This is a genomic window from Salinimicrobium oceani (assembly GCF_012037645.1).
The window spans coordinates 1-57671 of record NZ_JAAVJR010000002.1; the positions used below are offsets into that span (position 1 = coordinate 1).

At 42.0% G+C, this 57671-nt stretch carries 57 protein-coding genes and 1 pseudogene (1 of these 58 running past the window's edge); 43 read left to right on the forward strand and 15 right to left on the reverse strand.

Annotation, left to right across the window (positions count from 1 at the left end; all coding sequences use genetic code 11):
* Window positions 1-138, reverse strand: a pseudogene (locus HC175_RS03510) (IS3 family transposase); the annotation flags it as partial.
* A 101-nt stretch (window positions 139-239) separates the two neighbouring features.
* Entirely contained in the window at window positions 240-1763 is a 1524-nt protein-coding gene (gltX, locus tag HC175_RS03515; RefSeq protein ID WP_168137145.1) for a glutamate--tRNA ligase, read from the reverse strand.
* A 128-nt stretch (window positions 1764-1891) separates the two neighbouring features.
* On the opposite strand from gltX, the gene HC175_RS03520 reads away from it, so the two are divergent.
* From HC175_RS03520 to HC175_RS03540, 5 genes are all read left to right on the forward strand, one after another.
* Window positions 1892-5173 (forward strand): hypothetical protein, encoded by a 3282-nt coding sequence (locus HC175_RS03520; protein WP_168137146.1) that lies wholly within the window; start codon window positions 1892-1894, stop codon window positions 5171-5173.
* Entirely contained in the window at window positions 5166-5585 is a 420-nt protein-coding gene (gene ybeY / locus HC175_RS03525; RefSeq protein WP_168137531.1) for an rRNA maturation RNase YbeY, read from the forward strand. The genes HC175_RS03520 and ybeY overlap by 8 nt, the downstream gene beginning before the upstream one ends.
* An 11-nt stretch (window positions 5586-5596) precedes the next feature.
* The gene (mnmG, locus tag HC175_RS03530) at window positions 5597-7468 is read left to right on the forward strand and encodes a tRNA uridine-5-carboxymethylaminomethyl(34) synthesis enzyme MnmG (protein WP_168137147.1); all 1872 of its coding nucleotides are present in this window, start codon (window positions 5597-5599) and stop codon (window positions 7466-7468) included.
* Window positions 7469-7509: 41 nt separating this feature from the next.
* Entirely contained in the window at window positions 7510-8379 is an 870-nt protein-coding gene (locus HC175_RS03535) for a class I SAM-dependent methyltransferase (protein ID WP_168137148.1), read from the forward strand.
* Window positions 8380-8593: 214 nt separating this feature from the next.
* A complete protein-coding gene (locus HC175_RS03540) occupies window positions 8594-9127 on the forward strand; it encodes an OmpH/Skp family outer membrane protein (protein ID WP_168137149.1) in 534 nt (177 codons plus the stop codon).
* A 47-nt stretch (window positions 9128-9174) separates the two neighbouring features.
* On the opposite strand, the gene HC175_RS03545 is transcribed toward HC175_RS03540, so the two are convergent.
* Window positions 9175-9561: a DoxX family protein gene (locus tag HC175_RS03545; RefSeq protein ID WP_235942515.1), complete on the reverse strand. Its 387-nt coding sequence runs from the start codon at window positions 9559-9561 to the stop codon at window positions 9175-9177.
* 20 nt (window positions 9562-9581) lie between these two features.
* Complete coding sequence (locus HC175_RS03550) at window positions 9582-10730, reverse strand: DNA polymerase III subunit (RefSeq protein ID WP_168137151.1); 1149 nt, start codon at window positions 10728-10730, stop codon at window positions 9582-9584.
* A 70-nt stretch (window positions 10731-10800) separates the two neighbouring features.
* Here HC175_RS03550 and HC175_RS03555 point away from each other — a divergent pair, with 70 nt between their 5' ends.
* Genes HC175_RS03555 through HC175_RS03565 form a run of 3 tightly spaced genes read left to right on the forward strand, consistent with a single transcriptional unit; the run spans window position 10801 to window position 14607 of the window.
* The gene (locus HC175_RS03555) at window positions 10801-11982 is read left to right on the forward strand and encodes a phosphoglycerate kinase (RefSeq protein ID WP_168137152.1); all 1182 of its coding nucleotides are present in this window, start codon (window positions 10801-10803) and stop codon (window positions 11980-11982) included.
* A 57-nt stretch (window positions 11983-12039) separates the two neighbouring features.
* Complete coding sequence (locus tag HC175_RS03560) at window positions 12040-13611, forward strand: lytic transglycosylase domain-containing protein (protein WP_168137532.1); 1572 nt, start codon at window positions 12040-12042, stop codon at window positions 13609-13611.
* 21 nt (window positions 13612-13632) lie between these two features.
* Window positions 13633-14607, forward strand: coding sequence for a DUF4837 family protein (locus tag HC175_RS03565; protein WP_168137153.1), 975 nt, complete (start codon window positions 13633-13635; stop codon window positions 14605-14607).
* A gap of 55 nt (window positions 14608-14662) precedes the next feature.
* On the opposite strand, the gene tatA is transcribed toward HC175_RS03565, so the two are convergent.
* Entirely contained in the window at window positions 14663-14860 is a 198-nt protein-coding gene (gene tatA / locus HC175_RS03570; protein WP_168137154.1) for a twin-arginine translocase TatA/TatE family subunit, read from the reverse strand.
* A gap of 110 nt (window positions 14861-14970) precedes the next feature.
* Between tatA and HC175_RS03575 the strand changes: the two genes are divergently transcribed.
* Genes HC175_RS03575 through rfbD form a run of 7 tightly spaced genes read left to right on the forward strand, consistent with a single transcriptional unit; the run spans window position 14971 to window position 22342 of the window.
* Window positions 14971-15840 carry a M23 family metallopeptidase gene (locus HC175_RS03575; protein WP_168137155.1) on the forward strand — a complete coding sequence of 290 codons (870 nt, stop codon included), beginning with the start codon at window positions 14971-14973 and terminating at the stop codon, window positions 15838-15840.
* Between the two features lie 5 nt (window positions 15841-15845).
* Window positions 15846-17345, forward strand: coding sequence for a GH3 auxin-responsive promoter family protein (locus HC175_RS03580; RefSeq protein ID WP_168137156.1), 1500 nt, complete (start codon window positions 15846-15848; stop codon window positions 17343-17345).
* A 5-nt stretch (window positions 17346-17350) separates the two neighbouring features.
* Window positions 17351-19099, forward strand: coding sequence for a DUF6909 family protein (locus HC175_RS03585; protein ID WP_168137157.1), 1749 nt, complete (start codon window positions 17351-17353; stop codon window positions 19097-19099).
* Window positions 19089-20108, forward strand: a complete 1020-nt coding sequence (gene rfbB / locus HC175_RS03590) for a dTDP-glucose 4,6-dehydratase (RefSeq protein WP_168137158.1) — start codon at window positions 19089-19091, stop codon at window positions 20106-20108. Before HC175_RS03585 ends, rfbB begins: the two co-directional genes overlap by 11 nt.
* On the forward strand, window positions 20105-20962 hold the full coding sequence (gene rfbA / locus HC175_RS03595; protein ID WP_168137159.1) for a glucose-1-phosphate thymidylyltransferase RfbA: 858 nt from the start codon (window positions 20105-20107) through the stop codon (window positions 20960-20962). The genes rfbB and rfbA overlap by 4 nt, the downstream gene beginning before the upstream one ends.
* Before the next feature lies 1 nt (window position 20963).
* Window positions 20964-21512, forward strand: coding sequence for a dTDP-4-dehydrorhamnose 3,5-epimerase (rfbC, locus tag HC175_RS03600; protein WP_317172074.1), 549 nt, complete (start codon window positions 20964-20966; stop codon window positions 21510-21512).
* Window positions 21509-22342 carry a dTDP-4-dehydrorhamnose reductase gene (rfbD, locus tag HC175_RS03605; RefSeq protein WP_168137160.1) on the forward strand — a complete coding sequence of 278 codons (834 nt, stop codon included), beginning with the start codon at window positions 21509-21511 and terminating at the stop codon, window positions 22340-22342. Before rfbC ends, rfbD begins: the two co-directional genes overlap by 4 nt.
* Here rfbD and HC175_RS03610 read toward each other — a convergent pair.
* Window positions 22339-22998: an SRPBCC family protein gene (locus HC175_RS03610; RefSeq protein WP_168137161.1), complete on the reverse strand. Its 660-nt coding sequence runs from the start codon at window positions 22996-22998 to the stop codon at window positions 22339-22341. The genes rfbD and HC175_RS03610 overlap by 4 nt on opposite strands.
* A gap of 173 nt (window positions 22999-23171) precedes the next feature.
* On the opposite strand from HC175_RS03610, the gene HC175_RS03615 reads away from it, so the two are divergent.
* Window positions 23172-24161 (forward strand): UDP-glucuronic acid decarboxylase family protein, encoded by a 990-nt coding sequence (locus HC175_RS03615; protein ID WP_168137162.1) that lies wholly within the window; start codon window positions 23172-23174, stop codon window positions 24159-24161.
* Between the two features lie 52 nt (window positions 24162-24213).
* Entirely contained in the window at window positions 24214-24993 is a 780-nt protein-coding gene (locus HC175_RS03620) for a glycosyltransferase family 2 protein (RefSeq protein WP_168137163.1), read from the forward strand.
* Here the strand turns inward: HC175_RS03620 and HC175_RS03625 are convergent.
* The gene (locus HC175_RS03625; RefSeq protein ID WP_317172075.1) at window positions 24982-26334 is read right to left on the reverse strand and encodes a phenylacetate--CoA ligase family protein; all 1353 of its coding nucleotides are present in this window, start codon (window positions 26332-26334) and stop codon (window positions 24982-24984) included. The two genes, HC175_RS03620 and HC175_RS03625, sit on opposite strands and share 12 nt — an antisense overlap.
* A gap of 43 nt (window positions 26335-26377) precedes the next feature.
* Between HC175_RS03625 and purD the strand changes: the two genes are divergently transcribed.
* A complete protein-coding gene (purD, locus tag HC175_RS03630) occupies window positions 26378-27649 on the forward strand; it encodes a phosphoribosylamine--glycine ligase (protein ID WP_168137164.1) in 1272 nt (423 codons plus the stop codon).
* On the opposite strand, the gene HC175_RS03635 is transcribed toward purD, so the two are convergent.
* Window positions 27646-27876, reverse strand: coding sequence for a DUF6341 family protein (locus HC175_RS03635; RefSeq protein ID WP_168137165.1), 231 nt, complete (start codon window positions 27874-27876; stop codon window positions 27646-27648). The two genes, purD and HC175_RS03635, sit on opposite strands and share 4 nt — an antisense overlap.
* Before the next feature lie 40 nt (window positions 27877-27916).
* Between HC175_RS03635 and HC175_RS03640 the strand changes: the two genes are divergently transcribed.
* The 3 genes from HC175_RS03640 (at window position 27917) to HC175_RS03650 (ending at window position 30621) form a co-directional block, all read left to right on the forward strand.
* A complete protein-coding gene (locus HC175_RS03640) occupies window positions 27917-28840 on the forward strand; it encodes a DUF6427 family protein (protein WP_168137166.1) in 924 nt (307 codons plus the stop codon).
* A 110-nt stretch (window positions 28841-28950) separates the two neighbouring features.
* Entirely contained in the window at window positions 28951-29562 is a 612-nt protein-coding gene (locus HC175_RS03645; protein WP_168137167.1) for a DUF4254 domain-containing protein, read from the forward strand.
* 9 nt (window positions 29563-29571) lie between these two features.
* The gene (locus HC175_RS03650; RefSeq protein WP_168137168.1) at window positions 29572-30621 is read left to right on the forward strand and encodes a glycosyltransferase family 9 protein; all 1050 of its coding nucleotides are present in this window, start codon (window positions 29572-29574) and stop codon (window positions 30619-30621) included.
* Window positions 30622-30732: 111 nt separating this feature from the next.
* Here the strand turns inward: HC175_RS03650 and HC175_RS03655 are convergent, their stop codons facing one another.
* Complete coding sequence (locus tag HC175_RS03655; protein WP_168137169.1) at window positions 30733-31785, reverse strand: ferredoxin--NADP reductase; 1053 nt, start codon at window positions 31783-31785, stop codon at window positions 30733-30735.
* A gap of 92 nt (window positions 31786-31877) precedes the next feature.
* Here HC175_RS03655 and HC175_RS03660 point away from each other — a divergent pair, with 92 nt between their 5' ends.
* The 20 genes from HC175_RS03660 (at window position 31878) to HC175_RS03755 (ending at window position 50506) form a co-directional block, all read left to right on the forward strand.
* Complete coding sequence (locus HC175_RS03660) at window positions 31878-33362, forward strand: DUF5687 family protein (protein WP_168137170.1); 1485 nt, start codon at window positions 31878-31880, stop codon at window positions 33360-33362.
* Window position 33363: 1 nt separating this feature from the next.
* Complete coding sequence (locus HC175_RS03665; RefSeq protein WP_168137535.1) at window positions 33364-34104, forward strand: ABC transporter ATP-binding protein; 741 nt, start codon at window positions 33364-33366, stop codon at window positions 34102-34104.
* On the forward strand, window positions 34104-34421 hold the full coding sequence (locus tag HC175_RS03670; protein ID WP_168137171.1) for an antibiotic biosynthesis monooxygenase: 318 nt from the start codon (window positions 34104-34106) through the stop codon (window positions 34419-34421). Before HC175_RS03665 ends, HC175_RS03670 begins: the two co-directional genes overlap by 1 nt.
* A 224-nt stretch (window positions 34422-34645) precedes the next feature.
* Window positions 34646-37177 (forward strand): type IX secretion system periplasmic lipoprotein PorW/SprE, encoded by a 2532-nt coding sequence (gene porW / locus HC175_RS03675; protein ID WP_168137172.1) that lies wholly within the window; start codon window positions 34646-34648, stop codon window positions 37175-37177.
* Window positions 37177-37599, forward strand: a complete 423-nt coding sequence (locus HC175_RS03680; RefSeq protein WP_168137173.1) for a bactofilin family protein — start codon at window positions 37177-37179, stop codon at window positions 37597-37599. Before porW ends, HC175_RS03680 begins: the two co-directional genes overlap by 1 nt.
* Window positions 37553-37789 (forward strand): AtpZ/AtpI family protein, encoded by a 237-nt coding sequence (locus tag HC175_RS03685; RefSeq protein ID WP_317172076.1) that lies wholly within the window; start codon window positions 37553-37555, stop codon window positions 37787-37789. Before HC175_RS03680 ends, HC175_RS03685 begins: the two co-directional genes overlap by 47 nt.
* A gap of 23 nt (window positions 37790-37812) precedes the next feature.
* Window positions 37813-38190 (forward strand): hypothetical protein, encoded by a 378-nt coding sequence (locus HC175_RS03690; RefSeq protein ID WP_168137174.1) that lies wholly within the window; start codon window positions 37813-37815, stop codon window positions 38188-38190.
* 107 nt (window positions 38191-38297) lie between these two features.
* The gene (gene atpB / locus HC175_RS03695; protein ID WP_168137175.1) at window positions 38298-39410 is read left to right on the forward strand and encodes a F0F1 ATP synthase subunit A; all 1113 of its coding nucleotides are present in this window, start codon (window positions 38298-38300) and stop codon (window positions 39408-39410) included.
* Between the two features lie 43 nt (window positions 39411-39453).
* A complete protein-coding gene (gene atpE, locus HC175_RS03700; RefSeq protein ID WP_029036344.1) occupies window positions 39454-39651 on the forward strand; it encodes an ATP synthase F0 subunit C in 198 nt (65 codons plus the stop codon).
* 89 nt (window positions 39652-39740) lie between these two features.
* Window positions 39741-40241: a F0F1 ATP synthase subunit B gene (locus HC175_RS03705; RefSeq protein ID WP_168137176.1), complete on the forward strand. Its 501-nt coding sequence runs from the start codon at window positions 39741-39743 to the stop codon at window positions 40239-40241.
* Window positions 40242-40245: 4 nt separating this feature from the next.
* A complete protein-coding gene (atpH, locus tag HC175_RS03710) occupies window positions 40246-40800 on the forward strand; it encodes an ATP synthase F1 subunit delta (protein ID WP_168137177.1) in 555 nt (184 codons plus the stop codon).
* A gap of 44 nt (window positions 40801-40844) precedes the next feature.
* The gene (gene atpA / locus HC175_RS03715; protein WP_168137178.1) at window positions 40845-42425 is read left to right on the forward strand and encodes a F0F1 ATP synthase subunit alpha; all 1581 of its coding nucleotides are present in this window, start codon (window positions 40845-40847) and stop codon (window positions 42423-42425) included.
* Window positions 42426-42542: 117 nt separating this feature from the next.
* Window positions 42543-43403: an ATP synthase F1 subunit gamma gene (atpG, locus tag HC175_RS03720; protein WP_168137179.1), complete on the forward strand. Its 861-nt coding sequence runs from the start codon at window positions 42543-42545 to the stop codon at window positions 43401-43403.
* A gap of 117 nt (window positions 43404-43520) precedes the next feature.
* Window positions 43521-44033, forward strand: coding sequence for a hypothetical protein (locus HC175_RS03725; protein ID WP_168137180.1), 513 nt, complete (start codon window positions 43521-43523; stop codon window positions 44031-44033).
* 35 nt (window positions 44034-44068) lie between these two features.
* Window positions 44069-45523 carry an oligosaccharide flippase family protein gene (locus tag HC175_RS03730; protein WP_168137181.1) on the forward strand — a complete coding sequence of 485 codons (1455 nt, stop codon included), beginning with the start codon at window positions 44069-44071 and terminating at the stop codon, window positions 45521-45523.
* Between the two features lie 31 nt (window positions 45524-45554).
* The gene (dut, locus tag HC175_RS03735; RefSeq protein ID WP_168137182.1) at window positions 45555-45986 is read left to right on the forward strand and encodes a dUTP diphosphatase; all 432 of its coding nucleotides are present in this window, start codon (window positions 45555-45557) and stop codon (window positions 45984-45986) included.
* Between the two features lie 114 nt (window positions 45987-46100).
* Window positions 46101-47111, forward strand: a complete 1011-nt coding sequence (locus HC175_RS03740; protein ID WP_168137183.1) for a sugar phosphate nucleotidyltransferase — start codon at window positions 46101-46103, stop codon at window positions 47109-47111.
* Window positions 47112-47154: 43 nt separating this feature from the next.
* Window positions 47155-48498, forward strand: coding sequence for a tetratricopeptide repeat protein (locus HC175_RS03745; RefSeq protein ID WP_168137184.1), 1344 nt, complete (start codon window positions 47155-47157; stop codon window positions 48496-48498).
* Between the two features lie 5 nt (window positions 48499-48503).
* Window positions 48504-49286 (forward strand): lipoprotein insertase outer membrane protein LolB1, encoded by a 783-nt coding sequence (gene lolB1 / locus HC175_RS03750; RefSeq protein WP_168137185.1) that lies wholly within the window; start codon window positions 48504-48506, stop codon window positions 49284-49286.
* 44 nt (window positions 49287-49330) lie between these two features.
* Entirely contained in the window at window positions 49331-50506 is a 1176-nt protein-coding gene (locus tag HC175_RS03755) for a murein hydrolase activator EnvC family protein (RefSeq protein ID WP_317172078.1), read from the forward strand.
* Window positions 50507-50728: 222 nt separating this feature from the next.
* On the opposite strand, the gene HC175_RS03760 is transcribed toward HC175_RS03755, so the two are convergent.
* Window positions 50729-51241 (reverse strand): acyl-CoA thioesterase, encoded by a 513-nt coding sequence (locus tag HC175_RS03760; RefSeq protein WP_168137187.1) that lies wholly within the window; start codon window positions 51239-51241, stop codon window positions 50729-50731.
* Between the two features lie 184 nt (window positions 51242-51425).
* Window positions 51426-52358 (reverse strand): HU domain-containing protein, encoded by a 933-nt coding sequence (locus HC175_RS03765; protein ID WP_168137188.1) that lies wholly within the window; start codon window positions 52356-52358, stop codon window positions 51426-51428.
* Window positions 52359-52453: 95 nt separating this feature from the next.
* Here HC175_RS03765 and dprA point away from each other — a divergent pair, with 95 nt between their 5' ends.
* Window positions 52454-53554 (forward strand): DNA-processing protein DprA, encoded by a 1101-nt coding sequence (dprA, locus tag HC175_RS03770; protein ID WP_168137189.1) that lies wholly within the window; start codon window positions 52454-52456, stop codon window positions 53552-53554.
* On the opposite strand, the gene trpS is transcribed toward dprA, so the two are convergent.
* On the reverse strand, window positions 53551-54519 hold the full coding sequence (gene trpS, locus HC175_RS03775) for a tryptophan--tRNA ligase (RefSeq protein WP_168137190.1): 969 nt from the start codon (window positions 54517-54519) through the stop codon (window positions 53551-53553). The two genes, dprA and trpS, sit on opposite strands and share 4 nt — an antisense overlap.
* 75 nt (window positions 54520-54594) lie before the next feature.
* Between trpS and HC175_RS03780 the strand changes: the two genes are divergently transcribed.
* On the forward strand, window positions 54595-55338 hold the full coding sequence (locus HC175_RS03780) for a lysophospholipid acyltransferase family protein (RefSeq protein WP_168137191.1): 744 nt from the start codon (window positions 54595-54597) through the stop codon (window positions 55336-55338).
* Here the strand turns inward: HC175_RS03780 and HC175_RS03785 are convergent.
* From HC175_RS03785 to recA, 3 genes are all read right to left on the reverse strand, one after another.
* Window positions 55335-56615, reverse strand: coding sequence for a hypothetical protein (locus HC175_RS03785; RefSeq protein WP_168137192.1), 1281 nt, complete (start codon window positions 56613-56615; stop codon window positions 55335-55337). The genes HC175_RS03780 and HC175_RS03785 overlap by 4 nt on opposite strands.
* Window positions 56615-57157 (reverse strand): RNA polymerase sigma factor, encoded by a 543-nt coding sequence (locus HC175_RS03790; protein WP_168137193.1) that lies wholly within the window; start codon window positions 57155-57157, stop codon window positions 56615-56617. The genes HC175_RS03785 and HC175_RS03790 overlap by 1 nt, the downstream gene beginning before the upstream one ends.
* 410 nt (window positions 57158-57567) lie before the next feature.
* Window positions 57568-57671: the 3' portion of a recombinase RecA gene (recA, locus tag HC175_RS03795; protein ID WP_168137194.1), read on the reverse strand. Its footprint extends 910 nt past the window's final position; 104 of the gene's 1014 nt are visible here — the last part of the coding sequence; its start codon lies off the right edge, out of view; its stop codon occupies window positions 57568-57570.

Sequence of the window (57671 nt, forward strand, 5' to 3'; positions counted from 1 at the left end):
TCCTTGGATGCCATAGGTCTTCTGAGCTTGTTTATATGTCAACTCACCTTTTTCTACCTGGGATACTACTGCCAATTTAAAGCCTAAGTTGTAATCCTTCTGTGTCCGTTTAACTGCTTTGTTTGTTGATGATTTCATAAATAAGTCGATTTGTTGTCAACTTATTTCAGGACGGGTCAATCTGAATAAAAAAAGCCATTTTTGAGACCCTTCAAAAATGGCTTTTTTTATGACTGGTTTTATATAGAAGATTGAGCTGTTCTAATCCTTCTAATAGTCTCTTCTTTTCCAATTGCAGCCGCAATCTCAAAGACATCGGGACCCTGCATTGCACCTACCAGCGAAAGCCTGAAAGGTTGCATCACATTTCCAAACCCAATACCTTCAGAAGTGATCCAGGATTTCACCTGCTCCTGAACATTCTCGGCTGTAAATTCTTCTGTCTCCTGTAGTTTTGAGATCAAAGTGTTCATTAAGTCCGGAGTATCTTCTTTCCATGCCTTTTTTACTGCCTTCTCATCAAAGTTTTCGGGTGCCTTGAAGAAGTAGCTACCCATTTCCCAGAAGTCCTTTAAAAAGGTCGCCCTTTCCTTAAGCATGCTTATGATCTTTTCCACGTAAGAGGCTGGAAACTCCAGACCTTTTTGTTTAAGAAGCTGCTGAAAATCTGAAGCTAATTTGTCATTTTTCGCACCCTGCATGTAGTGATGCTGAAACCATTTAGTTTTCTCAGGATCGAATTTCGATCCCCCTTTGGAAACATGTTCCAGGCTAAATGCAGCCGTTAGTTCCTCCAGGGAATATATTTCCTTTTCAGTACCGCCACCGGCATTCCAGCCAAGTAAGGCCAGCATATTTACAACTGCTTCCGGAAAATAACCCTCTTCGCGATATCCCGTAGAGACATCGCCGGTTTTTGGATCCTTCCACTCCATAGGAAAGACCGGAAAGCCCATTTTATCGCCATCGCGCTTACTTAATTTCCCTTTTCCCTGGGGCTTAAGTATAAGCGGAAGGTGAGCAAATTTTGGCGCTTTCCAATCAAATGCACGATACAACAACACGTGAAGGGCCAATGATGGAAGCCATTCTTCCCCACGAATCACGTGTGTAATTTTCATAAGATGGTCGTCAACAATGTTAGCAAGATGATAAGTTGGCATTCCATCGCTCTTGAAAAGGACTTTGTCATCGAGAATTTTTGTTTCTATTGTCATCTCTCCGCGAATCTCATCCTTTAGTTGAAGGGATTCATCTTCGGGAGTTTTAAAACGGATCACATATGGTTCTCCCGCTTCAATTTTCTGCTTTACTTCGGCTTCTGGCAGGGCAAGGGAGTTTTTCAGCTTTTGCCTGTTATGCCAGTTGTAAATAAATGTTTTTCCTTTTGCTTCGTGATCCTGCCTGTGAGCATCAAGTTCATCTGTAGTATCAAAAGCGTAATAAGCATTTCCAGATGCAATAAGCATATCAGCATATTCCCGGTAAAGCTGTTTGCGTTCACTTTGCCTGTAAGGACCCGCATCGCCTTCCTTACCTGGGCCCTCATCAAAAGGTATATTACACCAGTTGAGGGCGTCGACAATATATTTTTCTGCACCTTCCACATAACGTGCCTGGTCTGTATCTTCAATCCTTAGAATGAAATCTCCTCCATGTTTTTTGGCGAACAAGTAATTGAACAGTGCTGTTCGTACTCCTCCTATATGTAGTGGCCCTGTGGGGCTGGGTGCAAACCTCACCCTTACTTTTTCTGTAGACATAATGCTGATTTTATTGCGCAAAGATAAAGGTTTCTTTAGGTTCTCGAAATGGAATGGAAAAGGCAGGGCTTGAAGGGCCTTGTCAAAATTAATCGTATTTTTAGAAGATCGAAATTAGGGGAGGGGACATGGATAATTTTCAGATCTTACGGCGAAAACTCGAGGCTTTTATCAGAAAATTCTATTTGAATGAGCTGCTAAAGGGAGTTATATTTTTTATAGCCATTGGTCTCCTTTATTTTCTTTTCACACTTTTATTAGAATACTTTCTATGGCTGGGCTCTACTGGCCGAACAATTCTTTTCTGGAGTTTTATCGCGGTCGAAACTTTCCTTTTCGGAAGGTTTCTTGTTTATCCTTTACTAAAGCTTTTCCGCATTTCTAAGGGAATAGATTTTACTGAAGCCTCCCGAATCATTGGGCGTCATTTTCCTGAAGTGAGTGATAAATTACTCAATCTTTTACAGCTTAGTAATAACAGTAAAAGAACAGATCTTTTGATCGCATCCATAGAGCAAAAATCTCAGGAGCTTCGTCCTGTGCCATTTTCGACGGCTGTAGATTTCAGGAAGAACCTGCCTTATCTTAAATACGCTGCGATTCCTGTTGTGATCATTCTAATTGTCGCCATATCGGGCCGACTAGATATTTTTTCAGGAAGCTACGAGCGCGTTGTCAATTACAAAACGGCTTATGAACCACCAGCACCATTCAGTTTCCAGGTACATAACACCACCCTCAAGGTTCAGGAGAATGAGGACTTGACGATACAGGTGAGTACCAGTGGACGGGTAGTTCCCCAGGACGTCTCGGTTCATTATAATGGAGAAACTTATTATATGAACAAGATTTCTCCGGGAAGTTTTGTGTACAGTTTCGAACCTGCACGTGAATCCTTTGAATTTTCTCTGTCTGCCAATAATGTGGATTCCCGGAAATATGAAGTTGAGGTAATAAAGGTTCCAAAAATGCGGAATTTAAGGATGATCCTTGAGTATCCAGCTCATACCTTTTTAGGAGGAGAAACTATCGAAGGAACCGGGAACGCTACTGTCCCTGAAGGAACACAGATCCACTGGGAACTTCAGACTTCAGCTACAGAACGCGTGGCAATGAAACAACCAGATACACTCTTATTATTCAAAAGGGAGGGAGAGACCTTTAAATTGCAACAGCAGGTTAAGAGTATGCTGGTTTATGAAATAAGTACCTCAAATAATCAGGTTCAACATTTTGAAAGACTGAATTACCAGATAAGAACAGTGGCCGATGAGTTACCAGAGCTAATTCTTGAAAATCAGCTTGATTCCGTCGACGGGAGAAATCATTACTTCTATGGAAAAGTCACTGATGATTACGGAATTCGAGCCGTTAGGATGATAATAGAAGCAATGGATAGTGCTGAAGATCAAAAGATTATTCCTATTGCCTTCGGAAAGGGTAATGTAGGCGAATTTGTGAGCAGCTTTCCCGATACACTCGATCTACAGAAGGGTATGGATTATCAGTTTTTCTTTGAAGTTATTGATAATGATGCACTTAACGGATATAAAAGAGTGAGAAGTCAGCTCTTTACCTATAGAGAAAGGACGGAAGCAGAGGAGAAGCAACAAAGATTGCAGGAACAGCGAGAGGCTATTAATGGCATGGATGGCTCGCTTGAGGAGATGAAGCTGTCAGAAAAGGAACTGGAGGAGCTTTCCAGGCTAAAGAAGGAAAAAGAGAAATTAAATTATAACGACCGAAAGAGACTGGAAAATTTCCTGGATCGACAAAAGCAACAGAATAAGCTGATGGAAAATTTCACCGAGAAGCTGAAAAGGAATCTGCAGGAGGAAAGCTCCCCACAAAATGAGGAGTTCAAAGAGGAACTTGAAAAGCGGTTATCGAACCGGGAGGAGGAAATTCAGGAGAATGAAAAATTGCTAGAGGAGCTGGAGAAATATTCAGAAAAAATTCAGGAGGAAGGACTCAGGGAAAAACTCGAAGAGCTTTCTAAAAATTCAAGAAATCAGGAAAGGAGCCTGGAGCAACTTCTTGAGTTAACGAAGAAGTATTACGTGCAGGAAAAGGCGGCACAATTGTCGCGAGAATTGGATGAGCTGGGGAAGAAACAGGAAGAAATGGCAGGAGCAGAGGAGAAGACCGGAGATAAGGTCGAGGAAGAGCAAAAGGCGATATCTGATGAGACCGAGAAAGTATTTGAAGAATTAGAAAGGCTTCAGGAAGAAAATGAAGGTCTTAAGAAGCCACAGGATATTCCTTTTAATCCTGAGGAGCAGGAAGAGGTGAAGTCACAGCAGGAAAAAGCTGAAAAGGAGCTGGAGCAGGAGAATAAAGAGGGTGCTAAGAAACACCAGCAGAAGGCGGGCGAGAAGCTACAGGAAATGGCGCAGAAAATGCAGCAGCAAATGCAGCAAGGAGGAATGGAACAAATGCAAGAGGACGCAAGCATGTTAAGACAAATTCTGGATAATCTGGTAACCTTTTCCTTTGGCCAGGAAGATCTTATGGAAGAGTTTAAAAAATTGGGAGGAAACAACAGTAGATTTCCGGGAAAATTAAGGAGACAGGATCAGTTAAGAGAGAATTTTAGGCATGTAGATGACAGTTTGTATGCTCTTGCGATGCGTAATGAGATGATTAGCGAGAAGATCGCTAAGGAATTAATTGACGTGGAGTATAACCTGGAACAGGTTCTTGAACGTCTAGGGCAGGGAGACATAAGAGCAGGCATAGGGAGTCAGCAGTATGTTGTGACAGGAGCTAACGATCTGGCCTACTTACTTAGCCGGATCCTGGGAAGCATGGAAGATATGTTAAGTGGGGCCTCAGGTTCTGGCAAAGGGAAGGGACAGGGAGGCGGTAAGGGCGATCAGCTGCCCGACATTATCAAGAAACAAGGAGAGCTTAATGAACAAATGATGCAGGAGCTGGAGCAGGGAAAAGGAAGGCAGGAAGAAAGAGGAGGTCAAGGGGAAGGTCTTAATGGGGAAAAGGAAAGTGAGGCCTTGTTCAGGATCTTTCAGGAACAGCAAATGTTGAGGCGAGCACTTGAAGAGGAGCTAAAGAAAGAAGGAATGGACCCTGCTGGCAATGGGGTGAAACGGGAGATGGAACAGATAGAAAAGAAACTGCTTGAAAAGGGTTTTGATCCTCAAACTCTTCAAAGAATGCAGAGGCTGGAACATCGGCTACTGGAACTGGAAGAAGCTCAGAAACAGCAGGGACAAAAACCGGAACGGGAATCAAGCACTAGTAAGGATTCCTTTGAAAATGAGACTAAGGCTGCCAAAGAACGGATTAAAGAATATTTTAACACCACTGAGATTTTAAATAGACAAAGCTTACCTTTGCGGCCAATTTACAAATCAAAAGTAAAGGAGTATTTTGAACGAAGAGATAATTAATTTTTACTCAGAGAACGAGTTTGAATTGGAGAACCCAGCTACCTATGAAAATTGGGTAAAGAGGGTAATAGCTTCCGAGGGTAAGAAGACGGGAGAAATAAGTTTTATCTTTTGTGATGATGATTATTTGCTGGAGATCAATAAAAAATATCTGGATCACGATACCTATACAGACATTATAAGTTTCGATAACACGGTTGGAAACATCCTGAATGGAGATATTTTTATTAGCACCCAAAGGGTGAGTGAAAATGCTGAGACATATCATGTATCTGGTGAAGAGGAATTGAGGCGCGTGATCATACATGGGGTTTTACATTTATGTGGATACCACGACAAGACCTCAGATGAGGCACAGGAAATGAGAGTAAAAGAGGAAGAAAAAATGAAAATGTTCCACGTGGAACAATAGAAGGAAAATTTATGTTTCAAGATCAATATGATGTAATTGTTGTAGGTGCAGGTCACGCCGGGAGCGAAGCTGCAGCTGCAGCTGCAAACATGGGTTGCAGTACCTTGCTGGTAACCATGAATCTTCAGAATATTGCACAGATGAGCTGTAACCCTGCAATGGGTGGAATTGCAAAAGGACAGATCGTACGAGAGATTGATGCTCTTGGCGGGTATAGCGGACTTGTGAGTGATACCAGTGCGATTCAGTTTAAGATGCTGAATAAATCTAAAGGACCTGCCATGTGGAGTCCCAGAGTGCAAAGTGATCGTATGTTGTTTGCTGAACATTGGCGTCTTCGGCTGGAAGCGACACCTAATCTTGACTTTTACCAGGAAATGGTTTCAGGCCTATTGATCGAAAACGGAAAGGTTGTGGGAGTAAGAACCTCACTAGGAATTGAAGTGAAAGGGAAGAGCGTAATCCTCACAAATGGAACTTTTTTGAATGGTCTCATTCATATAGGAGATAAACAATTTGGTGGGGGCAGGGCGGGAGAGAGAGCTGCCACAGGAATTACCGAGGAACTCGTTAATTTAGGTTTTGAAGCCGGAAGAATGAAAACCGGAACCCCGCCGCGAGTAGATGGCAGATCACTTGATTACTCAAAAATGTCTGAGCAACCTGGTGATGAACTTCCCTCTAAATTCTCTTATCTTGACGAAACACAACCTTTAAAAAAGCAGCGTTCCTGCTGGATGTCTTATACCTCTCCCGAGGTGCATGAATTACTAAAAGAAGGTTTCGACAGATCACCAATGTTCAACGGGCGAATTAAAAGTCTTGGTCCAAGATACTGCCCTTCAATCGAAGATAAGATCAACAGGTTTGCTGATAAGGACAGGCATCAGTTATTTATAGAACCTGAGGGTTGGAATACAGTTGAAATGTATATTAATGGGTTCTCAACTTCCCTTCCCGAAGATGTTCAGTTTAGAGCATTACGGTCTGTTGCAGGTTTTGAAAATGTAAAGTTTTTCAGACCGGGATATGCTATAGAATACGATTATTTTCCGCCTACACAATTAAAGCATACGCTTGAAACAAAACTTGTAGATGGTTTGTATTTCGCCGGACAAATCAATGGAACAACTGGTTATGAAGAAGCAGGATCACAAGGCTTAATGGCCGGAATAAATGCCGCATTAAAAGTTCAGGAGCGGGAGGAATTTGTGTTGCAAAGAAGTGAGGCATATATTGGAGTATTGATAGACGATCTTATTACAAAGGGGACAGAGGAGCCGTATCGCATGTTCACTTCCCGAGCAGAATACAGGACGTTATTAAGGCAAGATAATGCCGACTTCCGATTAACAGAAAAGTCTTTTGCCATAGGCTTGGCTTCTGAAGCCAGGTTGCGAAAAATGGAAGAAAAGAAATCCAAATCTTATGCTTTTGTAGAATACCTGAAGGAAACTAGCGTGGCACCCGAAGAAGCAAATAAGGTTCTGGAAGCTAATAATTCGGCAGCCATGAAACAAAGCGATAAGATATTTAAGGTCTTTTCCAGACCGAATATTGCGATGCAAGATGTGCGGTCCTTTTCTGGAGTTGAGGAGTACATTAAGGCCCATGAGCTCAATGAGGAAATTCTCGAACAGACCGAAATTCAGGTGAAATATTCGGGATATATTGAGAAGGAAAAGAACAATGCCGATAAACTTCACCGGCTCGAGGGTATAAAAATTCCTAAAGAATTTGATTACTCAAAGATAAAATCCATGTCTTATGAGGCAAGGGAAAAACTGAAGAAGGTGCAACCCACGTCGGTGTCCCAGGCTTCGAGAATTAGTGGAGTAAGTCCAAATGATATTTCTGTCCTGTTGGTTTATATGGGCAGGTAAATATATAATAGTTCCACGTGGAACATTATTCTAAATCTTCTATGTTTCCTACCGAAATTTTAAAAGAACCTTTTCTTATTTGTAAAGACCACACGGTAAGCGGAGAGCAATTCGAATTGAGGAAAGCAGAAAAACTGGATTTATTTGTGACCTTTCCAAGACCGGAAGAAGACAAACTGTCCTCATATTACAAAAGCGAAAAATACATTTCTCATACCGATTCGAAAAGTACTTTTTTTGACAGGATCTATCAGCTGGTAAAATCTTCTATGCTTAAAAAGAAGTTAGTCTGGATAGAAAAAGAAGTCCCGAAAAAGGGAAATATTCTGGACCTTGGAGCCGGGACCGGTGATTTCTTGCTGGCTGCAAAAAAAAGAGGATGGGAAGTTTTTGGCGTAGAACCTGACAACGGTGCAAGAAAACTTGCTGCTGAAAAAGGCGTCGATCTGCTAAAAGAATCAGAAGCACTACCCAATGAATTTTTTGATGTGATAAGCATGTGGCATGTATTGGAACATGTGCCCGATCTGGATAAACAGATAAGTGAACTTCAAAGGCTCTTAAAGCCAGATGGCCTGTTGTTGATCGCAGTTCCTAACTTTAAGAGCTATGATGCTAAAGTTTATAAAGAGAATTGGGCGGCCTATGATGTTCCCAGGCATCTTTATCATTTTTCTCCTCAATCTATGAGAGAGCTCTTTGAAAAGAAGAATTTTTCGCTTACCTCTCAAAAAGGGCTTTTTTTCGACTCCTTCTATGTAAGTCTGTTATCGGAAAAATATCGTTCTGCTGCTACAAACGTTGTTAAGGCCTTAATGATTGGATTCATATCAAACCTTCGAGCTATGAAGGATGAAAACTACTCTTCTCTCGCATATTTCTTTAGAAAATCTCAAAAAGGCAATTTTTAGCCGTTTTTAGCTGCTTTAGAAGCTTAGAGCATATCAGGGTGACATTTTTATTTTTTCGGCGTTAAAAACACCTTTTTAAAGGCTAAATTTCATAGAGGACGCTGATAGTTGCTATGAAATTGTATTTAAAATGCCTATAACATAGAAATTTTGGATTTTGAGGAATCAATTCAAATGCTTTCTTAATTTTGCTGCGAACAATTAAAATTTGAAAATGAAAAAATTAATACTGGTTTTAGCGCTTGGAATATTTGTCACTTCTTGTGATAAAAACAAAATGGCTTATGTTGACACTACTGTTCTCATTCAGGAGTATTCTGAAATGAAAGAAGTGGAAGCCGATTTTTCTCAGAGATCAGAAGACCTGAAAAGAGAACTGGATTCTGCAGCACAAGGATTTCAGCAGGAAGTAATTGCTTTCAGAGAAAACATGGCAACTATGTCTGAAGCCGAAAGACAGGCAGCACAGGAAGAACTAATGCAAAAACAGCAAATTCTTCAGCAACAACAACAAATGAGAAGCGGACAACTAAGACAGGAGGGAGATGTGGTTATTGATTCTCTGATCACCAAAGTAAAGGATTTCGTTAAGGTCTATGGAGAAGAGAATGGATATACCTACATCTTTGGTTCAAATGAGTCTGCTAATATTATGTATGCAGAGGAAGGCCTGGATATTACTCAGGAGATCCTTGAAGAATTGAACGCAGGTAAGGAAACGGAGATCACTTCTGAAGAAGTTGAATAAATTTTCTTGTAATAGAATTAAAAAGGGTTCCGGATGGAACCCTTTTTTTATATGGTAATTAGAAATATTCCGAAGATCACCACGATAAAATATCCAACAATAGTGAAGGCCCCGGCATAATCCTTTGCAACACGTTGACCAAATAACAGCATGAGCAGTGTTACTCCAGCCAGGAGCAAAGACCAAAGAGCAAGAGTTGAATCATTATTCAGCCAAAGGGTAAAGATACCAGCCAGCGCAAGTATTCCTGTTATTACTTCCAGCACAAGAATTATCCCCAGAAGAAGGGAAACCATTCCTCCCATGAAGGTGCCTTTAAAGTGGCCGGTAAGCCAGCTGTAATTTCCTTTCCAATCCATAAGTTTATCTACTCCCGATTGTAAAAAGGTAATGAGAGTGAATATCAGAATAAAGTAGATTGGTGCGTTACTCATAAAATTTTCCATTTATTTCTTTAGTTTTTATGAATGAGTCGGGTGAGTTTTATAGATAGATCGGTCAGAATTATCTTTGCATTTCCGTTTCTTTCAATGTGGTAAACGGCGTCTTCCAATTCCCGTGTGATCCCCAGAATATTATTGCCAGTAATGAAGGGAGCGAATTTTTCCAGCTTAAAGCCTTTGGTTTGAGGCTCCATAAAAACCAGCTTCTCTGCCTTATAATTGTATAAAAGTGCCTGCCTGAAGAAATCAATGCAGTAAAGCAGAAATTTTTTCTGAGATTCTCTTCCTGTTCCTGCAATTTTTTCACTCCAACTGAGGAGTTCGGCCAGAGCGGCTTTGTTTCCCTTTGCTTTAAAAGCGGTCCTCACCCAGGAAACAAACCATTCTTCAAATTGTTCATCTCCGGCATTATGTTTAAGAATATGCAGGGCATTAGTGTAATTGCCGTTTGCACGATGAGCAATGGTCATGGCCTGGGCCGGGTCACAACGTTCCCTTTGCACAAGGCCTTCGGCTATTACAGCTTCATTTAAAGGTGGGAAATGAATAGTTTGACAGCGGGAACGTATGGTTTGAATAATGTTTTCCTCTTCTTCGGTAATGAGTAGGAACAGGGTTTTTTGTGGCGGCTCCTCAATAAGCTTTAAAAGCTTGTTGGCGCAGGAATCGTTCATTTTTTCGGCCATCCATATGACCATGATCTTATAACCTCCTTCGTAAGCCTTGAGAGAAAGAGACTTTACAATATCCTGTGCTTCATCAACCCCTATTTTTCCTTGTTTGTTCTCAATTCCTAATCTCTGATACCAGTCAAAAAGGCTTCCGTAAGGATCTTCTGCTACAAACTGGCGCCATTCTTCGCTAAAATGAGTCGAAACCGCATTTTTCTTGACTTTATCATTATTTGCTACTGGAAAAGCAAAATGGAGATCGGGATGTGCCAGTTTATTCATTTTCAGATTACAGGCAGGATTACCAGAATCATTTTCAGAACCCGTGTTTCTGCAAAGAACATATTGTGCATAAGCAATAGCCATGGGCAGCGTTCCACTTCCTGCTGAGCCTACAAATAACTGCGCATGAGGAATCCTGCCGTTATTGGCGGTGGTAGTGAGATGGTTCTTGATATGTGGAAGGCCTAATACTTCAGAAAATAGCATAAGCAAAGATATAATTTCTGTTCACTTTCATATCTTAGGGAAAAATTTATTTAAGACAAAAATCTTCAGAATGAAAACTATAAACGACTATAATTTTAAGAATAAAAAAGCTCTTGTAAGGGTAGATTTTAATGTGCCTCTAAATGAACAGCAGGAGGTGGGTGATACCAGCCGAATTGAGGGAGCAAAACCCACTGTTGATAAGATCCTGAAAGATGGAGGAAGTGTAATCCTGATGTCTCACCTGGGCAGACCTAAAGGGGTAGACCAGAAGAATTCTATGCGACACATTGTGTCCAAAGCTTCAGAAATTCTTGGGGTGAAGGTGAAATTTGTCGATGACAGTGCAGGAGAAAAGGCGCAACAGGCGGCCAAAGATCTTCAACCCGGCGAGGTGCTGCTTTTAGAGAACCTAAGATTCAATGCAGAAGAAGAAAAAGGTGACGAGAAATTTTCGAAAAAACTGGCGACACTGGGAGATATCTACGTCAATGATGCTTTTGGGACTGCACACCGGGCTCACGCCTCCACTACCATAGTTGCTAACTATTTTGAAGATAAATGTCTTGGTACCTTATTGGCAAAAGAAATCGAGAGCCTGGAAAAAGTTTTAGGAAATTCTGAAAAACCTGTTACTGCTGTACTGGGCGGCGCTAAAGTGTCAACCAAGATCACAGTGATTGAAAATATTTTTGACAAGATCGATCATCTCATCATTGGAGGTGGAATGACCTATACTTTTACAAAAGCCCAGGGTGGACATATAGGGAACTCTCTTGTTGAAGATGACAAGCTGGAGTTAGCGCTCGAGATCCTGAGAAAAGCTGAAGAGAAGGGCGTAAAAATTCACCTCCCGGTGGATTCTGTAGTGGCCGATTCTTTTTCGGAAGATGCGAATACCAGGATCGTGGCTGTCAATGAAATTCCAGAAGATTGGATGGGGCTGGATATTGGTCCACAAACAGTGAAAAAGTATGGAGAAGTACTAGAGAATTCTAAGACCATCTTATGGAATGGACCCATGGGAGTTTTTGAAATGCCGGCTTTTTCAAAAGGTACTATTGCAATAGGAGAGTATATTGCAGCAGCGACTCAAAAAGGAGCATTCTCACTGGTAGGTGGCGGAGATTCTGTTGCAGCGGTCAAACAATTTGGCCTGGAAGACAAGGTAAGTTATGTTTCCACCGGGGGTGGAGCCATGTTAGAAATGCTTGAAGGAAAGAGTTTGCCCGGAATTGAGGCTCTAAAATAGCAGAAAGGTATGATAATTGAAGACCTTAAAAACTGATTGCTGAGAAATGACTTTATGATGAGAAAATATTTGCCCCTTTTGATACTACTCTTGTCGGTAGTTGCCACTGCTCAGGATGTAAAAACTGAAGCAAAGAATGTAGAAGGACAGGAGAAGGTAAAAACCGGCGATACGATCAAGCTGCCCGAACAGGATTTCTTTATGCTGCTCGATAGCGATGATGTAGATCTCGCAAATAATGTACCCGTCCATAAAATTATCAAGGATTCTTTGGTATTTGCTCTGTTGGATGATCCAGGAGCTGCATTGATCGATTCTCTTTGGCAAAAGGAACTATTTGAATCTAGTTTATATCTAGATCTAAGAGATTCGTTGCTGGACCAGGAGTATAATGAGGTAGTTTTTGATGAACTTCCTACAGATACTCTTAAAATGCGACTTCAGAGGCTTAATGCCAAAACTCCTTTTAATGTGGAGTACAATCCTCTTCTCGAAAACGTCATCAAATCTTATCTAAAGCGAAATAAAAAAGGAATGGAGCGGCTTATGGCTTTAAGCACGTACTATTTTCCTCTTTTTGAACAGAAGCTTGATATCTATAACATTCCGCTGGAAATAAAATACCTGGCTATTGTAGAATCTGCTTTAAATCCTCGGGCCCGCTCCAGGGTTGGAGCGACAGGATTATGGCAGTTTATGTTTGCAACAGGGAAAATGCACGGGCTTGATGTGAGTTCCTATGTTGATGAAAGAATGGACCCTGTGCTTTCTACAGAAGCTGCAGCCCAATATCTTGCGACCCTCTACAGAGTCTTCGAGGATTGGGACCTGGTATTGGCATCATACAATTCGGGTCCAGGAAATGTGTCCAAAGCAATACGTCGCAGCGGGGGTTCTAACAATTACTGGAACCTTCGACCATATCTGCCACGTGAAACAGCAGGATATGTTCCTGCTTTTCTGGCCACTATGTACATTTTTGAATATGCAGAAGAACATGGTTTCCAGCCGCCCAATCCAAGGGCTACATATTTTGAGACCGATACCATTCACACGAAAAGAATGCTCACCTTCGAACAGATATCAGAGGTTACCGGAGTGGAAAAGGAAATGTTGCAATTTCTTAATCCGAGTTATAAACTGGACGTAATACCTCATATTGACGGAGTGCGTTATAGTCTTCGGTTACCGCGGAATAGAACCGGTCTTTTCGTCAATAATGAAGAGGCGATCTATGGATATGCAGCCGCCCTTGAACAAAAGAAGGAGGAATCCTTACCCCAGCTGGTAGATTCTGAAGCTCCTATCAGATATCGTGTAAGGAGAGGAGATTACCTCGGTAAAATAGCTGAAAGACACGGCGTTGGTGTAAGCCAGATCAAGCAGTGGAACAGTCTAAGAAGCAATAACCTAAGAATAGGGCAGCGCCTTATAATTTATCCAAAAAGTAATACAGGCACTGCAGCAAACAATAATTCGCCACGCATCTACACTGTAAAACATGGAGATTCCCTGTGGAGCATTTCTAAGAAATTTCCCGGAGTAACTGTGCAGCGGATAAAGAATCTCAATAATATGAACAGCAACCGGCTTAAACCCGGTATGAAATTAAAACTTTCTGACGGGTAGGATCCGGCAAAATCATTTATCATGAAACACTTTTTAGCGCTTTTTTCTGTACTATTTATTCTAACCGGATGCGAAGAAGGAAAGAACGATGCAGTCATCGTATCTAATTCCTCCGGAAAAATCAATCACCTTACTGTGGTCATGCCAAACGATCTTTGGAATGGAGAAGTAGGCGAGGCGGTAAGGCGAAATTTGGCCGCTCCAGTTGATGGCCTGCCACAGGAAGAACCACTTTTCTCCATTAGCCAGATGCCGCCAGAAGCTTTTGAAGGCTTTGCACGAAAGAACAGACTTTTTCTGCAGGTTCAAAAGGGACAGGAAGCCGGAATAAAGATGGCCGAGAATGCTTATGCTCGTCCACAGAAGGGAGTATTAATTACCGGGGATACAAATGAGGAAATCATTTCATTGCTTGATGAGCACAGTGGAAAGATCGTCACGAACTTTAAACAAACTGAGATCACAGAACAACAACGTCGCATTAGAAAATCATTAAAAGATAACCGTCCCCTGGAAGAGAAACTAGGAGTAAGTTTAAAATTTCCTACCGCATACAGGTATGCTAAGGAGTCTGATGACTTTTTCTGGATTAGAAAGGATATACCTCATGGCAGTATGGAAATTCTGGTTTATGAAGTACCCATGAGCACTGTCCTTAAAGACACCAACATTATTGGGAACATCATTGAAATGAGAGATTCCATTGGGCAAACACATATTCCAGGTCCAACAGAAGGAACCTATATGATCACTGAAGCTGCTTATGCACCATATCTTTTCGAATCTCAGATAGACGGTAAGTTTGCCTATGAGACTAAGGGTACCTGGGAGGTGAAAGGCGCATTTATGGCCGGCCCGTTCTTAAATTATGCAGTGGTAGATGAGGAAAATGACAGGATAGTGGTTTTGGAAGGTTTTGCCTTTGCACCTTCTGCCCGAAAGAGGGAAAATATGCTGGAACTCGAAGCCATTCTGAAATCGGCTAAGATCAATTAAGAAACAAAAAAACCCAACGAAAGTTGGGTTTTTTAATCTATTATAAAAGGGCTTTTTACAGCCTTTTCTTATCTTCTTCTGTACTTGCCGAAGGAGCATCATCTTTAGAAGCGTCCTTAAATTCTTTAATTCCGCTACCTAAGCCTCTCATTAGTTCAGGGATCTTTCTTCCTCCAAACAACAACAACACAATAATCACTATCAAGATGATTTGTGGTCCCCCAATCTGTAATGGTAAAAAAACTGCGCTCATAATGATTTATTTATGCCGCAAAGTTAAGAATAAAACTTTAAATGTTCTGTTTCTAAAGGGATAAACCACTTTAAAATATCTTTATTATATCTTTGCCCAAGGCCGTAAATATGACAAACCGCACCGAACATAAACGAAATTTTGCGCAAAAGCTACTGCACAAGTACAGGTTGGTTATTCTCAATGAAGATACCTTTGAAGAAAAGCTTTCTTTCAAACTCACCAGGCTTAATGTTTTTGTGGTAGTAACGCTTTCTGCAATACTTCTCATTGCAGGGACAACAGTTTTAATTGCCTTTACAGGCCTAAGGGAGTATATTCCGGGCTATTCCTCTACAGAACTTGAACAAAGGGCCTTAAACCTGGCCTATAAGAGTGATTCGCTGCAAATGGTTGTAGAGCTGAACAACCAGTATCTTAATTCGATAAAAAGAGTACTATCTGGAGATGTAAAACCTGCCGAATTTAACCGGGATTCTTTGATGGAAGCACAAAGACTAGATCCAGAGGAGGTCGATTTGCAGCCGTCCAGGGAAGATACCTTGTTGCGGGAAATGGTTGTGCAGGAGGATAAGTACAATTTCCTGGAAACCGCTACTTCAAGAGCTAATTATGCCTTATTCCCGCCTTTAAAAGGACCTTTTTCTGAAGGATACAATATAAGAGAGAAACATTTTGGAGTGGACATTGTAGCTTCTCACAACGCACCAATAAAATCTGTAGGAGACGGAACAGTAATATTCGCTGCCTGGACTGCAGAAACTGGAAACGTGATCATTGTAGAACACAGCTATGGCCTCATCTCCATCTATAAACACAATTCTTCTTTAACCAAAGAGCAGGGGGAACGGGTGTTGCGAGGTGAAGTTATTGCAACAGCGGGATCTACAGGAGAGTACTCTACAGGGCCGCACCTGCACTTTGAACTATGGAGTGAGGGACAGCCAGTAAACCCGACAGATTTCATTGATTTTGAATAAATAGTATGTCAGTAAAGTCATTTGCAGCAAAAATTTTCGCAGCCTATATCCGAAGGCAGATTGATTCATGGGCAACAAAACCGGTAGCTACTCAAAAAAGGGTTTTTCAGCAGCTGTTGAAAAAAGCTTCAGAGACAGAGTTCGGGAAGGATCATGGCTTTAAGAATATTTCAAGCTACAGGGAATACGCAGCACGGGTTCCGGTACGAGATTATGAGGAACTTAAGCCTTACATTGAAAAAGTTGTTGCAGGGGAGAAGGATATCTTGTGGCCGGGGAAACCCATTTACTTTGCCAAGACCTCAGGAACAACAAGCGGTGCCAAGTATATTCCACTCACCAGGGAATCCATGCCCACACATATAGACGCTGCCCGTAACGCTATACTCTGCTATATCAACGACACGGGAAAGTCTGATTTTGTAGATGGGAAAATGATATTCCTTCAGGGAAGTCCGGAACTTGAGGAGAAGAACGGTATAAAACTGGGACGTCTCTCTGGTATAGCTGCACACTATGTGCCAGGCTACCTTCAGCGTAACAGAATGCCTTCCTGGAACACGAATATCATCGAAGATTGGGAAACAAAAGTAGAGGCGGTAGTTGATGAAACGGTAAAGGAAGACATGAGCGTAATTAGCGGAATTCCTTCCTGGGTGCAAATGTACTTCGAGCGCTTACAAGCCAGAACAGGCAAGAAAATCGGCGATATTTTCCCGAATTTCAACCTTTTTATTTACGGCGGTGTAAATTTTGAACCCTATCGTGCTAAATTCGAGAATCTCATTGGGAGAAGAGTAGACAGCATTGAACTGTTTCCAGCTTCCGAAGGATTTTTTGCCTTTCAGGATAGGCAGGATGAAAAAGGAATGCTTCTATTGCTTGATTCCGGGATCTTCTACGAATTCATAAAGGCAGAAGAATTTTACAGCGAGAACGCTCGACGCTTAACTATTGGCGAAGTGGAACTGGGAGTGAATTACGTAATGATCATCTCAACTTCTGCCGGTCTATGGGCGTACAACATTGGGGATACCGTGCAATTCACCTCTCTGGCTCCTTACCGGGTGATCGTTTCGGGACGAATAAAGCATTTTATTTCAGCATTTGGTGAGCATGTAATAGCCAAAGAAGTAGAACAGGCCATACAGGAAGCAAGCAGCGGCACCAATGTAAAGATCACCGAATTTACAGTGGCACCTCAAATCACACCTCAGGGAGAACAGCTGCCTTATCATGAGTGGTTTATTGAATTTGAGGAAGAACCGGAAGATTTGAATACTTTTGCATCAGCTTTAGACAAATCCCTTCAGCGGCAAAATTCTTACTATCTCGACCTGATTGAAGGTAAGATCCTTCAGCAATTAAAAATTTCCAAGGTTCCAGCAAACGGTTTTCAGGAGTACATGAAATCTATTGGAAAACTTGGAGGACAAAATAAATTACCGAGGCTTTCTAATGATCGTAAGATCGCTGAAGCCCTGGAAAAAATAATAAATGCATAAAAAATATGGGTAATTTAAAATTACAGGGGCGCACCCGGGCACAGGAAAGCTCAAATGCTATTGAGCGAATGTACATTACCATGCGCCACCTTTTCAACCGCGGTTTTTATAAGCCAATGGGGGTTTCGGGAGAAACTCTTCGTGAGGCTTTGCTTATACTGCGACCTGAAATATACGGCTCTGTTGCCGAAGAAAAAGTAGAGCTCAATGGGCTTTTATACGTGATGGACAGGCTACCGTTAGGGATTGAAGAATGCCGTTTTATCAATCTTACCAGTGATGAAGGCTACGGCAACTCACATTTCAAACCAATTGTACCTCCCAAGCGTCGAAGAAATTGTTATCGCATTGACGAGGAACAAATGAACATTGAGATCACCCGCGGGCGTTCAGAAATCTATGACATTCTTACGCACCTTACGTTTCTCTTTATCGAGTCTCATAAGATCATGAGAAGAGTACTTATAGACGAAGAAGGAGAAGTTTCCAGAGACTGGCAAAAACTTGAACGCACAGTGCTGCAGCAGGAACCCTTAACGCAGGCAGAGCGGGAAGTAGCACTTACCCATACAGCAAACATTCTTGGCCGCACTTTTAGAGAAGTGACCACCATTTATCCCCTTTTTGGAACCTCATCGCAGCCCGAGCGCTTCCTGCATATTATCTATTATCTCGGTAAACTTGCCATTGATGAAATGCTGAACAATAACAAGCGTATTGTGACCTTTAGTCCCGTTCTTAGAGAACGGCTGGGGCACCATATTCATGGGGAGATTTGGGCAAATAAGGTGAAAGAGGTGCTTTTAGAGAAGAACCTTATGAACCGTCCACTGCACATTATTAGTGCAAATATGCACAGTGTGATGAATATTCTATATGCTTCGGAAGCATTGAAGACCGAGCTGAAGAAAAAATCTCTCTTCGGAATTTATGAGGACCTGAGTAACAGCGCCAACGGAAATCTTCGAATGAAGGTGATGAAAAGCGCTCTTAACGAAGGCATGGTTTTCATTGAAGATACCAGCGGTGCCAACATCGACGTACAAATTTTTGACTCTGCTAAAATGAGTGAGGTCAATCCTTTATTTAAGCTCAGCAGTAAAATGAAGCCCGAAGAAAAACCTGTGATCATGGTCATGGACTATGCTTTTGGGGAACAGGCATACGAGACGATGGATGAAATGCTGAAGCCATATCAAAGCGAGCAGGGAAATATCCATCTTAATGTAGATTCTATTTCCATTATGGGGAAAGCCGGAATATTAGTCGGTGGAAAAGGAGATATCATGATCCCTACAGCGCACCTTTTTGAAGGAACTGCCGACAATTATCCTTTCAAAAATGAGCTTTCCAAAGCCGATCTTGACGGTCATGGAATTCAGGTAAGTGATGGATCTATGGTTACAGTTCTGGGAACATCCCTTCAGAATAAGGATATCCTGAAGTTTTTCCATGAATCTACCTGGAATGTGGTGGGACTTGAAATGGAGGGAGCGCATTATCAAAAAGCCATACAGGCAGCGGCGAGGCTTAGAGGAAACATCAGTGAAAATGTGAAGGTGAGATATGCTTATTACGCATCAGATAATCCCCTTGAAACGGGGAGTACTTTGGCATCTGGCGGGTTAGGAACCACAGGGGTCAAACCTACTTACCTAATCACCGAGAAGATCCTCGAACAAATATTTTCTGGTTCCAGAAAGGAAGAGCCACAACCTAAAAAAAATGCAAAAACATCTTTAAATGAAGCATAAGAATTATACCCTGATAACAGGAGGCGCCGGCTTTATTGGATCTAATTATATCAACCTCTTTGTAAAAGACGGAAACGCTCATATAGTAAACCTTGACTTGCTTACCTATGCGGGAGATCTAGATAATCTTGAGGTGGAAGACTCTGAAAATTACACCTTTGTAAAAGGGGATATTCGGGATAAAATTCTGGTAAAAGAGCTCTTCGAAAAATACAGGTTCACACAAGTCATCAATTTTGCTGCTGAATCTCATGTGGATAATTCTATTTTGAATCCAGAAGCCTTTGTGGAAACCAACGTCAATGGAACTTACAATCTGCTTCAGAATGCCTATACTTTATGGATGAATGGTCCATTTGAGCTGAAGGAGGAATTCAAGGATGCGAGATTTCTTCATGTTTCCACAGATGAGGTTTATGGTACACTGGGGGCTGAAGGTTTGTTTACGGAAGAAACAGCATATGCACCAAACAGTCCGTATTCAGCTTCAAAAGCAGCATCAGATTTTCTTGTCCGAAGCTATTTTCACACCTATGGCATGCCGGTGCTTACCACAAACTGCTCTAACAATTATGGTCCGAATCAACATGATGAAAAACTGATTCCAACAATTATTCGCACGGCATTAAAAAAAGATCCTATCCCCATTTACGGCGACGGGAAGAATGTGAGAGACTGGTTGTATGTCACAGATCATTGTAAGGGTATAAACCTGGTACTCAAAAATGGCAAATTTGGAGAGACTTATAATATTGGAGGTCGAAATGAGCGGGAGAACATTTACATTGCCCAGAAGATCTCCGAAATTCTGGATGAGCTGGTACCGCGCAATGATGGGAAGAGCTACAGCGATCTTATTACTTTTGTAAAAGATCGTCCCGGGCATGACCAGCGATATGCTATAGATGCCACGAAACTGGAAAAAGAATTAGGCTGGAAAGCAGATGAGAACTTTGAATCGGGGATTGTAAAGACCGTACAATGGTATCTTCAAAAATATGAGTCATGAAAGGCATCATTCTGGCAGGAGGATCGGGTACCCGGCTTCACCCATTGACCCTTGCAATAAGCAAGCAGTTAATGCCGGTGTATGACAAGCCAATGATCTATTACCCGCTTTCTACGCTAATGATGAGCAAAATACGAGAGATCCTTATCATATCTACCCCCAAAGATCTGCCTGTTTTCAAGGAATTGCTGGGTGACGGCAGCCGCTATGGATGTAGGTTCGAATTCGCAGAACAAGCCGAACCAAAAGGTCTGGCAGAGGCATTTATTATTGGGGCAGATTTTATAGGAAAGGAAAAGGTCGCCTTGATTTTAGGAGATAACATCTTTTACGGCTCTGGACTTGACCAGCTGCTTCAAAAGAACAGTGATCCCGATGGAGGTATGATCTTCGCTTACCATGTGCACGATCCTCAGCGGTATGGAGTTGTGGATTTTGATGAATCGGGAAAAGTGATCTCAATTGAAGAGAAACCTGTTGCACCAAAGTCTAATTTTGCAGTTCCAGGAATTTATTTTTACGATAATGAGGTGGTGGAAATTGCCCGTAATATAAAACCCTCTGCCCGCCAGGAACTGGAGATCACAGATGTTAATAATGCCTATCTTAAAAAGGGGAAATTACAGGTGAGTATTTTAGACAAGGGCACCGCCTGGCTTGATACCGGTACCTTTGATTCGTTGATGAAAGCCTCACAATTTGTCCAGGTGATCGAAGAACGACAGGGGCTAAGAATAGGCGCCATAGAAGAAACAGCCTATAAAATGGGCTATATTACTAAATCTGAGCTGCATAAATTAGCTCAACCCCTTCTGAAAAGTGGATATGGGGAATACCTGTTACAACTGAATTAAAATGCTGGAAATAGAATCTACTCCATTAAAAGATTGTTTCATTTTAAAACCTTCGGTTTTTAAAGACCACCGAGGTACCTTTCTCGAAAGCTTCAGCCAAAGGAGGTTTGAGGAAATTACTGGGCTTGCAATGGAATTTGTACAAGACAATCAATCTTCTTCCCAAAAAGGTGTTTTGAGAGGGCTTCATTTCCAGACGGGAGCGTTTGCTCAGAGCAAACTGGTGAGAACTGTTCTTGGAAAGGTCCTAGACGTAGTAGTAGATCTCCGGCCAGGATCCCCCACTTTTAAAAGATCATTTAAAGCGGTGCTAAGCGATGAAAATCATCATCAGCTCTTTGTACCTGCCGGATTTGCGCACGGCTTCTTAACCCTTTCAGAAAGGTCTGTTTTCGCCTACAAGTGCGATCAGTATTACCACAAAGATGCCGATGCCGGAGTATTCTTTAACGATCCTGATCTTAATATAGACTGGGAATTTCCCGAAAACGAACTGATCCTTTCAGAAAAGGATGCCAATCTTCCCCTTTTTAAAGACTTAAGTTTATGAAGGTTTTAGTTACAGGTGCAGGTGGACAGTTGGGTCGATGTTTTAAAAAAGCCGCCCTGGATTATCCAGAGCTGGATTTTACCTTTACCACTTCAGAGGAATTTGATCTTACCCAATTTGGGGTAGTTGGAGCCTACTTCCGCAGGGAGCAATTTGATGTTTGCATCAACTGCGCAGCATATACTAATGTGGAGCAGGCAGAAAAAGAACAGGAAATGGCCTATCTGGTCAATGCTGAAAGTGTTCGGAACCTTTCGGCAGAATGTGCGGAAAATGATTGCCTTCTTATACATTTTTCGACAGATTATGTTTTTGACGGGCAAAAGGAGACACCTTATTCAGAGGAAGATGAAACTGGACCTTTGAATGTATATGGCGCCTCTAAATTACTGGGAGAACAATATATTCTGAATAACACAAGCCAGTATTTGATCTTCAGAGTTTCCTGGCTTTATTCAGATCTGGGGAAGAATTTTTTTAATACCATTCGTAATAAAGCTGAGGCAGGGGAGGTGCTCAATATCACTACTGCTCAACATGGTACTCCTACGAATGCCTACGATCTTGCATATTTCGTTTTAGAGATCCTGGCGAAGGACAAGGTGACTTTTGGATTGTACCATTACAGTAACCAGGGAGAGGCTACCTGGTATGACTTTGCACATGAGATCCTGTCATTAATAGAGTCTCCCACAGAGCTAAAGGAAAATAACGACTATAAAACCCTGGCCACAAGACCGGCTTACAGTGTTTTGAACAAGGAAAAGGTCTCCAAAACCTTTGAAATCCCAATTTCAGACTGGAAAGTGAGTTTAAAGAAACTGATTTAGAAATTGTAATTTCTTTCAATAAACCATTTGAAATTTCGAATATCCTCTTCCACCATGTCTTCGAACATTGGGTTAAGAATTCTTGCCGCACTCTCACCCGGAATGCCTCCGGGAGCATGATAAGAAATAACCACATGTAGCTCAGTACCGCCTGGAACATCCCTGAACTCTACTTTTCCCGCATTCTCAATAGAAGATCCAGGTAAAGATTGCCAGCCCAACAATTCGAACGGTCGCTCCTTTACTATTTCACTTTTCCATCGCAAAGTGCCAACATGGCCCGGAAGGCTCGCCTCCCACACCGAAATACTATCGTTGAGGCTATCAACACTTTCCAAATGCTCCATGAACAGGGGAAGGTTCTCCAGATTGCGCCAGAAGGTATAGACCTCGTCTCTAGGCTTATCTACTACGATCTTAAGCTGAATATTGACATTCCGACTTCTGTTGTCGGGTTTTGTCTTGCCAATTGCATTGTACAGAAAACAATTGCCTGAAGCCCCTCGATACAGCAGATATCCGGCCAGCAGCGCTTCCAATCCACTTTTCTTTTCCTTTCCCAGGGCATCATATAAGAAAAAGGCTCCAGCCAGGAGAGATGCACCTCTTTCGGCGGGACTCACATTTACATATAGATGGCGTAATAAATTTCTCATAGATTCTTAATTTTCTGTACGTGTTCAATTTACTCATAATGCGGCCAAAGCTGAGTTTTAGTTTGCTTAAAATGGGTTAAATTATTCTTAAATGGAGGAGAAATGACAGCGGTTGCAGTAACTCTCATAAGATGTAAACCTTAATTTTATTACTTTCGAGTCAAAACCAACCAATGAAGAAAAGGATATTGATCACCGGGGCAGCAGGCTTCCTGGGTTCGCATCTTTGCGACAAATTCATTAAGGAAGGTTACCATGTTATAGGCATGGATAACCTTATTACCGGAGACAAAAGGAACATAGAGCACCTCTTTAAACTCGAGAATTTCGAGTTCTATCATCACGATGTGACCACCTTTGTTCATGTACCCGGAAACCTGGATTACATACTGCATTTCGCTTCCCCTGCCAGTCCTATTGATTACCTCAAGATCCCAATCCAGACGCTTAAGGTTGGTTCCCTGGGTACCCATAACCTCCTTGGTCTCGCCATGGTAAAAAAAGCGCGCATTCTCATTGCTTCCACTTCCGAAGTTTACGGAGATCCCCTGGTACATCCACAAACCGAAGATTACTACGGAAACGTCAATACCATAGGCCCTCGGGGAGTTTATGATGAGGCAAAGCGTTTTCAGGAATCCATAACAATGGCTTATCATCGATTCCATGGGCTGGAGACAAGAATTGTAAGGATCTTCAATACCTATGGCCCACGCATGAGATTAAACGACGGTCGCGTGATTCCGGCGTTTATTGGTCAGGCATTAAGGGGAGAGGACCTTACCGTATTTGGAGATGGATCGCAAACCAGGTCTTTCTGTTATGTTGATGATCAGGTCGACGGGATCTACCGGTTGTTGTTAAGCGATTATGCCGAGCCTGTTAACATTGGTAATCCTCACGAGATCACGATAAGGGATTTTGCTGAAGAGATCATCAAATTAACGGGTACAGATCAAAAAATAATATATAAGCCTTTGCCGCAGGATGATCCTATGCAGCGACAGCCCGATATTACACGTGCCAAGGCATTGCTCGATTGGGAGCCGAAGGTTTCCCGGGAAGAAGGAATGCGAAAAACATATGAATATTTTAAAAGCCTTAGTGAAGACGAACTTTACAGGAGTGAACACAAGGATTTCTCCAAACATATTCGGAAATAATATTTTTGGCTCCTGATTTTGGCCATTCTTCCAGATTTTTTATAATGCCGCTATGAAACAAGCATCCTTAGTATCTGTGATCATGCCGGCATATAATGCAGCGTCTTTTATTGCTGAAAGTATAAGATCTGTCCAGGGTCAGACTTATAATAACTGGGAGTTGCTGGTGATCGATGATGCTTCAACAGACAATACCTCCTTGATAGTCCAGAGCTTCAGCAAAGCTGATGACCGAATTAAGCTGCACACTTTGCCAACAAACCAGGGCGCCGGCTTCGCACGCAATATCGGGATCAAGGCTGCAACGGGAAGTTTTATCTGTTTTTTAGATGCAGACGACTTGTGGAAGCCGTTCAAGCTTGAAACTCAGATCCACCTCATGCAGCAGGAACAGGTGGAAGTTTGCTACAGCAGTTATGAATTGATCAACGAAGAGGGAAAAAGGCTTAACAGGCAGATCAAAGCGCTAAGGGAACTTTCCTTCAGTAAATTAAAAAAGGCCAATTACATTGGAAATCTTACAGGTATTTACAATGCTGAAAAAATTGGAAAGATCTACTGCCCATTAATTAGAAAGCGACAGGACTGGGGATTATGGTTGCTGGCTGTAGAAAAAGCAGGTGTTGCAGTAGGAATTGAGGTGCCACTGGCGGTTTACAGGGAAAGAAGAAATTCCATCTCAGGGAACAAATTCGAGATGCTGAAGTACAACTACAGAGTCTATCGAAAAGTGCTGGGATATACTCCTCAAAAAAGCCTTTTTTGGATGGTATTATTTTTATGGGAACAATTATCCGTAAAGCGCCGGCAGAGAACAGCCTTAAATAAGTGATTCAAATTGCTTAAGCTTGCCTCTTTTGCTGCGGTTGAGAAACTTTTTGTGTTCGAACTTCAGCTTCAGGCCCTCTTCGAGATATTTGGCCATTGCAGCCTTGATTTCCTCCTTTTTTGCCGTTTCCAGTTCATTTTCAGAGACATAAAATATTGTAAAAGAGCTGGGAGCTGTTTGCTGAACGATGAATTCCTTGACATGCCCGTCATTTTCAATCACACTTTTTGTAACGTAATAAAAAGTTAATCCCGGAACTACTTTTCCGCTGGGAAGCCTTGCCACATCATTGGTTCTTCCTAAAAGACGCTCCAAAATGGGCTTTTTGAGGCTGCTGCCGGGAGCCAGGGCTCCAGTATCGCCAAGGTCATATCGAATAAAGGGATGAGCTTTATTGTATAAAGAAGTCACGACAATTCTACCCTCCACCCCGGCGGGAACAGCATTCCCCTCGGCATCCAGGATCTCTACAAACATGGTTTCACTATTGAGGATCCATTCCTCTTCGGGATTTTGGAAAGCCAGAAGTCCCAGTTCGCTAGCGCCATATTCGTTGACCACAGGGACGCCAAAAACCTTCTCCAGGAGGAACTTGTCTTCCTCAAAGAACATTTCACTGGTCACAATGCACAGCCGCAGGTTGGTGCAGATCTCCTTTAGAACAAGACCTTTCTTTTTCAGGAATTTTGCAAAGAGTACAATGGAGCTGGTATACCCGTTGATATAGTCAAAATCCTTTTTTCTGAAATCTTCAAGGAATTCCTCCATTTTTGCATCGCTGAGGTCAAAGATGGGAAAGCGGTACCTGAAGCCAAACCGGTCTTTAAGACGCTCTTTATAATAGCCGAAGCGATCAAGCGGAATTCCGTAGAACCTGGCTTGTACAGATCTGTCCAGGTCGAGCCCATACCATTGATATCTGTCATTGAACTCTGCCCAGGAGAGGGCATGGCAAAATCTGTCTTTGGCGAAAATAAAAGGATGTCCACTCGAACCCGAGGTTTTGCCTATGTAAGTGTTCTTGGAGTTATAAGAGGAACTGAATCGCTGCTCCAGTGGCCGCTGCAGATCTCCCTTTTTCATCACCGGCACTGCTTCCCAGGAGGCGTAGGAGTTACTTCCGAAGAATTCCCGGTAGAACGCAGTGTGCTTCAAATGATAGGAAACGATCTCCCGTTGCTTCTCCTGCACGTAGTGCCCATATTCAGATTCAGGAATGGCTTTGATCTCCTCAAGGACATTTTTAGCCTTCTTGATAGGGAAACGGTTAAGTTGTAATGAGAGGCTAAACCAGTTCAATAGTGAAAATAAAATGTTTTTTATTCCAATTAGTTGGTGCTTCAATTTACAAACAATTATTTTTGAAGCAAGAAAGAAAATACCAACTATGAATATTCTTATCCTCGGCTCGGGTGGCCGCGAACACACCTTCGCTTTCAAGATCGCTCAAAGCAGTCACTGCAAAAAACTGTTTGTAGCGCCCGGCAACGCAGGTACAGCCAGGATCGCAACGAATATACCGATAGCAGTAACAGATTTTGAGGCGGTAAAGGAACTGGTGCTGAGAGAGGAAATCGAAATGCTTATTGTTGGTCCCGAAGATCCACTTGTGCTGGGGATCGTGGATTTTTTCCAGGCAGATAAGGAACTAAAGCATATTGCAGTAATTGGCCCTTCAAAACGAGGGGCACTTTTGGAAGGCAGCAAAGAAAGAGCAAAGGAATTCATGGCCCTGCACAACATTCCCACTGCAGCTTACGAGAGTTTTAAGGCTGAAAGTCTGGAAGCAGGAAAAAAGTTCTTAACCACTTTAAAAGCACCTTATGTTTTAAAAGCTGACGGTCTTGCCGCCGGGAAAGGGGTTTTAATTCTCGACTCCCTCGAGGAGGCCCAGGACGAGCTAGAAAATATGCTTACCAACAATAAGTTTGGTGAGGCTGGGAATACTGTTGTTATTGAGGAATTTCTTGATGGCATAGAGCTGAGCGTATTTGTTCTCACCGATGGAAAAAATTATAAGATTTTACCCACCGCTAAGGATTATAAGAGAATAGGCGAAGGTGACACTGGGCTGAACACCGGAGGCATGGGTGCAATTTCACCTGTTCCTTTTGCCGATGAGGCCTTTATGGAAAAGGTGGAAAACAGAATTGTTAAGCCTACCATTAAAGGACTTGAAACTGAAGAAATTGATTATAAAGGCTTCGTTTTTATTGGTTTGATCAAAGTGGGAGAGGAGCCGTACGTCATCGAGTACAATGTGCGAATGGGAGATCCTGAGACCGAGGTAGTACTCCCCAGAATAACATCCGATCTTGTAGAGGTGTTTCAGAAGGTCGCTTCGGGGCAATTAGATGAGGTTGAAGTTGAGGTTACTCCTCATGCTGCAGCCACTTTGATGCTGGTTTCTGGTGGATATCCGGAAGCCTATGAAAAAGGGAAGGAAATCGAAGGTCTTGAGAAAGTGCAGGATTCCACTGTTTTTCACGCGGGCACCTCAGAAAAGGACGGAAAGATTGTTACCAATGGCGGCCGAGTGTTGGCAATCACTTCTTTTGGGGAGGATTTTCAAGAGGCCATAAAAAAATCTTATCAAAATGCCGAAAAACTTTATTTTGATAAGATGTATTATAGAAAAGATATTGGCTTTGACCTCTAGCTCAGGAAAGAATGTGCAGAAGTCTCGCGTTTTTCTTCATTGCGGTCGTTGAATTTCTTTAACTGCTTCATCCAGTATATAAAAGCAGCAAAAGCTATTATGATAAATAACCAGTTTACCAGGTTGGCTAACCACCAGCTATCCAGTTCTGTGTCTGCCAAAGCCTTGAATGGCGCGAACAGGTAATCTTCAAAAATCGTCTGTATCCCTTCGAAAAAATCCCTCATAGTAGTTATATTTAACTTCGCAAAAATATAAAAAACACTAATGCTAACAAGCTTTTTTAGCAATTCCCGGCCTATAAACTTCATCATAGTTGCCGTATATCTTACTTTTTTTTACGTTGCTGCTAATTTCAGTCTTTTTCTTTCTGCCCCTGTTGGTGTGGTTTTCAAGGAACTGGGTATGCTCGTAGTTTTGGTACTCAGTGTATTCATTCTCAACTTCATTTCGGGCAGAAATGAGTTAACTGGACGGAACGCTTATAAGAGTGTACTTTTTGCCGGCTTCCTATGTATGTTTGCGGCCGCCTTAAAGAACAATGATGTTATTTTAGCAAATCTGTTCCTCTTATTGTCCCTTCGCCGCATCCTTTCTCTTAAATCTCAACGGGAAATAGTTCAGAAGATCTTTGATGCAACCTTTTGGGTGGGAGTAGCTTCGCTCTTCTACTTCTGGAGCATTTTATTTTTATTTGTGGTGTACTTTGGGATCCTGGTTCACGTGGGACATCGCTTTAAAAACTGGCTGGTTCCTTTGATCGCTTTATTGACCCTGCTGTCTATTGTTACCAGTGCAGACCTGTTGCTTACCGACACTTTTTATACCTTTTCTGACTGGTACCAGTCAAGCAGCTTTAATTTTGATGCCTACCGGCAGCCTATATTACTTATTCCGGCGGCCTTTCTGTTTGCATTGACTTTGTGGTCTTCCTTTTTCTATATGTTGATCATTCAAAAAGCGAGTGCCAATTCCAAATCTTCGCTTTTTCTCATCCTGCTGTGTACGGGAGTAGCTATTACTGCTGGTGTGCTTGCGCCTACCAAGAATGGAAGTGAATTACTTTTCTTTTTTGCGCCTCTGGCAATTGTGGTGACCAATTATTTTCAACATATGAATGATAAATGGTTCAAAGAAATATTGCTGCTCCTCATTGTACTGCTTCCGGTGCTGCTGCTGTCGATTTTTTAGAGCTTCAGAAGTTTTCCCACTATGCTTCAAAAAAGTTAAAAATCCGGTACCTTTGCGCGAAATGTTGAACAGCCGGTTTTCTTCCGAAGAAGCCGAAAAAATAAGAGCACATGTTTTCAGATAAAGCCAATCATATCTTTCAGGAAGTAATAGAAAAGTATCACGAGATCAATACAGTAGGGCAGGAATTTCACAATCCTTACAATGAAAACCAGCAGTTGCTGGAGCATTTGTTGTACCGAAAGTGCTGGATCGATACCGTACAGTGGCATTATGAAGACATCATTCGAGATCCAAAGATCGATCCAGTAGCAGCCCTTAAGTTAAAGCGGCAGATCGATGCTTCAAACCAGGATCGCACAGATATGGTGGAGTATATTGACAGTTATTTCCTGGACAAGTACAAGGAGGTACAACCTAAACCCAATGCCACCATTAATTCTGAAAGTCCGGCCTGGGCCATTGATCGATTATCGATTCTGGCACTCAAGATCTACCATATGAATGAAGAGGCAAATCGTGTTGATGCAGGTCAGGAGCATATGATAAAGTGCCAGGCGAAGCTAGATGTGCTGTTGGAACAGCGGGTTGATCTTTCTACCGCGATCAATCAATTGCTTGAAGACATTGCAAATGGTGACAAATATATGAAGGTGTACAAGCAAATGAAGATGTACAACGATGATGAACTGAACCCGGTTCTAAGAGGAGCTAAAAAATAACATTTTTGAATGGTAAGACCTCGGCACATTTTGGTCATTCGGCTTTCGGCAATGGGAGATGTGGCCATGACTGTGCCGGTGCTCAAGGCGTTGACTGAAAAATATCCCGATGTAAAGATCACGGTCCTTACCCGTAGATTTTTTGCTCCCCTGTTCACCTCGCTGAATAATATCCAGGTTTTTGAAGCCGATGTAAAAGGAAGGCATAAAGGGATCACGGGCTTGAGAAGGCTTTCTTCTGAACTAATTGACCTCGAAATAGATGCAGTTGCCGATCTTCACAATGTACTGCGATCAAATTTTCTCAAAGTTCTTTTTAAGCTGAAGGGCCTGCCGGTCAAACAACTTGACAAGGGCAGGAAAGAGAAGAAAGCCCTCACCCGCCACAATAATAAAATCTTTAAACAGCTGAAGGCTACGCCCCAAAGATATGTTGAGGTTTTTGAAAAGCTGGGTTTCCCACTGAATCTTGAGGAGGTTTCTCTGCTTCCGAAGCAGCAGCTCAATGCCAGAATAAAAGAATTTACAGGAGAAAAAACCGGGAAATGGCTGGGAATCGCTCCCTTTGCACAGCATGCGCCCAAAGCCTATCCCGAAGATCTCATGAAAGAGGTGTTGCAGGAGCTCCAAAAAGTGGAAAATTTAAGGGTGTTCTTATTTGGAGGAGGAAAAGAAGAGGCTGCGAAATTAGCTGCCTGGCAAAGAGAATTTGCTAATTGCAGTTCTGTTGCAGCTAAACTGGATTTTGAAGAGGAGCTCGTTCTTATTTCCAACCTTGATGCCATGGTCGCAATGGACAGTGGGAACGGACATTTAGCTGCAAATTTTGATATTCCGGTGATCACCCTGTGGGGCCTTACACATCCTTATACCGGTTTTGCACCCTTTCGGCAGCCTGCTTCCAATTTCCTCATTCCCGACCTTAAGAAATATCCAGCTATTCCAACGTCCATTTACGGCAAGGACGTGCCGCAGGGCTATGAAAATGTGATGAGGAGCATCCCTTCTCAAAGCGTTGTTCAAAAAATAAAAGAAGTTCTTCATCTGAATTATTCCTAGAAATTTCAGGAAGCGCTAAACTTCAGACATATAAAATTAGAAGAGGCTTCAAAAATGACATTTTTGAAGCCTCTTCTAATTCGTGAAGATCTCAGATCTCAAATTTGTTATCTACACATCATCATAATCTACCTTTAAGGTAGAAGAAGTAGGATGTGCCTGACAGGTGAGGATCAATCCTTCTTCGATCTCGCTGTCCACAAGAATGGAATTTTTTTCCATTTCGGCAGTGCCTTCGATGATGCGCGCGACGCAGCTGCTGCATATCCCGCCCTGGCAGGAATATGGAACATCAATACCATTATCAAGAGCAGCCTGCAACACGGTCATATTTTTAGGCATGGAGAGGTTCATTTCCTCTTCGTCCACTTTAATAGTGAGATTTGTGTCTCCTGCAAGATCCGATTTTACTTCTCCTTCAACTTCAGTACTAAACAGTTCAAAAAGAACCTGCTCCTTCCTGATGTCGTTCTTTGCAAGGATCTCGGTAACATTATTGATCATTTCTTCAGGCCCACACAGATAGAACCTGGTAAAGCTGGTGTCTTTGAACCTGTTTTTCAGGACGTAATTTACCGTGCTTTCATCTATTCTTCCGTAGTGAGAATCTTCTTCTTTGGTGCGGCTGTATATGAATTCAATGAATAACCTGTCGGGATGCTGCATTTGCAGCTCCAGTAATTCTTTGAAGAAGATGGTGTCATCTGGAGTGCGATTGCCATAGATCAGAACAAAGCGGCTATGCTTTTCCTTCTGAAGCACGGTTTTTAGAATGGACAGAACCGGAGTAATTCCACTGCCGGCAGCAAAAGCAGCATAAGTATGCGGATGCCCGTCATCTACGGGTTCAAAAATGAATTTTCCTTCGGGAGGATGAATTTCTAGAACATCACCAGCCTTTAATTTGTTATTTGCAAGTACAGAGAAAGTTCCGTTTTTCGCTTCCTTCACGGTTACTCTGAAGGTGTTTTCTCCTGGAGGAGTGCAAATGGAGTACGCTCTGCGTATTTCCTTGCCGTCTACCTTGGCCTTCACAGTAACATACTGGCCGGCTTTAAAGTTGAATTCAGCTGTTGATTCCTGCGGTATTTCAAATTCGAGACTAACGGCCTGCTCTGTTTCCCTAATTACATTTTTGATCCTTAGCGGAAAGAATTTGCTCATTTTTTGGGTGTTTGGCGCAAAAGTACAAAGTATGAGAATTAATTTCTGTAACAAAATCGTAAATTTCAACACTTGTAATATAAATCACAAGCATGTTTAAACACTTCATTTCCCTGCAATGGAAAGCCTTTACAAGATCTGCCAGCTTTGGCAAGAGCCTGGGCTTAAAGATTTTTATGGGCTTCATCGCTATTTATTTTTCCATTGTTTTTCTTTTCCTGGGAATTGGGCTGTATCCACTTTTGAACGAGGCGTTTCCAGGGCAGGAACCTCTACAGATCGTCAATGAATGGGTACTTGTTTATCTCGCCCTGGAGCTGGTTATGAGGTTTATGCTGCAAACTTTGCCGGTTGTGAGCATAAGGCCTCTTCTCGCAGTACCCATAGCCAAGCGAAAGGTGGTTAATTATGTGCTGTTAAGGTCATTCTTTTCATTCTTCAATTTCCTGCCTTTACTGCTTGTAGTTCCTTTTGCTGTCTTTACTCAATATAAAACCGGAATTTCTCCTCTTTCCATGGCTGGATGGACGGTTGCTGTATATGCGCTTATTCTGAATATCAACTTCATTAACTTCCTCTTAAAGAAGAAGTTTGCAGATGATCTCAAGGCCTTATTGCCTTATTTTGTTATAGTTCTGATATTTTATACGCTGGAGAGACTGGGGGTTTTCAGCATTACTGGTTTGTTTGCAGATGGTCTGAATGAGGTGCTTAAAATGCCATTTTTGGCTCTTCTTCCAGTGATATTGATCTTTGTGCTTTTTAAGTGGAATCAAAAAGTGTTGGAAAGCAGATTCTATTTAGATGAATCTTTAAAGGGAAAAACTCAGGAAGCCAAATCTCAGGATTTTCAATGGCTTCGGAAGTTTGGTAACATTGCGCCCTTTCTTCAGCTGGATCTAAAGCTAATCTGGCGAAATAAACGACCTAAGACCCTTATTTTCATTTCTCTGCTCATCATGGGCTACGGAATGATATTTTATCCGCAGGAAAATTACCAGAGCATGCCCGCCATTTTTGTTTTTGTCGGGATCTTTATGACCGGCATCTTTATGATCAATTTTGGGCAGTTCATTCCCGCCTGGGATTCTTCTTATTATTCCATGATGATGTCCCAGAACATACCGCTTAAGCAATATCTCGCTGCTAAAGCTGCATTGATAACCTTTAGCATCGTGGTGCTGACTATTTTAACGACTCCGTATGTATTCTTTGGCTGGAAGATCCTTGTGATTAACCTGGCATGTGCGATCTATAATATTGGGATCAATGTACCAGTATTACTTTTCGCAGGTTCTTTTAACCGGAAAAGGATCGACCTTGAGAAAAGCCCTTTTATGAACTATCAGGGAACAGGAGCGGCTCAATGGCTTGTAGGTTTACCACTGTTAATTGTACCAATTTTACTGTTCTGGCTGGTCAACAAATTCGTTTCTTTTGAAGTAGGAGTACTGGTACTTGCAGGATTGGGGTTACTGGGACTCATTTTGAGAAAATCAATAATGGAAATGGTGGCCCAGTCTTACCAAAAAAATAAATACGCCATGATCAATGGCTTTAAACAAACAGGAGAATAACATGATCACAGTTACAAATCTTACGAAGGTATATAGCGGCACGAAAGTTCTGGAAATAGAACACCTGGAAATTCCAAAAGGACAAAGTTTTGGGCTGGTGGGAAATAATGGAGCTGGAAAAACCACTTTTTTCAGTCTGTTGCTGGACTTGATTCAGCCCACTACCGGCAATGTCTTTAATAATGAGATCACCGTTAGCCAGAGTGAGACCTGGAAGCCATTCACCTCTTCCTTTATTGATGAAAGTTTCCTTATTGGCTACCTTACCCCCGAGGAATACTTCTTTTTTGTGGGAGAACTAAGAAACAGGAACAAAGCTGATGTTTCTGCGTTTTTAGCCAATTTTGAGGAATTCTTTAACGGAGAGATCTTAGGGCGCAGAAAGTATCTGCGAGACCTTTCTAAAGGAAACCAGAAGAAAGTGGGGATCGTAGCGGCATTAATTGGAGATCCTGAAGTCGTTATTCTGGATGAACCCTTTGCTAATCTGGATCCTACCACTCAAATTCGACTAAAATCACTTATTAAGGAGCTTTCTTCAAATTCTGAAATGACCATTTTAATTTCCAGTCATGACCTCATTCATGTCACCGAAGTGTGTGAGAGGATCGTGGTGCTGGATAAAGGACTGGTGGTGAATGACATTAAAACTTCTGAAGCCACTCTAAGAGAACTTGAACAATATTTTGCGGGAGGTTTCTCCAGTGAGGTTAAGGAATCTACAAGTACCGAGAACAGCTAATGGTTGCGCGAATTTGGCATGGGTATACAAGCAAAGAGAATGCAGCAGCCTATGAGCAGCTTTTGACCTCCAAAATCTTTAAAGACATTGAAGGGAAATGCGGCGAGGACTTCAAGGGAGTGCAGCTCCTGCAAAGGGAAATCGATGAAGAGGTGGAGTTCACGACCATGATCTGGTTCAGCGACCTGGCCGCCGTTAAAAAACTTACCGGGGAAGATTTTGAGACAGCCTTTATTCCTGAAGAGGCCAGGGCGCTCTTATCTCACTTTGATGAAAAAGTGAGGCATTCTCACTTGATTTACACTACCGGGAAATAATCTACTGCCAGCCAGCAGGCACTTAGGCCCCTGTTGGAAGTTGCCAGGATTTTCCTTCAGCAGCTGACAAAAATGCTCGGAAAAAATAACTTTTTGAAGGGAATGTGCTGCTGAAGAATATTCCGCAGAGCCACACGAGCAGCCAGAAAAAATTAACTATTTTTACCTTCTGCAATAATAATTGCTGTACTCCATAGTTATTGCAATAAGAAGAATTAGCTGATTTGAAAGTATTTATAAAAGCTGCTGCCCTTATACTCCTGTTGATCGCAATAACAGGTTGCTCAAGAAAGAAAAACACCTTTCTTAACCGCAACTGGCATGCCGTGACTGCCGAATATAATACCCTGTATAACGGAAATCTTGCTTTAGATCTGGGCGTTGAGGCCTTGAATCAAAATTATTTTGATAATTACTGGAGTATTTTGCCTGTGGAGCGAATGCAGGTAAGAGAAGAGGTAATGGCACCGGGAGAAAATATCAATCCTAATTTCCTTGTTGCCGAAGAGAAGGCAGTAAAAGCCATTCAGCGACATTCCATGTTAATTGAAGGAAGTGAGAAAAATCCGCAGATAGATGAGGCTTACCTTCTCCTGGGAAAGGCACGCTACTTTGACCAGAGATTTGTACCCGCCCTTGAGGCTTTCAATTACATTCTTCACAAATATCCACTTAGCAATACGATCAATGAGGCCAGGATATGGCGGGAAAAGACGAATATGCGCCTGGAGTTTGATGAGGTTGCCATTAGAAATCTGAAAAAAATACTTAAGGCAGAGCGACTGGAAAAAGCCAATAGGGCAGAAGCCTCTGCCATGCTGGCACAGGCTTATCTTAACATTGGAGCACAGGACAGTGCCGTTGCTCATATTAAAAATGCTGCTCGCCTCACAGACTTCGATGACAAAAAAGGCCGTTACTGGTATATTACAGGGCAGCTGTATGATGTGCTGGGAAAACCCGACAGCGCCACTTTTGCCTTTGAGAAAGTTGTGGACCTGAATCGGAAAATCCCAAGGGTATATCTTGTCAATGCCCTGATAAGACAGATAGAATATCAAAACGTAACAGCTGGTAGTAAAGCTGAAGTTTTGGAGCAACTCATAGGACTTGCCGAAGACAGAGAAAACAGGCCTTACCTCGACAAAATATACTTTCAGCTTGCAGAGTTTTATTATCAACAGGATTCCACTCAACTTGCAGTGGATTATTACAACCGGTCCCTCAAAATTCCCTCCAGTAATTCCTATCTACAGTCACTGGATTATGAAACGCTGGGAAATATCAATTTTGACGCTGCCCAATATGAAGTCGCAGGTGCCTATTATGACAGTACTCTTTTAAAGCTACCACAAACCAGCAGGGAATTCAGACTTATAAAAAGAAAGAGAGATAACCTGGATGATGTGATCTATTATGAGAACATGGCGAGCACTGCCGATAGCATTTTATATCTCACTACACTTTCAGAAGAAAAGCAACTGGAATATTTTACAAATTATACGAATGAACTTCGGGAGAAGGCAACGAGTGAGGCTCAGAAGCCCGAACAACAGGCCGCTGCTCAAAACTTCTTCGAAAACAAACGTCCATCTATGCCCGGGGTTCCTAATCCCGGATCTTCCTTTTACTTCTATAACCCAACCGCGGTTGCTTATGGGAAGCAGGAATTTTTTAGAAATTGGGGAGACAGGGAGCTGGTAGATGGCTGGAGGACCCGTAGAACCGGAAGCCAGGGTTCAGCTTTAGACGAAATTGCGATTGCTGAAATTGTAGAAAAGGATCCAAGATTTAATCCTGAGACTTATATCAAGGCCATTCCAAAAGATCCTGTAGTTATTGACAGTCTTAAGAGCGATCTTAATTTTGCCAGTTACCAGTTAGGATTGATTTACAGGGAAAAATTTGGGGAAAATGAACTTGCTGCAGAGCAGCTGGAATTTTTACTGGATAATGAGCCGGAAGAAAGACTCCTGCTTCCCGCACTTTACAACCTGTACAAGATCTATGTCGACCTGGGGTTAACTGCCCGTGCACAGGCTGTCAAAAATGACATTTTGGTACAACATCCCAATTCTCGTTATGCCGCAATTCTGAAAAATCCGGAGAGTTTGCTTCAGGATGAGAATAATCCCACTGCTGTATACGAAGATCTGTATGAGAGGTATGAAAATCAGGAATATCAAGCTGTTATTTCAGAAAGCAGAGAACTCATAGTTCAATACACGGGAGATGAAATAGTACCTAAACTGGAATTGCTCAAAGCTATGGCTGAAGGCAGGCTCTATGGATATGAGAGGTACAGGGAGAGCCTTAATTATGTTGCTCTTAATTACCCCCAGTCCATTGAAGGAAAAAAGGCACAGGAACTTGTTGCACAGGCGTTGCCTTCCCTTTCTGCATCAGAATTTACTAAAGATGACACAGCCACTTCCTTTAAGCTTATTTATCCTTTTGAAAATGAATCTAAAGAGAACGTAGTTCGGGTGAGAGAGGAAATTTCCGCAGTTATAGAGGAAGAGGGCGTAGGGCTGGAAGTGTCTGTAGATGTTTATAATGAGAAACAGGATTTTGTGGTCTTGCACGGATTTGATTCTTCAGCTGCTGCAGAATCGTTCGCAAAGAAGCTGGCAGAGAATAAAAAGAATGTAGTTGACAAAAATTATTTCTATATTTCGACCCCAAATTACCGGATCGCTCAGATCCATAAGAACATAGAAACCTACTTAAATTCATTAAACACCCCCCCACAGTAATGTTTAATCAGGAGAAAAAGGCAAAATCAGCAACCGAAAACAATAAGGAACAGAATAAGATAGCACCAGGAACAAAGATCGTTGGCAACATTGAAGCTAAAGGTTGTTTTCGCATTGATGGCTGTGTAGAAGGCAAGGTGAAAACACCTGGAAAAGTGGTGATTGGCAAGGACGGATTTGTGAATGGTGAGCTGGAATGTGAAAATGCCGATATTGAAGGTAAATTTACAGGCATATTAAAGATTTCCGGAACCCTTAGTCTTAGAAGTACCGCACTTATTGAAGGAGAAGCGACAGTATCAAAACTTGCCGTAGAGCCGGGAGCAACGTTTAATGCAACCTGTGCCATGCGCGGTGGAGTAAAAGCTATCCACAGTGAAAGAGGAGAAAGAAAACAACAACAGCAAGAAAAGTCAGCTTAAAAACTGGGCCATCTTTACAGGCATCGCTTTCCAAATGGGGGCGACTATTTTTATTTGTGCCTGGATAGGAAAAAAGCTGGACGAGAAATACCCTATGGACAAGAATTGGTTCACCATTGGCTTTGTTCTTTTTGGTTTGGTGGCCTCAGTATATGTGGTTTTAAAACAGCTCAAACGCTATAATAGTTGAATTCCCTGTTGTTTAAAGATCTTTTGAAGTTCTCGATCCTGCTGTTTCTTGCTGCAGGGATAAGTTATGGACTGCATTATGCAACCTTCACCTACCTGTATCCCGATCGTTCCCTGGAACTCGTAAACTTTGCATATAAGTTCAATGTAGGGATCACCCTTTTATTCACGGCTAGCATGATCCTGGCAAGCGAACAATTGAAGGAGCAATTGGGCTTCATCTTCCTTATAAGCGGAATGGTGAAGCTGGGAATCTTCTTCTACCTGATAAAGACCTCTGATTTCATTTTAGACAAATCTGTCTTTTTGCATTATTTTGTTCCTTACGCCCTATGTGTAGTAGTTGAAATCATCTACATCTCCAAGATCCTTAATCGCACTAACTTCTCTAAAGACAAGTAATTACGGGTAATCTTCCTTAAAAAAACAATTAAGAAACATAGGCTGCTTTTTTTTATATAATTATGTACATTTGCAGCCAAATTAAAGGACTGTAATTTACCCGGAAAATGCAAAAGGAAAACGTTGCGAAGTTTTTATTAGCCTGTCTTTTAATGTTTGTGAGTTTGAACTCTCAGGCATTTAGTGTTAAAGAGCCTCAGGAAGGAGGCGATGCAAAGGTCAATACTGAAGAAGAGATACAGGATTATATTGATCATCACCTTGCCGATTCATATTATGTGAATTTCTTTTCAGATGGAGAAACCGGTGCACATTATGGTTTTCCGCTGCCGGTTATCCTGTGGGATGACGGACTTAAAGTCTTCTCTTCAGGGAAATTTCACCACGGGGAAGATATCGTTGAGGTTGATGGGCAACACTACCGCCTCTACCACTCTCACATCTACAAAACTGATGCTGAAGGAACCATTACTTATAGCGAAGCTGGTTTTCCTGCTAATGAGAGACCTTGGGATTTCTCCATTACTAAAAACGTCCTAACGATGATGTTGGTTGGATTGTTAATGTTCATTTTATTCACCCAACTCGCAAAGACCTATAAGAACAGAGCAATTCCAAAGAAATTTGGACGTGTGCTTGAGCCACTTGTGCTTTATGTTCGCGATGATATCGCAAAGCCAAATATTGGGAAAAACTACAGAAAATATACAGGTTTCCTTTTAACAGTATTCTTCTTTATCTGGATCCTGAATCTATTGGGAATGACCCCGCTTGGAGTGAATGTAACTGGTAACATTGCTGTTACTTTTGCGCTGGCACTCATCACTTTTTTCATAGTACAGTTCAGCGGAAATAAAGATTACTGGAAACACATTTTTTGGATGCCAGGTGTGCCTGTGCCAATGAAGATCATTCTTGCTCCAATCGAGGTGCTGGGAATGTTCACCAAGCCATTTGCCCTTATGATCCGACTTTTTGCGAACATGACGGCAGGTCACGTAATTGTAATGACGCTGCTTGGTTTGATCGTGGTCTTCCAGAACTGGATTGCAGGACCTGCTTTCTTTGGGTTTACAATTTTTATCTCTGTAATAGAATTGCTGGTTGCTTTTCTACAGGCCTATATTTTCACATTATTAAGTGCCCTTTATATAGGAATGGCCGTTGAGGAACATGATGATCATCATCCTGCCGACAACGAAGACATCCCGGTACTATAGCATTAACGTTTTTAAGAGTAAGTTTAATTTTTAATAAATAAGTATGGAAGCCTTAAATTTAGATTTGATTGGAGCTGGTTTAATTATTATTGGAGCCGGTTTTGGTCTTGGTAAGATTGGTAGCGCCGCAATGGAAGGAATTGCACGTCAGCCAGAAGCTGCCGGTAAAATCCAAACTGCAATGATTATCATCGCTGCACTTTTGGAAGGTGTTGCTTTTGCTGCTCTTTTCGCAGTTTAATCAATCAGAAAGAACTTCAAGCTTTGCAGCGGTTGGCTGCAAGGCTTGAATTATTAAAAAATTAAACAATAGAAGAAATTAGATAGAATATGGAAAAGTTAGTCAACGATTTTTCTTTTGGATTGTTTTTCTGGCAGATCATCATCCTGGTTGTGCTGGTACTTTTACTGAAAAAGTTTGCATGGAAACCCATTTTAGATGCTCTTAATGCAAGGGAACAGGGGATTCAGGAAGCCTTAGATTCCGCAGAGAATGCTCGTAAAGAAATGCAGAATCTGCAGGCCGAAAATGAAAAATTACTTCAGGAAGCTCGTATTGAACGTGACAACATGATCAAGGAAGCAAGACAGATCAAAGAAAAAATGATTTCTGAAGCTAAGGAAGATGCGCAAAGAGAAGGGGAGAAGATGATCCAGCAGGCGAAAGCGACTATTCAGACAGAAAAGAACGCAGCCCTTGCCGATATCAAAAATCAGGTGGCTACGCTGTCAGTTCAGATCGCTGAAAAAGTGGTAAGAGAAGAACTCTCTACCAAAGCAAAGCAGGAAAAGCTGGTTGAGGATATGCTTGATGATGTTACTTTAAACTAAGAAGATGCAGGGAAGCAGAGCAGCAGCGAGATATGCCAAAGCGCTTTTGAGCCTGGCCAAAGATAAAGACGTGACTAAAGAGGTGAATGAAGACATGAGCCTCATTAGTAATACGATAAAAAACAGCAGTGATCTTCAGGCATTTTTGAAGAGCCCTGTGGTCAAGAATACGATGAAGAAAAATGCCCTTTCAGAGATCTTTAGATCTGTGAACGGCGTTACTTCAGGGTTGTTTTCAATTTTGATCGAGAATAACAGGCTGGATATTCTGCCGCTTATAGCAAAGGAATATAACCGTCTTTTCGATGAAATGAACGGAGTGCAGGTAGCAAAGGTTACAACTGCAATTCCATTGACACCTGCTCTTGAAGCTAAGATCCAGCAAAAAGTAAAGGAACTTACAGGGCACGAGGCTAAGATCGAGAACATCGTTGATGAGAGCATCATAGGAGGTTTTATTTTAAGAGTGGGCGACATCCAGTACAACGGAAGCGTTAGTTCCCAGCTTACCAACCTCAGAAGAGAATTACAGAATAACACATACGTAGCAAAAATTTAATTAAAACCGTTGCGCCCGGGCGCAGCATTTTATTCTAAATAATTATGGCAGAAATTAATCCGGCTGAAGTATCAGCAATATTAAAGAAACAACTTTCCGGGTTTGAGGCTAAGGCTTCACTTGACGAAGTAGGTACAGTTCTCAACGTTGGGGATGGTATCGCTAACGTCTACGGACTTTCCAATGCTCAATATGGAGAGTTAGTTGAATTTGAAGGCGGATTGGAAGGAATTGTACTTAACCTCGAAGAAGACAACGTTGGGGTGGTACTTTTAGGTCCATACAAACAAGTAAAGGAAGGAGCGACTGTTAAAAGAACTCAACGTATCGCTTCTATAAATGTTGGAGAAGGAATTGTAGGACGTGTTGTTGACACCCTTGGACAGCCAATTGATGGTAAAGGTCCTATTGAAGGTGAGACATTCCAGATGCCATTGGAGCGTAAAGCGCCGGGTGTAATTTATCGCCAGCCAGTAACCGAGCCTCTTCAAACCGGGATCAAGTCTATTGATGCCATGGTGCCAATTGGACGTGGACAAAGGGAACTTGTAATTGGTGACCGTCAGACAGGTAAGACCACTGTGGTAATTGATACTATCCTTAACCAGAAAGAATTCTACGATGCAGGGGAGCCTGTTTATTGTATATATGTTGCAGTAGGGCAAAAAGCTTCTACTGTTGCGGGTATTGCTAAGACTCTTGAAGATAAAGGAGCTCTTGCCTATACTACCATTGTTGCTGCAAATGCATCAGATCCTGCTCCAATGCAGGTTTATGCACCATTCGCAGGTGCTGCGATAGGGGAATACTTCAGGGATACAGGACGTCCTGCATTGATCGTTTATGATGATCTTTCCAAGCAGGCGGTGGCTTACCGTGAGGTTTCATTGCTTTTAAGACGTCCACCGGGACGGGAGGCATATCCTGGAGACGTTTTCTTCCTTCACTCAAGATTACTTGAGCGTGCTGCAAAAGTTATTGCAGATGACAGTATTGCGAAGAACATGAACGACCTTCCGGATGTTCTAAAAGATAAAGTGAAAGGAGGAGGATCGCTTACAGCACTTCCGCTAATTGAGACCCAGGCGGGTGACGTTTCGGCTTATATCCCGACAAACGTGATCTCGATCACCGATGGACAGATCTTCTTAACGTCAGATCTTTTTAACTCAGGGGTACGTCCTGCGATTAACGTAGGTATCTCTGTATCACGTGTGGGTGGTGCTGCTCAGATCAAGTCCATGAAGAAAGTTGCAGGTACGCTTAAACTTGACCAGGCACAGTATCGTGAACTTGAAGCATTTGCAAAGTTTGGATCTGACCTTGACCCTGCAACCCTTAATGTAATTGAAAAAGGTAAGCGAAACGTGGAGATCCTTAAACAGGCAGAGAACAATCCATATCCTGTGGAAAGACAGATCGCAATTATCTATGCAGGATCTAAGAACCTGTTGAGAAACGTGCCTGTTGATAAGGTAAAAGAATTTGAAAAAGATTACCTGGAATATCTTGATGCCAAGCACAGAGATGTACTTGATCAACTAAAAGCAGGTAAATATACAGATGAGATCACCGACACGCTTACAAACGCGGCGAAGGAAATCTCTGCGAAGTACAAAAAATAGTATTGAGTATAGAGATTCGAGTATTGAGAAACTCTTTCTCTGTTATCAAAGTAGAATTTAAGTATTGAGATATTTAGATCTCACATCTAATATCTCAATACTCAATACTAAAGAAAAATGGCCAATTTAAAAGAATTAAGAAGTAGGATCACCTCGGTTTCTTCAACTATGCAGATCACCAGTGCCATGAAAATGGTATCGGCTGCGAAGTTGAGCAAAGCACAGGATGCTATTACCGCGATGAGGCCTTATGCCGAAAAGCTTTCAGAATTATTACAATCTTTGAGTGCTACACTTGATAGCGATAAGACCAGTAAATATTCTGAACAAAGGGAGGTGAACAATGTCTTGTTCGTTTCAATTTCTTCAAATCGTGGTTTGGCTGGTGCCTTCAATTCTAATATTGTAAAGGCTTCAAAATATATCGCACAACGTGATTATGCCGATAAGAATGTTGAGTTTTTGACCATTGGGAAAAAAGCAAATGATATTCTTAAGAAGACCCATAAGATATTCAGGAATGAGACGGGCATTTATGATGATCTAAGCTTTGATAACGCCGCTGCTATTGCAGAAGAGTTGATGCAACTTTTCGTTGAAGGAAAATACGATAAGATCGTGATCGTCTATAATCAGTTCAAAAATGCTGCTACCCAGGAAGTGAAGACTGAACAGTTCCTTCCAATTGTACCGGTAGAAAAAGACGATAATGTAGTTTTAGATTATATTTTTGAACCATCTAAAGAAGAGATCGTATTGAATCTGATTCCAAAATCTCTGAAGATGCAGGTCTATAAAGCTTTACGGGATTCATTTGCTTCTGAACACGGCGCGAGAATGACAGCCATGCACAAGGCTACCGATAATGCTACAGAACTTCGTGATTCTCTTAAGTTATCTTACAACAAAGCAAGACAGGCGTCTATTACGAATGAAATCCTTGAGATCGTTGGTGGAGCTGAAGCTTTGAATAATTGATCATAAAAAACACAGCTGAATTTCAGCTTTTTTGGAAACTCCGCATCCCCCGATGCGGAGTTTTTTTATTTGGTATCAAATTTGCCTTTAACTTCATGAATTATTAATTTTTCTCCTATGAAACCTTTTTTACTCTTGTTCTCAGCCTTCGTGATCCTTTTGAGCTTCAGCAACTGCGCAAATGGGAAACAACTCCAGGAAAAGGCACCTAAAGCTGTAAAACAACCTTATTACACCAGCTGGACAGGTGGAGTAAAGGCAGCGGGCTCTGGATTTAATCTTTTTATTCCTGTAGAAGAAACAGCTTCAATTATTATGGATACTGTCTACTTCCGAGGGAAAAAGGGAATCCTGGAAAGAGATCCCTCTAATGAACATCTGTATGTTGCCAGGTTCAAAATTGGTGCAACCGAACATGACAGGGATTTCGTGATGCATGAAGACCCAAAGAAAGAGTATGGAAACCAGATTCCGGTAGTAAAGGAAAAAATTCCGTTTGAACTTGCTGAAGGTGAAGCAGTGGTGCGATACACCGAGAATGGAAAAGCTAAATACTTCAGGCTTACCGGAATTCAGAAAAGGGAAGCCGCCGAAGTGAAGGTAAAAAACCCTGAAAACATTCAGCATTAATAGTACATTTGTGAGGAATTCACAAGCAGAGACTATTGGCGCTTTTTCAGAAGCTATTTAAACAAACCTTTATATATGGTGTTGCCACAGTGGTGCCCAGGATGCTGTCTTTCCTGCTCACGCCGCTGTATACCGAATATCTTCCCAAAGAAGAATATGGGGAAGTCTCCATAGTTTTCGCCTGGATCGTATTCTTCAATGTAGTACTGGCATACGGAATGGAAACCTCTTTTTTCCGGTTTTTTCACAAGGAAGAGCATAGGGAAAAAGTGACAGCAACCTCAAGCATTTCGATCTTGGGTTCGACAGTGATCTTCCTTGTCCTGGCCTTCATTTTCCGGGATTCCATAGCAGCCACGACTCAAATTGGCTCCTACTATCTCAATTATGTTATTCTCATTCTTGCACTAGATGCCCTGGTGGTGATACCTTTTGGGTGGCTTCGGGCAATGGAAAAACCGGGAGTTTATTCTGCTATCAAAATTGGGAATGTGGCTGTGAATCTGGGGCTGAATGTCTTCTTTATTGTATTACTGCCTCAATTGGCGGAAACAGGAGGGTTTTTCGAATCTATATATCAGCCGAATTTCGAGATCGCCTATATCTTCATTGCCAACCTTATTGCCAGCGCTCTTACGCTGCTGGTAATGTTACCTTTCTACCTCAGGTTGAAATACACTTTTGATGCAGGTTTGTGGAAACAAATGATCAAATATGGAACTCCAATTCTGCTGGCAGGGATTGCTTTTGCGATCAACGAAGTAGTAGATAAGATCCTTTTGGGGATGATGTTGCCCCAAGGTATTGCCAAAGCCGAAGTTGGTGCATATGCCGCCTGCTATAAACTGGCACTTTTCATGACGCTTTTTGCCACTGCCTTCAGGATGGGCATAGAGCCCTTTTTCTTCAGTCATGCAAAAGAGAAGAATTCTGCCGTGACCTATGCAACAATTACTAAGTATTTTGTCATTTTTGGAGCCCTTATTCTGTTGCTGGTAATTGTATTTTCCGATCTTCTAAAGGTGATCCTTATTCAGGATGAGTCATATTGGGAAGCCATGGTGGTAGTCCCAATGATCTTGCTGGCGAACTTCTTTCTGGGAATTTACCACAATCTGTCTGTTTGGTACAAGGTGAGCGACCGCACTCGTTTCGCAGCATATATTTCGGGGGTTGGGGCTATACTTACCCTGGGCCTTAACTTCTGGCTTATTCCGCAGTATAGTTATGTGGGGTCGGCTGTTGCTACTCTGGCGGCTTATGGCAGTATGATGCTGCTGTCTTATTACTTCGGAAGAAAATATTATCCTATCCCGTATGACCTGAAGCGAATAGGAGGATATCTCTTTGTTTCTATTGGCTTTTCGGCAGTTTACTTCTACCTTTTTAGGAATAATTATTACTTCGGAAGTATATTAATTCTTATCTTTTTTGCCCTTATTTATTACGCTGAAAAGGATCAGTTAAAACAACTTTTGAAGAGGCCTTAAAAATGCCATTTCTGAAGAAAATTTTCAAAAAATGAACGTAAAGATCATCAACAAGTCCGGACACGAATTACCGGCATACGAAACAGGTTCTTCCGCCGGAATGGACCTGCGAGCAAACATTTCTGAACCTGTTACTCTTGCTCCTCTGGCAAGAGCCATTATTAAAACCGGACTTTTCATTGAACTGCCAGTAGGTTATGAGGCACAGGTTCGCCCGCGTAGTGGCCTGGCTGCCAAAAAAGGCATAACCGTTCTCAATTCTCCCGGCACAATAGATGCAGATTATCGCGGAGAAATAGGAGTGATCCTGGTCAATCTTTCTAATGAAGATTTTACAATTCAAAACGGGGAGCGAATTGCTCAAATGGTAATTTCGCGCCACGAGCATATTAGCTGGAAAGAAGTAGACAATTTGGAAGAAACCAGCCGCGGGGCAGGTGGCTTTGGAAGCACGGGAGTTTAGTGCTCAGTGAACAATTAGCAATAAACAATAAACAGTAATCAGTTATAGTTGAAATGGGATGGACTGTGAATCTCCAGTCTCATATCTAAAATCTTAAATCTCACATCTAAAAAAATGAAAATAATAGTTCCCATGGCGGGTCGCGGGTCGCGGCTTCGTCCACATACCTTAACAGTTCCAAAACCTCTGATCCCAATTGCCGGAAAGCCAATTGTGCACCGCCTGGTTGAAGATATCGCTAAAGTTCTTGATGAGAAGATAGACGAGATCGCTTTTATCATTGGAGAAGACTTTGGTGAAAAAGTAGAAACAGATCTTAAGAATATTGCTCAAACGCTCGGTGCAAAAGGTACAATTTACTATCAGGATAAACCTCTGGGGACCGGACATGCTATAATGTGTGCAAAGGATTCTCTTGAAGGTCCTGCAGTGATAGCTTATGCTGATACACTTTTTAAGGCCGATTTTACGTTAGATAAAGAAGCCGATGCGGTAATATGGGTGAAACAGGTAGAAAATCCTTCAGCTTATGGCGTAGTGCAGTTAAACGAGAAGCGGGAGATCACCGACCTTGTGGAAAAACCATCTGAATATGTTTCAGATCTTGCTGTAATAGGAATATATTACTTTAAAGATGTAGCGGTTCTTAAAAATGAACTACAGGGAGTTCTGGATAACAACATCATTCGTGGTGGTGAATACCAGATCAATGACGGGATCGAAGCCATGAAGCAGAAGGGGGCGAGATTTGTGCCGGGGAAGGTTGATGAATGGATGGATTGCGGAAATAAGCAGGTGACAGTGGAAACCAATACCAGGATGCTGAACTTCCTTCAGGAAGATGGGGAAGACCTTGTTGCTTCAAACATTGAAATGGAGAATTCAGAAATTATTGAGCCGTGCTTTATTGGAGAAAATGTAGTACTGAAAAATGCCAAAATCGGACCTAATGTTTCTATTGGCAACGGAACCAAAGTTATAAACTCGACTATAAAGAATAGCCTTATCCAAACCTTTGCCGAGGTGCAAAATGCTGATCTCAACAACGCAATGATCGGAAATTTTGCGAAATTCAACGGTAAATTCACCGAAATAAGCATTGGAGATTATTCGGTACTGGAGTAATTTCCGAAGCCTTTAGAAATGCATGAAAAAAAGTCTTTACATAATGACATTTTTGGTCCTGCTGCAGGCGGCATTTCCTGCCCATGCTCAGGTGCCAGAAAAGCCCGTTGTAGAGATGGCCGAAGATCAACTTGGCGATGTGACTGATGCTTTTCAGGAAAAATTTTTCGAAGCTTTGAAGCAAAAAGCAATTGAAAATTATGACAAAGCTATTGATGCACTTGTGCAATGTCTCGCATTACGGCCAAACGAACCTGTAGTTTACCTGGAGCTTGGAAAAAATTATAATGCTCTAAAAAAGTATTCTCAGGCCGCAGTTTACCTCGAAAAAGGGCGTCAGGCCGTGCCAAAAAATGTGGGGATGCTGGAAGAATTGTACACCACCTACTACCAGAGCAAGGAGTTCGACAGGGCGTTGCCGGTGGTGAAGGATCTTGCGCAGCTAAATTCGGCCTTTTCTGAAGATCTTGTAAACCTTTATATTCAGAATCAACAATATGATGCTGCTATAAAGGTACTGGATTCCTTAGACCAGGTAAAGGGTTCGAGTACGTATCGTGAAAGCCTGCGCAGGCAGGTTTACGCCATGACCAATAATGTCGAGGCACAGATCTCCGATCTGCAGGAAAGCATAGGGGATAATCCGCAGGATGAAAAGGAGTACCTCAATCTTATTTTTGTGTATAGCGAAAGTGGACAGCTAGACCGCGCATTTGAAACGGCCGAGAAATTACTGACGATTAATCCCGACTCTCAGCTGGTTCATCTTGCTCTCTATAAATTTTATATTGCTGAAAATAGTACCGAAAAAGCAGTCAGCTCGATGGAGATCCTATTAGGAAGTGACCAGATTGACGAGGTGACGAAGTACCAGGCGCTCAATGATTTTCTGATTTATGTGACTGAAAATCCATCTTTGGAAGAAGATTTGATAAGACTGGTAAGAGTGTTTTCTGAAAAAGAGAATAATCAAAAAGTGTACAAGCAACTGGGAACTTTTTTCCTTGAAAAGGGGAACAAAGAAGTGGCACTTGAATATTTTAACACGGCCCTTGAAAATGAACGAGATGATTTTGGCCTTTTTAGAGAGGTGATCAAATTGGAGGCAGAAGCCGGAGATTTTGAGCAGGTTAAAGTAATAAGCGAAAAGGCCTTAGAAAATTTTCCGACACAGGCCTGGCTCTTTTTAATGTTGGGAACGGCTGAGAATGAAACCGGAGTGCCTCAAAGTGCTGAAAAAAATCTATTAACGGGGCTTGATTTCCTTATTGGAGATCCTGAAATTGAAAAAGAATTGTACCTACAGCTCGCCAGGACGTATAAAGAACTGAACCAGCCCCAAAGAGCTTCAGAAGCTCAGAAAAAAGCCGAAAATATAAAAAACTAGACTGCATGACCTACAAACGTTTTATTCCCCTCCTGCTCATATCCTTGATCTTCCTTACTTCCTGTGGCGGCGCCCGAAAGGCAAAAATGGGAACCACCGCTCCCGAAGATGCTGCAGTAGCTGCCGTTGTTGCCAGCCATTATGCCAGTGAGGTACAGTTTGAGACGCTGCAAGGAAGGCTAAATTTAAACTACCAAACAGAAGAACGCAGCCAGAGTGTCACCGTCACCTTTCGAATGAAGAAAGATGAGACCATTTGGATGAGCGGACAACTGCTGGGCATACCTCTTGCCAAAGTGATGATCACTCCAAATTCAGTGCAGTTCTATGAGAAGATCACGCGTACCTATTTTGATGGAGATTTCAGCCTGTTAAGCGATCTTCTGGGAACACCTCTTGATTTTGAAAAGGTGCAGAATTTACTTCTCGGCCAAACCATTTATGATCTACGAAAGGAGCGTTATAAGTTGACCGAATCTACACGCGGATACCAGCTGGAACCAGAAAAGGCAGATCTTCTAAAAAGAATGTTTTTGCTTGATGCCGGGAATTTCAAGGCCCTTGCCCAACAACTGGGACAGCCACGGGAGAACAGAAATGTTACCGTGACCTATCCCGAATATCAAAAGCTGGAAGGACAACTTTTTCCTGCCCAAATCCAGATCCTGGCCAATGATGGGGCTGAAAATACACGTATAGATATGACCTTTAAAAACCTGGAATTTAATGTTCCGGTTTCATTTCCTTTTTCAATACCTTCGGGCTACGAAGAAATCTCCGTGGAATGACGAAAAGAAATTTTTTTAAGTGCTCCCTTCTTATAGGGTTATTTTTGTTTTCAATACAATCCTTTTCTCAGGAGAACAAGAGAGAAGAGCTTGAGCAGCGTAGGCTGGAATTGCAGCAGGAGATTGCGAGAATAAATAATCTGCGCACCTCAAATCTTAAAAAAGAGAAATCTATACTTACCGAAGTTGAAGACCTGCAGCAACAAATCAGGTCAACAGAAAACCTGATTAGGGTAACAAATCAACAGGCCAATCTTCTTACCCGGGAGATCAACACCAATCAAAATAAAATTAGTGCGCTTAGAAAAGAATTAGAGCAGCTTAAGGTTGATTACAGTAAAATGATCAGCAAGTCCTACAAGAGTAAATCCCAGCAAAGCAGGATCATGTTTCTTCTTTCTGCCGAAAGTTTTCTACAGGCATACAAGCGACTACAATACATGAAGCAATATGCTAATTACAGGCATCAACAGGGGGAGGAGATCAAACTGCGAACGCTGGAGCTTCAGGAACTTAATACCAGCCTGGCAGAACAAAAGAAGGTAAAGGATCAATTAATTGCCGAAAACCGTAAAACAAGAGCCGATCTGGAGAAGAACAGGAAAGCTCAGGCCGGTTTGATTGCTGAAGTAAGAAAAAAGGAGGGTCAATTCGCTTCCCAGCTAAGACAAAAACAACAGGAAATAAACGCCATTGATAGGGAAATTGAAAGAATAATTGAAGAGGCTATTGCTGCAAGCAACAAGGCTGAAGGCTCCACCTCCAGAAGCGTATTCAAGCTAACCCCTGAAGCCAAAGCCCTGGCTGCCGATTTCGAAAAGAATAAAGGCAAACTTCCCTGGCCAGTAAGAACCGGAACAGTAGTATTGCGCTATGGAACCCAGCCTCATCCAATTGTAAAGACCGCTACCATGAACAGTAATGGGGTAAGGATCGCCACAGATGCTGGTTCCAAAGCCAGAGCAGTATTTGGAGGAACTGTCAGCGAGATAATTGCTGTAAAGGGTTCAAGTCTTATGGTTATGGTAAGGCATGGAGATTACATCACTATTTACAATCACCTGGAATCTGTAGATGTTCGTAAAGGCCAGCAAGTATCACTGGGGCAGGATCTTGGTGATATTGCAATCAATAAGACCGATGGTAGGACAACGCTTTACTTTGTGATGTATAAAAACAACCAAAAGCTCAATCCCGAAGAGTGGATCTACCAGATGTAATTATTTTTTGGGTTCAGGAATCAAGAGACAAGAGCCAAGACTTCTAAAATGAGTTGAAGTAGACTGTAAAACAGGCTTAGAACCTGCAAACGTAATCTATTCTTAAGCTCTTGAGGAGCAATATATTTGTAGAAACAAAATCCAAGAAACCAGGAGCTCCGGCGGAGCGGCATATTTTTCCGAAGAAAATTGCCCTAGCTGGCATTATCCAGAAATCAACTACTAATTTACGAACAATGCCTTGAGCTCTGTTGCATCGGCGGGCTTCATTTTTCCGGCTAACACCAGGCTCAGCTGTTTACGACGAAGCGCTGCATCGTATCGCTGCTTCTCAAGCTCAGTTTCTGGTTGCAGCGGCGGAATATTTACCGGGGTCCCGGTTTCATCAACGGCAACAAAGGTATATATAGCTTCATTCGCTTTACTGCGCTTTCCGCTTTCCCGATCTTCTACCCAAACGTCAATGTAGATCTCCATCGAAGATTTAAATGCTCTCGAGACTTTAGCTTCCACGGTAACAACACTTCCAAGCGGAACTGCCTTATTGAAAGCCACGTGGTTTACCGAAGCCGTAACAACGATCCTACGGCTGTGGCGTCTTGCGGCAATGCTTGCCGCACGATCCATCCGCGCCAGCAATTCCCCTCCAAAAAGGTTATTTAAAGGATTCGTTTCGCTGGGAAGAACGAGGTCTGTAAGTATGGTTTTAGATTCTTCGGGTGTTCTGGCTTGCATTGCTCAAATTTTCGGCAAAGGTAAGATGCTTTGCTCTAAAAGCCGTTAAGGAGGTATTAAAAAAGTGATCAGTGTTGAGTGATCAGAGATCAGGAGGGATGTTCTTCCGAGAGTCTACTGAAATGGAATTTCGTGCTGAACTTCATGGTTTTGCAATCCTGCTTCCCCAGCTCTGACTTCTCACTTATAGTTCCTGAACAAGCAGCCAGGCTCCTGGGTTTGTTTTTTTCACTCTGTAGAGCTCATTGATAGCATCTCTGCGAGACTCATGGCTGCTGGAAAGCACCTGGTGTAGTCCGAAGCGGTTAACACCTATCTGTCGGGCTTTAAACCCTTCTGCCTTTAATTCTTCTACGGCCTTTGCAGCATTTTCTTCCTCTCTAAATGCTCCTGCAACTATGTGATAATTTCCAACTTGCTTAGAAACCTTCAGGGTCACTGCAGGAAGTGGATTGTCAATTACAAAAGTAGCCTGCTGTATTTGACTTTCCAGCTGGGAAGCGGCTTTTTGCTGTTCAGCAAGATTATGTTCGCTTACCTGATCACTGTAAAAATTAAATCCGGCAGCTCCACTTAGACCCACAGCCAGTAAACCTACTGCAGCATATTTCATCCATCGCCCACCTGCTCTTCGTTCTGGTGTAAAAGCAACGGGTGCTTTTTCTTCAATTGCAACAGCCTGTTCCTTATAAACTTCTCTGTTCAATGTATTGGAAGTGAAGTGACACAGTCCAAACGCCTCTTTCAAATAGTTGGTTTGAGTAGCAGGTTCAAATTGAAGCTTGTGATCTTTAGACAAAGTGAAAGAACCTATTTGATCAAAGCTAATTGGCTTTTTCTCTTCCAGAAGTAGCTCAAGCTCTTCAACAAAAGTGGCTATTTTTTCTATTGCCTTCTCATAAGAGGTCTTTTCTGCCTCAACTATGTAGTTAGCAAGTAGGCCATCATTTTTGATAAGCTGTCGATTAAAAGAGACTGTCTTTTTAGGCGGAAAAAATTCATTTGTTGCCTCGTGAATGCGAGCGGAATGTTGCTGTGTAATAAATGCTCCAAATCCCGGAAGAATAACGCACTCGTACCTGTAAAGTAGATCGTGGATGTATGTTGCTACTGCCATATGAACAAATGTAAAATATTTTAATTTGGGAAAAAACAGCTGTGCTATATTTTATTAACAAATTTTTATTCTAATTTTCGGCCTTTACTTTGGGGATGAAAGAATCTGATTTACAGTATGTTTTGGCGCTGCAGCACGTGCCTAATCTCGGAGATGCTTCAGCAAAAAAACTGATCCGTTTTGCAGGTTCTGCCGAGGCTGTTTTTAAAGAAAAAAAGTCGGCACTACTAAAGATCGATGGTATTGGAACGACAAAACTCAATGATCTTTTTTCGTCTGAGAATTTAAAAGCAGCAGAAAAGGAACTGGAATTCATCAAAACCAATTCCATACAGGCATTTTATTTCCTGGACACCGATTATCCTGAAAGATTAAAACACTGCCCAGATGGCCCCATCCTGCTTTTTCAGCGTGGAAATATAGAGCTTACTAACAAGAAGATCCTAAGTATCGTTGGAACTAGAAAGGCCACAACCCATGGTGTTTCCTTTTGTGAAAAATTCATAGAAGATCTTGCCCTTTTAGACGTGGTTATTGTTTCGGGATTTGCTTATGGGATAGATATTACTGCACAACGTGCGGCCATTAAAAATGGCCTTCAAACAATAGGTTGCCTGGCTCATGGGCATAATCAGATCTACCCGGGAGTACATCAAAAATATGTAAAGGATGTTGAGGCTAACGGAGGTTTTCTCACCGACTTCTGGAGTACCGATGTCTTTGACCGCAACAACTTTCTCAAGAGGAACCGTATTATTGCCGGTCTTAGTGAAGCCACTGTCGTGATTGAGAGTGCAGATAAAGGGGGCTCTCTTGTCACTGCAGATATTGCAAATTCTTACAACCGTGAAGTTTTTGCAGTTCCTGGAAGACCATCCGATCTTCAAAGCCGTGGTTGCAATATGCTTATCAAAAGTCAGCAGGCACAGGTGCTCTCATCTGCGGCCGATTTAATTTACATGCTCAACTGGCAACCGGAAAATAGAACGCAGGCAGTTCAGAAGCAGTTGTTCGTGGAACTGGAGGAAGAGGAAGAATTGCTGTATGACTACCTTAAGGAAAAGGGAAAAGAGCAACTGGATCTTATCGCCCTCAACTGCAGTATTCCCACCTTTAAAGCCGCCACCTTATTATTGAATATGGAACTTAAAGGAGTGGTGCGTCCACTACCGGGTAAACTTTTTGAAGCCGTTTAGTATCCCAGCTTCGTCCTTACTTTTTCAAGAACCGTATTGGCCACCTGCCGGGCTTTTTCTGCGCCTACAGCCAGAGCTTCTTCAACCTTTTCAGGATTTTCCATATAGAAGTTGTACTGGGCTCTTTCCTTTTCAAAACGGGTGATCAATAATTCATAAAGTGCCTGTTTTGCATGGCCATAACCAAAACCACCAGCCTCATATTTTTGACGCATTTCGGCAGTTTGTTCTTTGGTGGCTACCAGTTTATAGATATTGAAGACATTATCTGAATCTGGATCTTTTGGATCTTCCAGAGGAGTGCTATCTGTCTGGATGGCCATGATCTGTTTCCGCAACTTTTTATCGGGTAGAAAAAGATTGATGATATTTCCTTTAGATTTACTCATTTTCTCTCCATCTGTACCGGGCACGTACATGGTTTCCTCTGAAACTTTAGCATCTGGCAAAACGAAGGTTTCCCCCATTTTTGCATGGAAACGAGAAGCCACATCACGAGTCATTTCAAGATGTTGCAGCTGGTCTTTTCCAACAGGAACAATTTCTGCATCATACAGTAAAATGTCTGCCGCCATTAATATTGGATAATCAAACAAGCCGGCATTCACATCTTCAAGTCGATCTGCTTTATCTTTAAAGGAATGGGCAAGGGTAAGCCTTTGATAAGGGAAAAAGCAGTTGAGATACCAGGTAAGTTCTGTTACCTGTGGAATATCGCTTTGCCTGTAAAAAACCGTTTTCTCGATGTCAAGACCGAAGGCAAGCCAGGTCGCCGCAGTAGAAAGCGTATTTTCCCTTAGAATTTGAGGATCTTTTATTTGGGTTAACGTATGAAGGTTAGCTATAAAAAGAAAGGATTCATTCTCTGGGTTATTGGCCATTTCTATGGCTGGAATTATAGCTCCTAAAATGTTTCCAAGGTGCGGAGTCCCGGTACTTTGTACTCCAGTAAGAATTCTTGACATTAGCTTGCTCTATTTTTGCACAAAGGTATCTTTTTTACAGAAGACGTTCAATTCAATTCACTACTTTTGGGCAATATGCGCATACTTAGGTCTTTCCTGGTTGTACTCTGGAGAATTTGGTTTTACATTTTAATGGCCATTCCCATCCTGGTATTTTTTCCATTTTTATTGCTTTTCACCTCCCGCACAAAGTTTTATCCGCAGTTCTTTATGATCGCCCGCTGGTGGGCGGCTTTTATTTTATATGGCATGGGGTTCTATCCCAGAATAAAGAGAGAACAAAAACTGATAAAGGGAGAAAGTTACATGCTGGTGGCCAATCATACTTCGATGACAGACATTATGCTTATGCTCGTCACAGTTAAAAATCCCTTTGTTTTTGTCGGAAAAAAAGAACTGGTCAAAATTCCCCTTTTTGGTTACTTCTATAAACGCACCTGTATACTTGTTGACCGCGGAAATCAAAGAAGTCGCAAAGAAGTCTTTGAGAGTGCCCAGCGCCGGCTTAACAGCGGTACCAGTATTTGCATTTTTCCTGAAGGCGGTGTTCCCGAAGATACTTCTGTTCTCCTAGATTCTTTCAAGGACGGTGCTTTTAGACTTGCAATAGATCACCAGATTCCTATCGTCCCTATCGTGTTTTTTGATAATAAGAAGAGATTCCCTTACATCTTTACTGAAGGCAGCCCGGGCAGGATGAGGGTGAAGATCAAGGAGTTCATTCCCTCCGCTGGCATGACGCAGCTGAACAAAAAGGAATTGCGGGAAAACACAAGAGCAGTTATTCTTAAGGAGCTTATGGGTGGAAAATCTGGTTAGAACTTATAGCTGAAACCAGAGTAAATTCCAAAGTAATAAGGTTTGGATTCTTCAGAAGGAGATTCAAATGTATGGAGCTGATACTTGAGCATTGGTTCCAGATTAAGCTTAAACTTCTTGGAAAGATTGTAATCCAGCCCCAGTCCAATATTGGTACTAAAGCTCACATTGTTGATGTTATTTGCTCTTCCTTCGGCAGAAATAGCTGAAGAATTCAAAGAAACCTCATTTTCCTCTAAGAATAATGTACTCGCACCTCCAATTAGATTCAGCTCGAATTTACGGGCGAAAAGACTGTACTCAAGTTCAAGTGGTACTTCGATGAAGCCCATTTTCTGATTTAGATTGCCACGGGTAAGATATCCTGCAGGGTTTCTTAGGGTACCTCCGGTAGGCTGCCTTCCGGCCATTTTATCTCCGCCTGTTATTACAGTTCCTGATTCAAGAGAAACGTTTTTTAAGGGAGTTCCGCCCGCCATTCCGGCTATGGCTTGATAGGCCACTCCTCCGGTGTTATAGCTCATATTTACTTTGTTAACCCCAGAGCGGATCTTGATCTTATCACTTAAATTATAGGCGAGGTTGATCCCGTAGGAGTAAGTGACCTCTCCCTCACTGTCGTTGTTGTTAAACCTTGGATCCAGAAAATTTCCTTTTCCCATATTTCCGTAGTAGATGGGAGCTGCATGTGTGGAAATTTCAAAACGGCTCTTTGGAGTAGCTGCAGCAAGATCAGTTTCTTCAAGTTGAGCGGCAACCTCTAATAATGATTTCTTGTTAGCTGCTGAAATTTCCTTGTTCTTCCTCTCCTGCTGAAGTTGATTTTCGGCGACAGGTAAATGGGATTCAAAAATGGCATTTTTGGAAGCTGTTGCAAGAGCAGTAACTTTCTTCAGTTCTTTGATGGCCTCAGCCGCATCATGTTTAATCTCAGTAGATGCCAGTGTAGAATTTGCAGCTGGTTCTAAGGCAGCTGGAATTACTGTTATTCTTGAGGCAGGAAGAATTTCTGAGGAAGAACTTTCTTCTTCAGTCTCTTTATTGACTACAGCCGCTCCACGCTGCACCGGGAGGATCCATTCTCCAATGAGCAACAGGAAAGCCAGGATTGCAGCTACTCCTGCCAATCTCGACCATAGAGGCGTTACCACAGGTTTTCGCTTTTCTTCCTGCTGAAGTTTTTCGGCTATAGATTTCCAGACGGCATCTCTGGGGGTCGCTTCAAAATCCCTAAACTTCTCCTGGTAGAGCCTGTCTATGTACTTCCTTTCTCTCATTATATAGACCTGGCCGTTTTTTTGAAGATACCCGATTCTAACTTTTCTTTCAGGATCACCCTTGCGCGTGCAAGATTGGATTTGGATGTACCGGTAGAAATATTCATGATCTCAGCAATTTCTTTATGGGAGAATCCGTCGAGTACGTAAAGATTGAACACCTGCCGGTAACGGTCTGGCAGTTGTTGTATAATTTCAAGTAAGTAGTCAACAGATACTTCATCTTCATCGATCTCTATTTCGGGCTCTTTAAAATGATCCTCTCTTATAATTTCGAAAACTGTTTGCTTCCGGTACTTTTGAAGTGCAGTATTAATAACTATCCTTTTCATCCAGCCTTCAAAAGACCCTTTGTTTTTGTATTGAGGCATGCTTTTAAATATCATGAGAAACGCATCTTGTAAGTTGTCTTCAGCCTGTTGGTAGGTGGCTGAATACTTTAAACAAACAGGAAATAATCTATGGACAAACATTTTGTAAAGCTGCTCCTGAGCTTTTATGTCCTGCTTTTTGCATTTCTGTATGAGTTGTTTAATGCTCAATATCCAGGTATTTAGGTGCTGTTAAAAAATAGCGGTAGGGGAACCACCTTATAATTGCGATCTGCCTGCCCATTTAGGGAGTTCAGAATTCTAAATATAGGAATTTCAGCTGGTTCTGCAACAAAAAGAGAATCCGGCTGCAGCTTTTTAAAAGTGAAGGGGAAAAAGGCACTTAAAAAAAAAGAAGTTCGGGATCCTGGTAAGGATTCCGAACTTCCGGGGGAATTAGCCTTTAAATTTTCCCGCTTTTCAATGCTGTAGCCACTGTAGGTTGTGGAGTCAAAAAACGCGCATCGATCTTCCATAACAGCATTGGTAGTTGGGGTCTTTATAAAAGAGATGCAGAAAGTGCAAAAGGGTTGCGCCGGAAAATAAAAAATCCCGGAAATTTCCGGGATTTTAACTAAGCTTTAAGCTTTTGCGACACTCATGGCCTCTTTTATTCTTTTTTCCAGTTCTTCCATAAGATCTGGATTATCTTTTAGCAGGATCTTTACGGCGTCTCTACCCTGTC

Bases quoted from the DNA above. Each gene is read 5' to 3' on its own strand.
- HC175_RS03655 (WP_168137169.1), bottom strand. From the start codon at position 31,785: ATGAGCAAATTCTTTCCGCTAAGGATCAAAAATGTAATTAGGGAAACA.
- HC175_RS03575 (WP_168137155.1), top strand. From the start codon at position 14,971: ATGACAAACCGCACCGAACATAAACGAAATTTTGCGCAAAAGCTACTG.
- HC175_RS03680 (WP_168137173.1), top strand. From the start codon at position 37,177: ATGTTTAATCAGGAGAAAAAGGCAAAATCAGCAACCGAAAACAATAAG.
- HC175_RS03620 (WP_168137163.1), top strand. From the start codon at position 24,214: ATGAAACAAGCATCCTTAGTATCTGTGATCATGCCGGCATATAATGCA.
- HC175_RS03585 (WP_168137157.1), top strand. From the start codon at position 17,351: ATGGGTAATTTAAAATTACAGGGGCGCACCCGGGCACAGGAAAGCTCA.
- gltX (WP_168137145.1), bottom strand. From the start codon at position 1,763: ATGTCTACAGAAAAAGTAAGGGTGAGGTTTGCACCCAGCCCCACAGGG.
- HC175_RS03535 (WP_168137148.1), top strand. From the start codon at position 7,510: ATGTTTCCTACCGAAATTTTAAAAGAACCTTTTCTTATTTGTAAAGAC.
- HC175_RS03670 (WP_168137171.1), top strand. From the start codon at position 34,104: ATGGTTGCGCGAATTTGGCATGGGTATACAAGCAAAGAGAATGCAGCA.
- HC175_RS03645 (WP_168137167.1), top strand. From the start codon at position 28,951: ATGTTTTCAGATAAAGCCAATCATATCTTTCAGGAAGTAATAGAAAAG.
- HC175_RS03565 (WP_168137153.1), top strand. From the start codon at position 13,633: ATGAAACACTTTTTAGCGCTTTTTTCTGTACTATTTATTCTAACCGGA.
- HC175_RS03635 (WP_168137165.1), bottom strand. From the start codon at position 27,876: ATGAGGGATTTTTTCGAAGGGATACAGACGATTTTTGAAGATTACCTG.
- HC175_RS03520 (WP_168137146.1), top strand. From the start codon at position 1,892: ATGGATAATTTTCAGATCTTACGGCGAAAACTCGAGGCTTTTATCAGA.
- HC175_RS03785 (WP_168137192.1), bottom strand. From the start codon at position 56,615: ATGAGAGAAAGGAAGTACATAGACAGGCTCTACCAGGAGAAGTTTAGG.
- HC175_RS03745 (WP_168137184.1), top strand. From the start codon at position 47,155: ATGACATTTTTGGTCCTGCTGCAGGCGGCATTTCCTGCCCATGCTCAG.
- HC175_RS03660 (WP_168137170.1), top strand. From the start codon at position 31,878: ATGTTTAAACACTTCATTTCCCTGCAATGGAAAGCCTTTACAAGATCT.
- dut (WP_168137182.1), top strand. From the start codon at position 45,555: ATGAACGTAAAGATCATCAACAAGTCCGGACACGAATTACCGGCATAC.
- HC175_RS03650 (WP_168137168.1), top strand. From the start codon at position 29,572: ATGGTAAGACCTCGGCACATTTTGGTCATTCGGCTTTCGGCAATGGGA.
- HC175_RS03540 (WP_168137149.1), top strand. From the start codon at position 8,594: ATGAAAAAATTAATACTGGTTTTAGCGCTTGGAATATTTGTCACTTCT.
- trpS (WP_168137190.1), bottom strand. From the start codon at position 54,519: ATGTCAAGAATTCTTACTGGAGTACAAAGTACCGGGACTCCGCACCTT.
- HC175_RS03760 (WP_168137187.1), bottom strand. From the start codon at position 51,241: ATGCAAGCCAGAACACCCGAAGAATCTAAAACCATACTTACAGACCTC.
- HC175_RS03725 (WP_168137180.1), top strand. From the start codon at position 43,521: ATGAAACCTTTTTTACTCTTGTTCTCAGCCTTCGTGATCCTTTTGAGC.
- atpH (WP_168137177.1), top strand. From the start codon at position 40,246: ATGCAGGGAAGCAGAGCAGCAGCGAGATATGCCAAAGCGCTTTTGAGC.
- HC175_RS03765 (WP_168137188.1), bottom strand. From the start codon at position 52,358: ATGGCAGTAGCAACATACATCCACGATCTACTTTACAGGTACGAGTGC.
- HC175_RS03665 (WP_168137535.1), top strand. From the start codon at position 33,364: ATGATCACAGTTACAAATCTTACGAAGGTATATAGCGGCACGAAAGTT.
- mnmG (WP_168137147.1), top strand. From the start codon at position 5,597: ATGTTTCAAGATCAATATGATGTAATTGTTGTAGGTGCAGGTCACGCC.
- atpE (WP_029036344.1), top strand. From the start codon at position 39,454: ATGGAAGCCTTAAATTTAGATTTGATTGGAGCTGGTTTAATTATTATT.
- HC175_RS03610 (WP_168137161.1), bottom strand. From the start codon at position 22,998: ATGAGAAATTTATTACGCCATCTATATGTAAATGTGAGTCCCGCCGAA.
- rfbD (WP_168137160.1), top strand. From the start codon at position 21,509: ATGAAGGTTTTAGTTACAGGTGCAGGTGGACAGTTGGGTCGATGTTTT.
- HC175_RS03555 (WP_168137152.1), top strand. From the start codon at position 10,801: ATGAAAACTATAAACGACTATAATTTTAAGAATAAAAAAGCTCTTGTA.
- purD (WP_168137164.1), top strand. From the start codon at position 26,378: ATGAATATTCTTATCCTCGGCTCGGGTGGCCGCGAACACACCTTCGCT.
- HC175_RS03780 (WP_168137191.1), top strand. From the start codon at position 54,595: ATGCGCATACTTAGGTCTTTCCTGGTTGTACTCTGGAGAATTTGGTTT.
- HC175_RS03550 (WP_168137151.1), bottom strand. From the start codon at position 10,730: ATGCTATTTTCTGAAGTATTAGGCCTTCCACATATCAAGAACCATCTC.
- dprA (WP_168137189.1), top strand. From the start codon at position 52,454: ATGAAAGAATCTGATTTACAGTATGTTTTGGCGCTGCAGCACGTGCCT.
- atpB (WP_168137175.1), top strand. From the start codon at position 38,298: ATGCAAAAGGAAAACGTTGCGAAGTTTTTATTAGCCTGTCTTTTAATG.
- lolB1 (WP_168137185.1), top strand. From the start codon at position 48,504: ATGACCTACAAACGTTTTATTCCCCTCCTGCTCATATCCTTGATCTTC.
- rfbB (WP_168137158.1), top strand. From the start codon at position 19,089: ATGAAGCATAAGAATTATACCCTGATAACAGGAGGCGCCGGCTTTATT.
- tatA (WP_168137154.1), bottom strand. From the start codon at position 14,860: ATGAGCGCAGTTTTTTTACCATTACAGATTGGGGGACCACAAATCATC.
- atpA (WP_168137178.1), top strand. From the start codon at position 40,845: ATGGCAGAAATTAATCCGGCTGAAGTATCAGCAATATTAAAGAAACAA.
- rfbC (WP_317172074.1), top strand. From the start codon at position 20,964: ATGCTGGAAATAGAATCTACTCCATTAAAAGATTGTTTCATTTTAAAA.
- HC175_RS03545 (WP_235942515.1), bottom strand. From the start codon at position 9,561: ATGAGTAACGCACCAATCTACTTTATTCTGATATTCACTCTCATTACC.
- HC175_RS03705 (WP_168137176.1), top strand. From the start codon at position 39,741: ATGGAAAAGTTAGTCAACGATTTTTCTTTTGGATTGTTTTTCTGGCAG.
- HC175_RS03740 (WP_168137183.1), top strand. From the start codon at position 46,101: ATGAAAATAATAGTTCCCATGGCGGGTCGCGGGTCGCGGCTTCGTCCA.
- HC175_RS03615 (WP_168137162.1), top strand. From the start codon at position 23,172: ATGAAGAAAAGGATATTGATCACCGGGGCAGCAGGCTTCCTGGGTTCG.
- rfbA (WP_168137159.1), top strand. From the start codon at position 20,105: ATGAAAGGCATCATTCTGGCAGGAGGATCGGGTACCCGGCTTCACCCA.
- HC175_RS03560 (WP_168137532.1), top strand. From the start codon at position 12,040: ATGAGAAAATATTTGCCCCTTTTGATACTACTCTTGTCGGTAGTTGCC.
- HC175_RS03640 (WP_168137166.1), top strand. From the start codon at position 27,917: ATGCTAACAAGCTTTTTTAGCAATTCCCGGCCTATAAACTTCATCATA.
- atpG (WP_168137179.1), top strand. From the start codon at position 42,543: ATGGCCAATTTAAAAGAATTAAGAAGTAGGATCACCTCGGTTTCTTCA.
- HC175_RS03580 (WP_168137156.1), top strand. From the start codon at position 15,846: ATGTCAGTAAAGTCATTTGCAGCAAAAATTTTCGCAGCCTATATCCGA.